The sequence below is a fragment of the Pseudoalteromonas sp. A757 genome (assembly GCF_004103285.1).
Taxonomy (GTDB): domain Bacteria; phylum Pseudomonadota; class Gammaproteobacteria; order Enterobacterales; family Alteromonadaceae; genus Pseudoalteromonas; species Pseudoalteromonas galatheae.
In genome coordinates this window covers 1-57,671 of record NZ_QNQN01000065.1, presented here as the reverse complement: position 1 = coordinate 57,671, position 57,671 = coordinate 1, and the positions used below count along the sequence as shown (strand labels likewise).

Below are 57,671 nucleotides of genomic sequence, written 5' to 3'. Positions count from 1 at the left end.
GGCTGTTGATTTTTAAAGCGATTGGTGAGTTGCCATCTAATTGCAATTTATTTTCATTAAAATTTCAATATGCTCGACATGAATCGTACACAGTTACCAGTCGTTTGCAGTATTAGCGTACGTCACTGTGAAATAAGGACTCACAAAAGGTAAACGGGGGTTATATGCTCACTAAACGGTTTTTCAAAACAAAAGACGAAGCGGAAATTACATTTTCATTTTCACACCCAGAAGCTAAAACGGTGGAACTTGTTGGTGATTTTAATGATTGGCAACCCGAGCCAATGAAATTCATCAAAAAAGACAGTGCGTTTAAGCTTAAACACCGTTTACCAACCGACAAAGATTACCACTTCAGATATTTGATTGATGGCGAAGTATGGGACAATGATCATCAAGCGGATGATTATGTGCCAAATGGCTTTGGAGAAGACAACAGCGTTGTGTCCACAGCGAGAGCGTAACATTATAAATGGACAACATTGCTCAGCTTCTATATCTCTATGGTATTGGTTATGAGTACCATAAATACACGGGTGATCATGTGGTATTTGATCACCAAACTCGCCTACAGGCCTTGCAGGAATGTGGTGTTGATGTCAGTAATCCAAACGAAATAGACAGGCTCAACTTTGAGTTGGATATTGCCAAATGGCTCACGCCAGTTGAAGCCATTACTTTGGTTTGCAAAGAGACACCAACTATCACGATACGGGTGGATGACGGCCTGCACATTAACGAATTAACTGTGTCGATCCCTGCATTGGGTTATTGCTGTGTTTGCGATCCAAACAAGCAAGTCGCGATTGGGGATTACCGCTATCAAGATACACGTTATGTTCAATTTGAAGTGCCAATAAACGCGATCGAAGTCGGTTATCATAGCGCTGAGGTAATGTTAAATGGTGCGCGGTTTGAGACAGAACTTTGGGTGACGCCTAGACAGTGTTATGACCCTATTGAACAACATAAAAAGCTCCTTGGATTGTCTATTCAGCTATATTCGTTAAAGCCTGCTGGCAACAAGCTAAGTGCGGATTTTTATGAGCTAAAGCAATTAGTTGAGGCTAGCGCAGCTGAAGGGGTTGATTACATTTTGTTAAACCCACTGCATTTATTGTTTGTTGATGAGCCAGAGAAAGCAAGTCCGTACAGCCCAAATGACCGCCGCTTATTGCATCCTTTTTACATTTCTATCGAGCTTTTTTGTGAACAATTTGGCTTAGATGTGAGAGTGTTCGCCGACTATTTAGACGGCTCAAAGGCTAGCTTGAACGTGACATATCTTAATATGACTCACTGTATGGAAAGTAAGCTTAACGCGTTACGTTTTGCGTGGCAGTTATTGTGCGACCAAACTGGAGCGTGGCGTGCTGACTTTACTCGATTTTGCCAAGCTAAGCAGCAAGAGCTTAAGGCATTTGAGGACGATGACTTCGCCAAGTTTTTGCAATGGCTTGCGTTTGAGCAATTAACGCTATGCCAATCTTTGGCACTGAATGCTGGTATGGCCGTAGGTTTAATCAATGATTTAGCCGTTGGTTGTGCCGACGGCTCAAGTGAATACAACAGCAATAAAAATTTGTATGCCGAACGTGCTCGCGTGGGCGCGCCTCCAGACCCTTGGGCAGAGCTCGGTCAAAACTGGGGGTTACCAGCGTTAAACCCCGTTAAGTTAAAAGCGCAGCGCTTTGCATTTTTTAAACAGCTGATCCAAGCGAACATCACCGGTGTTGGGGCATTAAGAATTGATCATGTGATGGGCCTAAGAAGGTTATGGTGGTGTTTTTATCAAGAACAGCAGCAAACAGGTTGCTATGTATATTATCCATTTGAGTACCTCTTAGCGATCCTTAAGATTGAGTCCGTCAAGCACCAAGTGATGATCATTGGTGAAGACTTAGGGGTTGTTCCAATCGAAATCAAAGAAGCAATGTCTGAGTCGCATATATACAGCAATATTCTTTTTTATTTCGAAAAGGATTATCACGGTCAGTTTTTAGCACCCACGCACTATAAGCACAATGCGTTACTGATGGTTGCTAACCATGACGTCCCGCCATTTTTTGGCTGGTGGAGCCATGATGACCTTAGGTTGAGACGTGAATATCAGTTATTGAGCGAACCCCAACTAACAAAAGCGGATGAAGAGCGAACATCCGAGCGAGAGAAGCTTTGTCATTGGCTTAGTTGCTATGGTGAGGCGAGTGTCGCCCTTGCGAGCGAAGCCCGTGATGTGTATCAGGCGCTTATCAATGTGCTCGCCAAGTCGCCTGCAAAAATGCTGACAATTCAGTTTGATGACCTCGACGAACAGAAGTTACCAGTGAATATTCCTGGTACTGATCAAGAGTACCCAAACTGGAGAAGGCGGCTTAATCAGACATCAGCGGAAATTATTGCAAGTTCTCGGCCGCTGATCCGAGATGCAATAACCAGCAGGAAAGAATAGATGAATACAAGAGCAAAAATAGAAGACGCCCAAGTAGATGACTACACCAGTCAATTAGCTGCTTTGGAAGCCGGTAAGTGTCGTGACCCATTTGCCTTTTTAGGGCTACACCAGCTAGATGCGAAGCGCTCAGTCGTGCGCTGTTTTATTCCAGGTGCGACAGAAGTTAACGTACTTACCAACAATAGTAGCTATGCGCTTGAACGGTTTCGCAAAAGTGCGCTATTCACATTAGATTTTAAAGCGGATGACATCAGCAAAGATTACCTGCTTGAAGTGCACTACCCAGAACAAACCGTCACTGGGAGGGATGTATATAGTTTTGATAGTTGCTTGGCTGATGATGCCTTGTACTTATTCAATGAAGGAACACAAGCTCAAGCTTATTTGCATTTAGGTGCACATCAAGTAGAAATAGAGGGTGTAATTGGGTTTCGATTTGGTGTTTGGGCGCCAAATGCGTTGTCTGTTTCTGTGATAGGTGAGTTTAATCATTGGCAGGCCGTGCAGCATCCAATGCGATTACATCCAGCCAGCGGTGTATGGGAGCTTTTTATTCCGGCACTGGAGGTTGACTGCTGCTATAAATTTGCAATCACCACATTTGAGGGGGAACGCATAGAAAAGGCCGACCCCTTTGCATTTAAAATGGAACAAGCACCGGGTACGGCGAGTATAACTCAGGCTCGACCTGCGGCTTTCACATTGAGCCAAGCTTACCATGATAAAAAGGCGCTGCGTAATAAAATCAATGCACCCATTAGTATTTATGAAGTACATTTGGGCTCGTGGAAGCGCCGAGAGAAAGAAGGTAATCGCTATCTCACGTATCGAGAATTAGCGGATGACCTTATCCCTTATGTAAAAGCACTGGGATTTACCCATTTGCAACTGATGCCTATCAGTGAATATCCTTTTGATGGCTCCTGGGGTTATCAACCAGTGGGGTTATTCTCGCCAACCAGTCGCTTTGGTGGCGTGGAGGATTTTGCTTACTTTGTTGAGTGCTGTCATCGTGAAGACCTCGGATTACTTATCGACTGGGTACCGGGACATTTCCCATCAGATCCTCATGGTTTACATAAATTTGATGGTACGCATCTATTTGAACACGCTGATAAGCGGCAAGGATTTCACCCAGATTGGAACACCTATATTTTTAACTACGACCGCGCTGAAGTAAAAAGCTTTTTGTTGTCGAATGCGATGTACTGGATAAAAGAATACGCCATCGATGGGTTACGAGTTGATGCCGTGGCATCGATGCTTTACTTGGATTACAGCCGTAAACATGGGGAATGGGTGCCAAATCAATATGGCGGCCGCGAAAATCTAGGTGCAATAGAATGCCTCAAATCAGTCAATACCAAATGTTATGGTGTTGATGAAGGTATTATGATGGTCGCTGAAGAATCCACCGCTTGGCCCGGTGTTACCCGCAGTGTTGAACACGATGGTTTGGGTTTTGGTTATAAGTGGAATATGGGGTGGATGAATGACACGCTAAACTATATGTCCAAAGACCCAATTCATCGCAAGTACCATCACCATGAAATGACCTTTTCGATGGTGTATGCCTATTCTGAAAATTACATCCTGCCATTAAGTCACGATGAAGTGGTACATGGCAAAGGTGCGCTACTGAGCAAAATGCCAGGAGACGATTGGCAGCAATTCGCTAATTTACGTGCCTACTATGGCTTTATGTTTGCCCACCCAGGTAAAAAGTTGCTGTTCATGGGCGCTGAACTTGCCCCCCGAGAGGAATGGGATCATAACCAACAACTCAACTGGAAGTTGCTTGAAAGTGAAGCGCACCAAGGCGTGTATGAGTGTGTCAAAGCGCTCAATACGACCTATAAATCAACGCCGCAACTATTCGAGTGCGATAACAAATCAACAGGGTTTAATTGGATTGATGGGGGGAATGCTGGGCAAAGTATATTTAGTTTTGTACGCTACGGACAAGATGGTGTTACACCGCTGGTGGTGATCGCAAACTTTACGCCACAAACTCATTTCCAATTCCGCTTAGGCGTGCCATCAGCGGGTGTGTATCAAGTTATCTTAAACACGGATGACAAAGCGTTTTGGGGGAGTGGCGTTGGAGTCGTTGCACATAAACAACAACTCATTGAATCGAAAAACATAGCAAGCCATGGCCTTGAGCAAAGTATCGATATAACAGTTCCGCCTTTGGCAACCGTGTATTTGCAGCTGATCTCTGGTGGCGCATGCTAACCAGTTATCGCGGCGATCATCAATTGCTGGGTGCGACGGCCAGTGATAAAGGTGTTAACTTTTGTGTTTATGCACCGAAAGCGAAACGTGTAACCCTCTGTCTGTTCGACAAAAGCGGCCATAGCGAAGTGAATCGGATAGGGATGTTTCGGCATGAAGGCGGAAATTGGTCATTGTTTATTGAAGGAGCAAAAGTCGGAGACTTATATGGCTATCGGGTAGACGGGGAATATAGCGCGGAAAAAGGGCTACTTTTCAATGCTAATAAGTTACTCTTAGATCCATATTGCCGTGACTTTTTCGGCGAATTTACTTGGAGTGAACGGCATTTTTGTCATTTGCCAGTAGGTCATTTAAACCCTTCTGATAACGCCTGTGATATGCCAAAGAGCAAAGTGACGGCGATTGAAAAGTATCAAGGGAAGCGACCCAAGACGCCGTGGAGTAAAACGGTTATATATGAGTGTCATGTTAAAGGAGCAACTGTTCGACACCCTGATATTCCAAGTAAACACCAAGGAAAATATTTAGGGATTGCTGAGCAAACCTTTATCGATCATCTAAAGCATATTGGTGTTACTGCAATTGAGTTGCTACCTGTGCATGCGTTTATCAATGAGCAATTTCTTACGACTAAAGGGCTAAAAAATTATTGGGGGTATAACAGCCTCAACTTCTTTACGCCACACAAAAGTTATCTTGTTAACGACGACATCAACGAATTTAAGGTAATGGTAGAGCGGCTCCACCAAGCCGGTATAGAGGTTATTTTGGATGTGGTGTTTAATCATACTGCGGAAGGTGGTTTGGATGGCCCGACAATTAGCTTTAAAGGGTTTGATAACCTGACTTATTATAGCACCTTGCCGAGTAAACCCAATGTCTACATTAATGACACGGGTTGTGGAAACACAATGAATATCTCGAATCCAGTGGTATTAAGGCTTGTTTTGGACAGCTTACGCTATTGGGTAGAATATATGGGAGTTGACGGTTTTCGTTTTGATTTGGCGACGATCCTTGCCCGTCAAGCCTCGGGATTTTCAAATCAACATGCGTTTTTGCAAGCGATCCATCAAGACCCGGTGCTTAGCAAAGTAAAACTGATTGCCGAGCCTTGGGATATTGGTCCTGGTGGGTATCAACTTGGACAATTTCCTTCTCCTTGGCGTGAGTGGAATGATAAATATCGAGATACTGTTAGGCGCTTCTGGCGTGGCGATGAGGGTGTATTGCCAGAGCTTGCGATGCGTATTCATGGCTCCAGTGATCTGTTTGAACATAACTTACGGGGTCCTTTGAACTCCATAAATTTTCTTACTAGTCATGACGGCTTCTCATTGTTTGATTGGACGGCTTACGAGCATAAACATAATGAAGCAAACGGTGAGGCAAATAGAGACGGCCACAGTGAAAACTTTTCATTTAATTGTGGGGTAGAAGGGTTCAGTGCCGACCCTCAAATCAATGAATTGCGTCTCAGTATGCAGAAAAATGCATTACTCACTTTGTTTTTATCCAAAGGGATCCCGATGATTTGTGCGGGTACTGAAATGGCACATACGCAAAATGGTAACAATAATGCCTACTGCCAAGACAACTGCACTAGCTGGCTGGCATGGAAAAACCATCAGCAACACCACATGTTAACTTTTTTTATCCAAGATTTACTCGCGCTCCGTAAACAATTTGCCGCGTTTTCTCACTCATTTTATGTCCATGACAGTGACAGTCGTTTTGCAGTGAATTGGTTTAATGAACAAGCAAAGCCGTTATCGCCCGAACAATGGCGAGAGCCAAGCCGTAAATGGTTGAGTTACACCATCACCGATCAGCAGTTAGGGCAAAGCTTATTGATAATACTGAACGCCAGTGAGAATGCGCTGCAAATAAAGCTGCCACTTAGTGCATTTTCATCTCATTGGCAGCAAGCAATTACCACCGCGGTTGAGCCGCAAAGACCAGAGTTAGATTCTTATTTACAGGTTCCAGCTAAGTCAGCATGGATATTTACATCAATCAAAGGGGACGAAAAGCATGGCTAATAAAAGTGCGCCAGTATGTGTCGTGAAACATTGGCAAGATGCACCAAAGATAGATGAAAACACCTTGAGTGATGATTTAACTCGTCACTTTTACTACACCTTAGGTCGAGACAAAGTAGGAGAGTCGCGACTTTATTTGTACCATGCATTAGCCTTGACCATTCGTGACCGATTAGTTGCTCGCTGCCGTGCAACGAAAGAGCACATTAAGAGTAAAAAAACGCGCAAAGCAGCTTACCTTTCGTTGGAATTTTTAATGGGTAGAGCACTGTCTAATGCGGTGCTAAATCTCGACTTAGAAGAACAAGTTCAAGCGGCATTGCAAGAATACTGTACTGAGCTTGAAGAGGTCGCGCAGGCTGAGCATGATGCAGGTCTTGGCAATGGTGGTTTAGGTCGCCTAGCAGCTTGCTTTTTGGATAGCTGTGCTTCATTAGCCCTTCCTGTTGTCGGCTACGGTTTGCGTTACGAATTTGGGATGTTTAACCAAACCTGCGAGCAGGGTCATCAAGTAGAACAGCCAGATAACTGGCTCCGAGAAGGTCATCCATGGGAACTTGCTGCACCAGAGCAAGCCCGGAGAGTTAAGTTTTTTGGTCATGTTGAAGTACATACCGACAAAAATGGTAGACAGCATCGTGAGTGGCTTGATACGCAAGATATACTCGCCGTGCCTTACGACGTCCCAGTCCCTGGATATCGTAATGAGGTGGTAAACACATTAAGGCTATGGAAATCAGAGGCAACCGATGAGTTTGACCTCAGCGAATTTAACGCCGGTAGTTATTCAGAAGCGGTGGCGAAAAAGAATCTCGCTGAGCAGATAACGATGGTGCTGTATCCCAATGATGCTAGTGAAAACGGTAAAGAGCTGAGATTAAGGCAGCAGTACTTTTTATCCAGCGCGAGTCTACAAGACGTGATCGCAACTTGGGTTGAGCAATATGTCGATGATTTCAGTGATTTTGCTGATTATCACGTATTCCAACTCAATGATACTCATCCAAGTATCGCCGTAGCTGAGCTAATGCGCATTTTATTAGACGATTACGAGCTGGAGTGGGATGCCGCATGGAAGATAACGACATCAACCATGGCATATACTAATCATACTTTATTGCCCGAAGCATTAGAGCGCTGGTCTGTGAGTCTATTTGAGCGCTTGTTACCTAGATTGCTAGAAATTATCTATGAGATCAATGCCCGCTTTTTGTCGGAAGTAGCATTAAAATGGCCGGGTGATATCGAAAAGCAGCGTGCGCTGTCACTCATAGAGGAGTCCAGTCATCCTCAAATTCGCATGGCGTACCTTGCGATTGTTGGTAGTTATTCTGTCAATGGCGTTGCGGCTTTACATACCGAGTTATTAAAAGCTGGGTTGTTTAACGATTTCTATCAACTTTGCCCTGAGAAGTTTAATAATAAAACGAATGGGGTGACGCCAAGACGCTGGTTATCGCATTGTAATCCAGAACTGGCACAATTGATTAGTGATAAAATTGGCGATGGATGGCAAGCTGATTTTTCTAAAATTAGTGAACTACGTCGTTTTTACGATAATCACGCCTTCCAAAAGCAGTGGCTAACAGTCAAACAAAACAACAAGCAGCGTCTTGCAGAGCTAATTGCTCATGAATGTCAGGTAGAGTTTGACCCAACTATGATGTTTGATGTTCAAGTGAAACGTATTCATGAATACAAGCGTCAACTACTTAATGTATTGCACGTTATCCATCTTTACGACCGGATCTGTCGTGGTGATGTGGCAGAGCTTGTTCCTCGTTGCGTACTGTTTGGAGGTAAGGCGGCACCAGGTTATTACATGGCGAAGAAAATCATTAAATTAATCAATAATGTTGCCAATGTTATCAACAATGACCCAGCAGCGAGGCCCTACCTCCGAGTGGCTTTCATGCCCAATTACAATGTCTCAAAAATGGAAGTGATTTGCCCTGCAACAGATTTATCAGAGCAGATCTCAACAGCTGGAAAAGAAGCGTCTGGCACTGGCAACATGAAGTTTATGATGAATGGCGCTATCACCATAGGTACCTTAGACGGTGCAAATATCGAAATACGAGAATGCGTTGGCGCAGACAACTTTTACTTATTTGGTGTAACCGCGGAACAAGCGCAGCAAGTGCGCCAAAATTATCAGCCCCTTAAGATAATAGAAAGCAACAATGACCTAAAACGCGTTATGGCTTTGCTTGAAAGTGGGCACTTTAACCTATTTGAGCCTAATATCTTTGATGACGTAATTAACTCAATTAAGAGTAGTACTGATCCTTGGTTAGTGGCACAAGATTTTCCCTCCTACGTTGAGAGTCAGGAGCACGCGGCTCAGGCATATAAAGACAAGGAGCATTGGCTGCGCATGAGTATTCTCAATACCGCAGCCAGTGGAAAATTTTCTAGCGATAGAACAATTCAAGATTACAGCGATGATATTTGGCGCTTGAGCCCAATGCAGTAGTCACCGCAAAAAGTTATGGAGAGAAGAAATAATGCCTAATTATGCGAATCGTTATATTAGTACCCTCACTCGAGAAACATATGCTTTAATACTTGCGGGTGGAAGAGGTTCGCGCCTTCACGAGCTCACCAATTGGCGAGCGAAACCCGCTGTTTATTTTGGCGGCAAACATCGAATTATCGATTTTCCACTGTCTAACTGCATTAACTCAGGGATCCGTCGAGTTGGCATTGCCACCCAGTATAAGTCGCATTCGCTGATTCGCCATGTTAATCGTGCATGGGGACACTTTAAAAAGGAGCTGGGAGAATCTGTAGAGATATTACCTGCATCACAGCGGTACGGTGATGAGTGGTACTGCGGCACAGCAGACGCAGTTTTCCAGAATATGGATATTATTCGTCATGAGCTTCCCAAATACGTTATGATCTTATCGGGTGATCATGTCTACAGAATGGACTATGGTGGTTTACTTGCAAAGCACGTAGAAACGGGGGCAGATATGACCGTATGTTGTATCGAAGTGCCCTGTGAAGAAGCGGCAAAAACGTTTGGTGTAATGACCGTTGATGAAAGCAACCGGGTGCGTCGCTTTGATGAAAAGCCAGTAGATCCGACCTCAATTCCTGGAAAGCCAGGTGTATGTTTGGCATCTATGGGCAACTATGTGTTTAACACGGAGTTTTTATTCGAGCAGTTAAAAAAAGATGCGGAACGAGAAGGGTCGGGGCGTGACTTTGGTCATGATATTATCCCATCCATCATAGAAGAGCATAATGTGTATGCGTATCCATTTTGCGACCCATCACACGAAGGGCAGCCGTATTGGCGAGATGTAGGTACATTGGATTCATTCTGGGAAGCAAATATGGAGTTGGTTTCTCCTGAACCCCAACTTGATCTCTATGATCCTCATTGGCCAATTTGGACTTATCAGGAGCAGTTACCACCGGCGAAATTTATATTTGATGACGATGATAGGCGCGGTATGGCCGTAGACTCTACGGTTTCTGGTGGCTGTATTATTTCTGGCTCCAAGGTTAAGCGTTCATTGCTGTTCTCCAATGTACACGTTCATTCGTATTGTGAAATTGAGGGGGCCGTGGTGTTACCCGGTGCCAAAATCGGGCGTAACTGCAAAATTAAAAACGCAATCATTGACCGCAGTTGTCACATACCAGAGGGGATGACAATTGGTTACGATACTGATTTAGACAAAGCGAACGGCTTTAGAGTATCGAATAAGGGGATCGTATTAGTGACCCGAGATATGCTCGCAGAGCTTGCGGAAAAACAAAAGAAATGATCCGTGTAGAGGTACTATGCATGTAATTTTAGTGGCAGCCGAAAACGATCGGTTGCCAAATTGTAAGGTAGGGGGCGTCGCTGATGTGATACGCGATGTGCCTTACGCACTGGCGCAGCTTGGCATAAAAGTATCGGTGGTCACGCCCGATTATGGCCAAGCTGCTTTAACTCGAAACTTAGTCGCTGATATTGCCGTTCCTTTTCGGCAACACCTAGAAACGGCGACTCTTTGGTCCGTTGAAGAAAGTAATAATGTCACCCAGTATGTTATTTCACACTCGTTATTTAGTGAGCATCACGGTGCTATTTATTGTAATGATCCTCACCAGCCTTTTGCCACGGATGCAAATCGATTTGCGTTTTTTAGCGCGGCAGTCGCTGAACTTATCGAGCATGAGTTGATAGCGGACATAGATGTAGTGCACCTTCACGACTGGCATGCTGCCGTCGTTGCTGTATTACGCCAGTTTAGTCCAAGGTTTAAACGGTTAAAGGCGCTAAAAACAGTTTATACGGTGCATAACCTCGCACTTCAGGGGATCCGACCTTTTAACCATGATTTTTCAAGTCTTGAGTCTTGGTTTCCCACGCTCACTTATGATGGACTCAGTATATGCGATCCTAAATATCCCCATTGTTTTAATCCTATGCGAGCTGCTATTAATCTTTCAGACAAAGTACATGTTGTTTCTCCTAATTACGCCAAAGAAGTAATGATCCCAAGTCATCCAGAGCTTGGCTTTTTTGGTGGTGAAGGGTTAGAAAGTGATATGCAGCATGCTTCACATGAAGGACGGTTAGCTGGTATTTTAAACGGTTGTGTGTATGATGAGTCAGCTAGCGACGAGAATCTTACTTTTGCTGACTACTTGGCGCTTGCTGAGCTGCATGTGTTTCAATGGATGGCAAAATCAAGCCAAGTATTATCTCGGTTTTACATAGCCCACCAACGTATACTCGCTTGGCGCGGTGAAGCCTTTAATGGCAAGCTTATTACAAGTGTTGGTCGTCTTACCGATCAAAAAGCACTTATTTTAAGACAGCCAACCCAATCAGGAATTGTGCTTGATGACATCGCAAAAGTAGCCGAGCATCAAGGAGCACGCGTCGTGATTGTTGGGTCTGGCGACCCATTTCTAGAGCAGCTGTTTACCGAGGTCATGGCACGGCATGAGAATGTCTTGTTTTTAAATGGTTATGGTAAAGCTCTTGGGGAGCAATTGTACCCGTTAGGTGATTTGTTTTTAATGCCAAGCTCCTTTGAGCCTTGTGGTATTAGCCAAATGCTTGCGATGCGTGCTGGGCAACCTTGCATTGTGCACAAAGTGGGGGGATTATCTGATACGGTAAAACACAACGAAACCGGCTATTGCTTTGAAGGAGAAACGCTCGCTGAGCAAGGTAGTCAGTTTATTGCGATTTTTGAACTAGCACTCGCTGATCTGGTAGGGGATAGCGAAAAATATCAACAACTCAGGCAGCAAGCTCGTATGCAGCGCTTCGATTGGTCTGACGTTGCACAAAAATACTGCGAACAATTATATAGATAGCGAAAATGTAGATAAAAAAATTTGCGCCGCTGTTTTAAGTATTTATCAATTAGCTCAATTGCTACACAAAAAACTAGGTCAAAGGTATCAAAAGATAGCTTTGGCCTTTCTTTTTTATCATTTTACATTATCTTTTAAGCTATTATTTTGATTCTTAATAGCTTAGGTTGATTTTCTTTATCATCATAAAGGGTTAAAATCTAAAAATTGCTAAACCAAAAGTGTGATCGTTCACTTTGGGTACGAAGGAGTTTTTGTTTGAAGGTTTTTGTGGCCCGCCAAGCCATATTTAATCGTAAAAAACAAGTTGTTGCATACGAATTGTTGTTTCGCGATGGTGTAAAAAATAGCTTTCCAAATATTGCAGATGATGCAGCGACAGCCAGGCTGATAATGAATAATCAACTTAACCTCGGCATGCGATATCTCACTTCGGGAAAGAAAGCGCTAATTAATATTGGTCCAGACTCGTTACGTCAGGAGCTGTGTGAGTTTCTCCCAGCAAATGATGTGATATTGGAGCTATTGGAGACTATTCCACCAACAAAGCAAAATTATGAGCGAATAAGAGGCTTATTTCATAGTAACTTCAGACTTGCCCTCGACGATTTTCAATACTCAAGAGAGTGGGAGCCTTTCTTAAAGCTTGTGCGGCTGATTAAGTTTGACGTGATGGAAAATCCGCTGGACACCATAGTACCAGTGATTGATATGATCAAAGAACGAAAGAACATCAAGCTACTCGCTGAAAAAGTCGAAACCGAAGAAGAGTTCGAGCAAGCTAAAAAGATGGGATTCCAGTTCTTTCAAGGCTACTTCTTTGCAAAACCAAAGATGATTGAGCAAAAAGACATTACTATTAATTATGTGATTGTCATGCTTATTTATGAAGAAGCACTTAAACCAAATATGAGTATTACACGACTAGCCGAATTGTTTGCCCAAGACACAGCGCTTGCGTATAAATTGCTCAGGTTAATCAACTCCGGGGTATTTCCAATTAAGAGTCGGATTGAATCTTTAAAACAAGCCTTGGTATATTTAGGAAACGAGCGTGTTAAAAAGTTTGTAAACTTAATTATGACTGCTCACGTAGCTGAGGGAAAGCCGACAGAATTAACACGCCTTTCTATCGTTCGTTCGCGATTTTGTGAGCTTATCGCACAGCAAATCTCGCCGGGACTTACCAATATGAGTTTTATGACGGGTTTGTTTTCCCTGCTCGATGCTATTCTTGATAGGCCGATGGAGCAGGTTGTAAACAAACTACCTTTTCCTGAGCAGCTCCATGATGCTTTGATAGGCAAACCCAATACGCTATATTATATTTTAAATATCGTCAGAGCCTATGAGTCTGGGAGCTGGTGGACGCTGCAGGATGCGTGCAGTTATCTAAACTACAAAGACGAAAACCTTCCTGATTTTCATGCTGCTGCGATAAACTGGGCTGATATGTATAAAAACCGTGTGTATTGATGAATAGAATTATTGCGATGGATGCGATCCGCGGGTTCGCGCTACTTGGCTTGCTTTCCATGAATATGGTACATATGGCCAATTTTGAGTTGGGCTATGTACCAGCCCAAACAGCCCACTATCTTGATCCGTTCTTCGCAATGGTTAATAGTATTTTCTTTGATGGTCGATTCAGAAGCTTATTTGCAGTGCTATTTGGAGCGGCGTTATGCATTCAGACAGCAAAGTCAGATGGTCATAGCCTTGCAAGGCATCGACTAACATGGCTAATGGTCTTTGGTGTGGTGCACGGTGTGTTGATTTGGCCGGGAGATATTTTATTTAATTATGCGCTTAGCGGTTTCGTTGCACTACGCTTTGTAGATGCGAGCAACAATAAGTTAAATCGCTATGCGATAGGATTTATTTTAGTTCCTTCTATTGCTATTAGTTTATTGCTGTTAATTGATCCAGAGCCACAAATAAATAGAAGTTCAGAAATCTACCTCGAGTTCTTGCAGCAGATACCTGCAAACTACTTGGAACTGCTAACCTTAAATGGACTTTATTTTGTCATTATCAGTTTGCTCATTCCGGTAATTACTTTGTGGTACACCGCAGGGTTAATGCTACTCGGTATGCGCTTATATCGAAGTGGTATGTTTGATTTAGCGCGTACTGAACCCGTTCATAAAATTAATTTGTTTGCCGTTGTAGCTATTATTTTGTCATTTGTCGGCTTTGTTCTTGAGCGTAAACTAGGCGTCGAGTTTTTTGAAGGATTAGATTGGATCCTTGCAGTACCGGTTGCGTTGTTTTACGTCGTTGTAATTAAGGCTGCAATGCGAGGTGCAAAACATCAGCTTTGGAGTCTCCAATGTGTTGGGCGTCTAGCGCTTTCGTTATATCTTCTCCAGTCAATTGTGTTTGTAAGTTATTTTTATTTTATAAACCCAAGCGCTATCAGTACTTGGGATCGTGTGGATTATTTCTCGGCATTTATAATTGCGTCTATAATTCAATTAGCCCTTGCGGTGATATATTGTAAGCTGTTTAAGCAAGGTCCATTTGAAAAGTTATTGAAGGTACTAGTGCTACGAAGAGCCCGTTATGATTAAAAGAGTATTAATTGGGTTAGTGCTATGGATGGTGTGTTTTAGTATTGATGCTAAGCAGTCTTTAAATGTCTTGTTTGTTAACCCTTCTGTGCCTGGGGAGCCATTTTGGCAGCGCGTTCAAGGTATTACAGAAGCGGCAGCGGATCAATTCGATATTAGATTAGATGTGATCTATGGAGAAGGGAATCGAATTATTCAGCTCGCTGAACTTAAAAAATATTTGAGTTATCGTGCCACGCCCGATTACGTCATCCTCATTAATTATCCCGGTGGGGCCGAAGAAAGCCTAAAACTTTTGGAAAAGTATGGGATCAACCATATTACTTTAGAAGAAACGATTTCTGGCCCAGAAAGGCTCGCAATAGGTAACCCAAAAGAACACTATAAGTATTGGCTTGGGGAAGTGCATCACGATAATGACCAGGCTGGTTACGATTTGGCTAAGCAACTATACCAACAGGCTAAAACTAACGGTCATGAGACAATTTATCCTATTGCTATTAATGGTCACTATGGCACAGAGTCAGACATTAGAAGCAACGGTGCAAAGCGATTTTTTGATGAAGTTGGCGTGGTTGTTCAGCAAACTGTATACGCAGGGTGGTCAAAAGAACAAGCATTTGATAAAACAAAAAAGCTATTGGCACGCTATCCAAAAACAAACCTTATTTGGTGTGCGTCAGATTTGATGGCGATGGGGGCTATCACCGCAGCTGCATCAAGCACGTCAAAAATCGTATTTGGAGGGTTTGATTGGTTGTCGGATACTTTTGACCTTATTGAACATAATGAGATGCAAGCATCCGTTGGTGGCCATTTTATGATGGGGGCTTGGGCGTTGATTTCGGTGTACGATCATTATTATGGGCATCCATTTTGGAAGAATCACACCGAGCTTGCTTTCGACCTAAGTTTGATCACTAAGGAAAATCTAGCAGACTATCGCTGGGTAAAGTCAGCGAAAAACTGGCAATCTATTGATTACAAGGCAATGAGTCTCAGAGGAAAACCTAAAGAGCAGTATCATTTTTCTCCTGAGCTATTAAGAAAAAGTTTGCAAAAGTAGAAATGCAGTAGTGTAAAGCGGTTGAAGCGATTACAATACGGGTTTTTACTCAAAGTGGTTGTATCGTGACAGAGCAAAAGCGCCTCAATAAATACATCAGTGAAACTGGATTCTGCAGTCGTCGAGAAGCTGATGACTTAATCGCCTCAGGCCGTGTCAAAGTAAATGGAATTCTGCCAGAAATGGGCACCAAAGTGTCTGATGCCGACACTATCATCATTGATGGTAAGCCTCTGAAGGCAAAGCCAAAGGCCGTATTTATTGCTTATAATAAACCTGTCGGTGTAACTTGTACTACCGAGCGTAAAATCAAAAGTAATATTGTCAGTGCGATTAACTATCCTGAGCGTATTTTCCCAATTGGTCGTTTGGACCGTCCATCCGAAGGGTTAATTTTCTTGACCAACCAAGGCGATATGGTCAATAAGATCCTTCGTGCTGGCAATAACCATGAAAAAGAATATGAGGTTGTGGTCGATAGACCCATTGATGAGCGTTTTGTAAAACGTATGTCCTCAGGTGTTCCAATCCTCGGCACTGTCACAAAGCCTTGTAAAGTCAGTAAAACCGGTGCTAAATCATTTACTATTGTGTTGACCCAAGGCTTAAATCGTCAAATTCGTAGAATGTGTGAATATCTAGGATTTGAAGTAACACATCTTAAACGTATTCGGATCATGAATATTGATCTTACTGGTCTTAGTTCTGGTAAGTGGCGTCATCTTAACGACAACGAAATGCGGGCGATTAATCAAGCCACTGAGTCGTCAAGTAAAACGCAAGAAGCATCAGCTGGTGCTGGTGCGGGAAGGCAGTTTGATAAACCTAGAAAAGAATCGGGTGAAGGTGACAATCCGAAGCAAAACAAACGTTCTTACGGTGATAGAAATAGAAAAGTCGATACCGATAATCGTAATCGAGACGGCTTTGCTGGAAACTCCAAAGCGAGAAATAAGAATAAAACGCCGAGTAACAATACTAGAAGAGAAAATCCTAACGAAGGTAAAAAGCCAGCAAAAAGAGTTAAAGGCACTTTATCTTTAAATAAAAGTGGTAAATGAAATAAAAAATGTTTTGAATGTAAAGCCCCTTGACAGTGTTAAGGGGCTTTTTGTTAGCGGACCTACGTTAGCAATTTAGTCTGCAGGTTGTTTTATACCAAAATAGACACAGTGAAGTACTGGCAAGACGATCAATGTCAGTATGGTCGCAAAACCCAAACCAAACATAATGGTTACTGCCATTGATTGGAAGAACACATCGAATAACAGTGGGATCATGCCTAGTATGGTTGTAATGGCTGCCATAGATACGGGTCTTACACGGCTAACACCTGAGTCAAACACTGCTTGGTAAGGAGATTTACCAGACTCTATCTCAATATTGATTTGGTCCATCAGTACGATACCATTCTTAATCAGCATGCCGGACAGACTTAGTAAACCTAACAGCGCCATAAAGCTAAATGGTGCTTGTAATAGTACCAGGCCTGCCGTTACCCCGATAATTGCGAGTGGCACCGTAGACCAGATAACTAAAGGTTTCTTAACTGAGTTGAAGAGCAACACAGTGATCATAAACATGGCTAAGTAACCGATCGGCAAGGATCCGAAAATAGCTGACTGCGCATCTGTTGAGCTCTCATATTCACCGCCCCATTGCATTTCATAACCTTGAGGAAGTGCTATGGCTTCGACATCAGCTTTCACTCGGGCGAATAATTTAGCCGGAGTTTCGTCTCCGATAACGTCGTGATCCGCCATTACAGTGATAGTGCGTTTACGGTCACGGCGCATTATCAAGCTATCTTCCCAAGTTACACTAAATTTATCAACAATTTGTGAAACTGGGACATAAACATTTAGTACGGGACTAAATATTTGTAAGTCACCAAGATTTTCAACATTGAGCCTTTCATCCTCAGGAGAGCGAGCGATAATCGGTAGTAATTGTGTACCATCTCGATATAAACCTACTTTGTTACCTGATACTGAAGTAAGTAATAGCTGATCTAAATCAGCCTTACTTATCCCTAATCTACGGGCTTTAGACTCATTAAATTGCGGACGGATCAATTTGGTCCTCTGACGCCAGTTATCGCGGATATTAAAAGCGCGATCATCTTGGCTAAAAATATCCTTTGCTTTCTCTGCTAGTTGACGCAGTACAACCGGGTCGGGACCTGAGAAGCGAGCTTCAATTTTCGCATCTGTAGAAGGACCGATTTCCATTCGTTTAATCTTCAGTTTACCATCAAGCTCATGTTTAAGTTCATACTCGCGAAGCTTAGCAATCATTGTTATCACTGCTTCTCGGTCTTTCACACGAACAATGAGTTGACCATAAGCATCGTATTGCTTTTCTGGTGAGTAAGTCAGCATGAACCGAGGCGCACCTTGACCAATAGTTGTGGTTACCTCGCTAACCAATGGATCGTCCAGTAAAAATGATTCGATCTTTTCTACATTCTGCGCTGTGCTTCGAATGTCTGCACCTTGGTAATGCCAATAATCAACATAAAACATCGGTGTATTCGAAGCCGGAAAGAATGACTGTTTAACGGATTTAAAGCCAACTACGGCAGCAACCAAAAGTAAAATCATAGCAATAATGGTAATAGCACGATTTTTAAGACAGAAGGACAGCATCGATTTATAGACTGTAAATATCACTCCTTTGTAAGGGTCGTCCTCTTCTTCGTTGGTATCTGATGACTTTTGTTTAGGTCCTTTAAACATCAAATTGGCAAAAAATGGAGTCAATGTGATAGCCGTGACCCAGCTTAGTAGTAATGAAATTAACAACACCCAAAATAGAGAGCCGGCAAACTCACCACTGGCATCTGAGCTTAATCCAATCGGTGCAAATGCAGTGATCCCAATAATAGTTGCACCAAGAAGCGGCCATTTTGTCTGTTCAACAATGTTAACAGCTGCTTTAATCTTAGATTGACCTCGTTTAATGTTGATTAAAATACCTTCAGTCACAACAATGGCATTATCGACCAACATACCCAATGCAATGATCAAAGCACCCAATGAAATACGTTGTAAATCAATGGCAAATATCTTCATAAAGATAAAGGTACCCAGCACAGTAATAAGCAAAATACCACCGATCAATATGCCACTTTTTACACCCATAAAGATAAGCAGAACGATAATTACTATGGCAACGGCCTCTAAAAGACTGATGATAAAACCGTCAACTGAGGTCTCAACTTCTGTAGGCTGATTGTAAACTGTGTTGACCTTAATGCCATACGGACGTTGATATTCTAGTTGCTGTAGATGATGCTCAATTTCTTTACCTACCTCAACGACGTTGACGCCAGAGGTAAAGGATACGCCAACCAACAGTGCGCGCTGCTGAGCAAAGCGAGTAATATGGCTAGGTACTTCAGCATATTCACGTGTTACCTTGGCGACATCACCCAAATAAATAAGCTCTTTGGCACCAGGTTTTGAGATTAGTAATCCCTCAAGTTCTGAGACATCCGTAAATTCCCCGGTGGGGTGAAGACGAATAGATTCATCGCCAACACGAATTTTTCCCGCGTTAGAAACAGTATTTTGTGCTTGAAGAAGCGAAAAGATGTGGCTGGGTGGAATGCCTAGTTGCGATAATTTCTGTGTGGATATTTCAACTATTACTTGCGCTTGTTGCTCACCCGCTACCGTAACTTTACTGACACCTTCAACAAGCACTAACTCACGCTTTAAGAAGTCAACATAGTCTTTTAACTCGTCATACGAATAACCTTCTCCAGTGATAGCATACAGCTCACCATACACATCCGCAAAATCATCAATAACACTTGGAGACATAACACCTGGGGGTAATTTAGGTGCTAAATCATTGACTTTACGGCGAAGCTCATCCCATATCTGCTGTAAGTCTTTCTTACGGTACTTACTCTTCATTTCAACGGTGATCTGTGACTTTCCCGGGGAAGAAATGGAGGTAACGTAGTCGACATAGGGTAAAGATTGGATTGCATTTTCAATCGGAAAGGTGACTTCCTCTTCCACTTGCTGTGGTGAGGCACCCGGGTACATGGTCACGACCATGGCTTTTTTTAATGTGAACTCAGGATCTTCTAACTGGCCTAAACCCAAATAGGATACCGCTCCTGCAATAAGTAGGAGTAAGGCAAACATCCAGCTGATAACCTTATTTTCAATTGACCATTTGGCTAAACTCATATCACAGACCTCTTTCTTTAGTCCAAGGTCTCACTTTTGCGCCTTCTTGTAGATAATGTACACCGGCAGCTACAATTTCTTCACCGGGTTCAAGGCCCGACAACACCTCGATACCAGAGTGATTAAGTTCGCCAACGGTAACTTGGCGTTTAGTGACGGTTTGTTTGTCACTTTGATATACCCAAACGTAACTATTACTATTAGCACTTTGCTCTTTATCTGAGAAAACAGCTTGATTGGGCACTATGATTGCTGTGTTTTCACTGTTAGTAATTTTACTTGGGTCAACATACACATGGCCCGTCATACCTGCAAATAGATTGAAATCTTCAGGAATTGGAAGGCTAAATACGACTTTGTAGGTTAAGGTTGCAGGATCTGCTTGCGTATCCCATTCTTTGATGGTGAGAGGATAAGATTTACTTGGGTAGCCATCAAAAACAACCGTCGGCTTATAATCTGAATCTTTATCCACGCGAGCCACAATTCGTTCAGGCACTTGAATAATTACATCCATCATATCGCGTGTTTCAAGGCGCAAGATGTTTTGTTTTGCAACCACGTTTTCATAATTTTTCACAAATACCTTAGCGACAGTGCCGCTAAATGGCGCTCTTAGTTCGCTATATTCAAGGTTCGTTTTAGCAATTTTAAAAGCAGACTCGGCAACCTGTTTGTCTGCATTAGCTTTATCAAACTCAGCTTTAGTGGCGATGCCTTTTTCGAACAATGGCTTGATTCTAGATAACTGCGATTTAGCGAGCTCAAATTGGGCTTTACGTTGTTCATATTGTAGATTGAAATCTTCGGGGTCAAGCTTTGCCAAGAGTTGTCCTTTTTGCACATCCTGTCCTGCAAGAACTGGAAACTCGATGAGTTCGCCATTCACACGAAAGGCAAGATAGGAGCCTTGATTTGCCACCACTTCAGCTGGGAAACTGCGGAGTGTGCTGCTATTTGGATCCGAAACCTTGTGAATCTTAACCGGTCGGTTAGGGGCTTCTGTTGGGGCTTGTTCTGCTTGCTCTTGGCAACCTATTAGTAAAGTAGCCAACACAATTCCAGAAAACATTCTTAACATATTGTTCTCCATGACAACGTCAGTTTTAATGCGTGCAGAATAATGGAATTACATATAAAATAAAAATTATAAATCATTCTATACTGCATAAGATTTATTTATGAAGATTTCGGACTTAGCGGCGTTTTGTACCGTTGTTGAGGCATCTAGCCTTACTGAAGCAGCAAACAAGCTTCATAAGACGCAGCCTGCGGTCTCTCAATCAATTAAAAGATTAGAACAATCTTTGGGGTTTGCCCTTTTTGAACGTGAGAAATATCGCAATGTGTTAACGGATCAGGGCCGTCGTTTTTACTTCGAAGCCGAAAAATTACTGAATCATCATAGAGATCTGTCATTACTCGCGACTGAATTTGCGGCGGGCAACGAGCCAAGGTTTAACATCTGTTACGAACCACTCGTATATCAGAATCAAATTGATCAAGTTTTGGGCAATGCTTTTGTCAAATTCCCAGCAACGGAAATGAATATTTCTAGTGGTAAGCGTTTTTTCGCGCTAGAGCAGGTAACTCAAGGTTTAGCCAATTTAGGGATCGGCCCGTGGTTCGACTTATTTCACTCTACTGGGGATTTAGAGTCTATGGCGATTGGCCGCGTAAAGCTAGGTTTAGTGTCGTTGACAGATTACATGCCGTCCGAACTTAGTTTTGCAGAACTTGCTCAGTACCCTTCTCTTGCAATGAAAGAGAGCAAGTTTAATTTTGATAGTGAACGCCTAGCATACCGCAACAGCAATAACGTCATGAAACTAGATGATACGCTGGCCATAAAGCGCTATTTGTTGCAGGGGATGGGCTATGCGTTGATTGGTCTAGACCTATGCCGAGAAGAGATCGAGTCCGGAATTTTACAGCGAGTTAGGGTAGTCGATAGAAATGATGAGTTTGAAGCTGAAATTCACGCGTTTCGGTTACATATTTCTCATCATGGACCCGTTGCGCGATATTTCTGGGACAAACTAAAAGAGTTAAATATTCAATATGAAAAGCAGCGAGCAGCAAGAATTAGCTGAAAAAATTTTTACCGTGATTGGCGGCATTCCATTTGGAAAAGTGGCTTCATATGGACAAGTCGCGAGATTGGCTGGCTTTCCTAAACATGCCAGAAAGGTAGGTCAATTGCTAAAGAATCTACCACACTGCTCAACGTTACCATGGTATAGAGTAGTAAATAGCCAGCGGCGTCTTTCATTTCCTCAAGATAGTATTAAATTTTTGGAGCAAAAGTCACGTTTACAAGCTGAGGGCGTTGTGTTTTCAAAGAATCACGTGATAGCTAAATGCTGTGTTTGGGAGTAATTATAATTTTGGCGTGAATTGATCCAGATAAATAGCGTAGTCGTAATTATCGTTAGTTTTTGAGTATTTGAACGGGAATTATGAAACTAGCTTTATTTCCATTGCCAATATTCTTGCTCCCAGGCGGGTTCACTCGGCTGCGGATTTTCGAGCAGCGCTACTTATATATGATAAAAGAGGCTGCTAAAACAGAGCAAGGATTTGTGTTATGCCCATACGTAGACGACATGCCATATAATGTGCCCAGTGAGGGAGTGCACGTAAAAATTGTTGATTTCTCACAGGAAGACGATGGTCAGTTGCTCATTGACGTTGAGGCAGTATCACGTGTCTCGATAAATGGTGTAGAAGTTGACTCGCAATCTCTACGTTACGGAAAGTGCGAGATCATTGACGGCCCGCCATGGCAATGTAGTGAAGCGGCGTATAATTTAATTGACGACTCGCTTGTCGATAAGCTTCACAGTGTTTTTATAGCAAATCCTGTTCTTGATGATTTATATCGTGAGAAACACTTTACACAACCGCTATGGGTTGTTTATCGGTGGCTAGAAATCTTACCTATCTCTATGTCTCAAAAACTGAAAATAAAACAAGCACAAACATTTGAACAGGTGGCAGATTTCTTACATACTGTTTTAGATGAAAAATAGTGATCTGTTCCAACTTGACCTACGTATCAAGGCTTATAATTATAAATTGGAAGGTGAGCTATGTTAGGCCAACAGCAATCTACAGATTGCAACGTTCAGTCAGGAACTCGCAAAGCAGTGCAAGAAACTCCATCTCAAGCGTTATCAGACGCCTTGGTTAAGGTTGCAGAAAAACGAGATCGCAAAGCCTTTGCATTCTTGTTCGAGTACTTTGCGCCAAAAATTAGGCGCTTTGGCGTAAAACAATTTGGTAACGACGCCCAAGCGATGGAACTCGTGCAAGACACGATGACGTCAGTATGGCGTAAAGCCCACCTATATCATCATGATAAAGGTGCAGCCACAACGTGGATCTATACTGTAATGCGTAACGCGTCATTCGATGCTTTGCGTAAGATGAAAAGTAATAAAGAAGAACACATCAGTGAAGATATATGGCCGATAATTCAACACTCTCAGGCTGACGATGACGGTTTTCAAGATCACTTGCAAACGGCGCAAATCCAGAAATATATTAATAAGTTGCCGCCAGCACAACGAGACATAGTAAAAGGCGTGTATTTTCAAGAAATGTCTCAAGAGCAATTGGCTGAGCATCTTAATATACCTGTAGGGACAGTGAAATCACGTTTACGTCTCGCTTTACAAAAACTTCGCGCAGAAATGGGAGATCAAGCATGATTAAGCATCACCCGAACGACTCATTATTAAGCCAATTTGTTGAAGGCAATTTGCCCGCAAGCATCAGTGTTGCAATTGCAGCTCATGTCGAAATGTGTCCTTGTTGCCGGAAAAAAACTCAACAACTTGAAGCGCAAGAAGCGAGTATTCAGCTTGGAGGAAAAAGCGACTCTACATTAAGCTGCGATTTTGAAGCAATTATGCAAGCTATAACTGTGGATAATGAAATCGACGAAGTTAAAGAATATATTCAGCCAACATTTCACTATCAAGGTAGAGATGTTCAGTTACCTCGTGCTATTGCGAATATCGACCGCACCAAATTTTCAGGTGTAGGCAAAATTGCCCGCTCTCGGTTATTGTTAGAAGACGGGGACCTACGTTCGAGCCTTCTCCAAATTGGCGCTGAAGGTGACATCCCTGAGCATACCCATACAGGCTTTGAGATTACCTTGCTACTTGACGGCGATTTTGCGGATGAAGCGGGGGAATATGTACCGGGCGACTTTATTTGGCAAGATGGTAAACACAACCATTCTCCGCGGACGAAAGATGGGTGCTTGTGCTTTACTGTAGTGAGTAGTGCACTACACTTTAACAAAGGCTTAAGCAAATTGTTAAACCCAATTGGTAAGTTAATTTATTAAAGGAATAGTTGCGAAATGAAGTTTTCATCACCAATAAAAATTGGTATTAGCGCTTGTTTGGCCGGAGACAAAGTTCGCTTTGACTCTGGTCATAAGCGTTCAAACTTTTGTATGGATGAGTTCGCTGAACATGTCGAATACACGCGCTTTTGCCCAGAAGTCGCGATAGGCATGCCAATTCCACGACCAACCATCAGGCAGATCCGTGTCGGGGACATTATTAAAGTTAGCCGTCCCGATGGTAAAGAAGACGTAGCACCAAAGCTCAAAGAATTTGGTGAAAAGGTTGCGACGTCTCAAACACAAAGCCTTTCCGGGTTTATATTTTGCGCTAAAAGCCCAAGCTGCGGAATGGAGCGTGTCAAGGTATATAACGAGGCTGGAACAGGAAATACATCCGAAGGGATTGGTATTTTTGCTGAGCAGATCATGAAACACAATCCGCTTTTACCCTGTGAGGAAAATGGCAGGCTTAACGACATGCACCTCAGAGAAAACTTCGTGATGCGGGTTTTCGTCTATAAAAGTTGGCAGGAATTGACCCAATCTGAAAGTATTGGCTTACATGAATTAACGAATTTTCATGCTAAACATAAGTATCTGCTGATGAGCCATAACTACCAAGCTTACAAAGACTTAGGCCGTTTACTTGGCGATGGCAAGCAATTTGATAGAGAGGTACTGAAACACAAGTATATAAGCGGTTTAATGTCTGCTCTGAGCAAGCCCGCCAATCGTAAAAACCAAGCAAACACGCTAACGCATCTGCAGGGGTACTTCAAGAACGAGCTTTCAAGCATCGAAAAGCAGGAAATGTGTGGTGCAATAGAGCAGTATCGCAAAGGTATCGTACCTTTGTATGTGCCGTTGACCTTGCTCAAACATCACCTTACTGTGCACCCCAAAGAATATCTGCAAAGCCAAGTGTACTTTGACCCATACCCCAATGAACTGCGCTTAAGATTCGGAATTTAATAATGAAAACAGCTTTTTGGTTTCGCCGTGATCTCAGGGTTTACGGCAACGAGGCTTTGATTGAAGCCGTGAATGAGGGCGCACGTGATGCGCTTTTTTTTTATTGCAAATCTCAGTGGCAATCACACAGGGTTGCAAGTATTCAGCTCGACCTACTTGAGCGCAGGCTGCTTGAACTTGGCAATCAGCTTAGCGAATTTGGCATTACTTTACATATAATTGAAGCCACTACTTTTGCTGAGCTACCGGAGCAGCTACAAACGGTTTGTGACGATAACGGCATTGATTGCTTGTATGCAAATAAAGAGTACGAAGTAAATGAAGTGGCGCGCGACGAAGCGTGTGCAACTGTGATTACGTTGAAGTTATTCGACGGTGATCTCGTTGCCAAACCTGGCTCTGTGCTTACAGGGTCTGGTGAGATGTTCAAGGTGTTTACTCCATTTAAAAAAGCATGGTTAAAACTTTTCGTGGGGCAGCAATTTCACTTCCCTAGCTGGCCATTGGACAAACAACACGATGCAAATTTCAAAAAGCCGGCTTTCTTCCAAATAACCAATGAGTCAGAAAAATGGCCAGCCGATGATAATGCTATTGTGACGATAGTAAATCGCTTTATTAAGAACAAGCTAGCAGACTACCAAGATGACCGTGATTTTCCAGCAATCAAAGGAACCTCGGGACTTAGCCCCTATTTGGCATTAGGCATTATATCGCCCAAGCAGCTCATCGCGCAGATCCAACTTCACTACCCTGAAGTGCTTGAAAACCCAAGTAAGCCAGAGTTTTGTTGGGTAAACGAACTCATCTGGCGTGAGTTTTATCGTCATCTCATTGTCGCTTATCCGCGTTTATGCAAGGGCTTCAATTTCAATGATAAATACAACGCGATTAGATGGCGGGACGATAATCAGGCATTTGAGCTTTGGTGCAATGGTCAGACCGGCTACCCAATCGTCGATGCAGCAATGCGTCAGCTCAATAAAACCGGCTGGATGCACAATCGACTACGCATGATTGTTGCTAGTTTTTTAACTAAACATCTGCTCATCGATTGGCGTGAAGGCGAAGCCTATTTTATGTCTAAATTAATAGATGGTGACCTTGCCAGTAATAATGGTGGCTGGCAGTGGGCTGCGAGCACAGGTTGTGACGCACAGCCTTATTTTCGTATTTTTAATCCCATCACGCAGAGCGAAAAGTTTGATCCCGATGGTTCCTTTATCCGTACATATGTGCCTGAATTGAAAAATGTTCCAGCGAAGCATATACACTTTCCTCATGACTATCTAGCTGCATTTGGCGGAAACGACGATTATGCAGAACCGCTGGTTGAACATAAAGAGGCAAGGGCGAGAGCACTTGACGCATTTAAGGTTTAAATAGGTATGGATCACAGAACGCAGCGATTCGCGGCAATTTATAATGAAATAGACAGGCACAGCCTTGGTAAATTGGCTTCAATCTACACCGAGGACATCAGCTTTGTAGACCCTTTTCATAAAATTCAAGGGCTTGACGCGCTAACAAGCTATTTTCAGGGGTTATATGAGAACGTCTCCGATATAGAGTTTCTTGTTACCAACAGTTATGAAGTTGATGACATTAGCTTCATTTACTGGACTATGACATACCAACACCGCAAGCTAAATGGTGGCAAGGATATCAAAGTCGATGGTCATAGTCGTCTGAATTTTATCGGTGACAAAGTGTCGCAGCATCGGGATTATTTCGACAGTGCGCAAATGCTATATCGCCAAATTCCCCTGCTTGGGGGGGTTATTCGGCTTTTAGACAAAAGGATCACGGCATGAGTAATATTTTAATTACCGGCGCAACATCAGGTATAGGCAAAGGCCTTGCTGAATACTATGCGAAGCAGTCTCATCATGTAACTGTCTGTGGTCGCAATACGGAAGTTTTAAATGAATTAGAAAATACCGTAGGGACGAAGGGCAGGGCATTTGATCTAACAAATCGCGATGAGTTGGAGCACAACCTTGAAGACATTGACGGCTTGGATCTAGTGATCCTCAACGCAGGTGGTTGCGAGTATATTGATAATCCTAATCAATTCGACGGCCATTTGTTCGAACGAGTAATGAATATCAACGTCATCTCAATTGGACACTGCCTAGACGTATTACTCCCAAAAATGAAAGTTGGCGGGCAACTTTGTATCGTAAGTTCCAGTAGTGCCTTTTTACCTTTACCTCGTGCTGAAGCGTATGGCGCGTCAAAAGCGGCTGTGAGTTATTTAGCCCGCACTCTGACCGCGACATTAAAAAAAATAGACGTAACCTTAGTTCATCCGGGCTTTGTAGAAACGCCACTAACCGACAAAAACGATTTTCCGATGCCATTTATTGTAAGCGTCGATGACGCCGTTGACTACATCAGTAAAGGAATAGAGAAACGCAAAAAAGAAATACATTTTCCGAAAAGATTTACCCTATTTTTAAAATTTTTCAGGTTACTACCATTTTCGCTGTGGTTACCTCTCGCAAAAAGGATAGCTCGTGGCTAAGATTGCAATAATTGGAAGCGGTATTTCAGGTATGACTGCAGCATACCTTTTAAGTCGTCAACATGACGTAAAAGTGTTTGAAAAAAATGATTATATTGGCGGTCATACGGCAACTATTGATGTTGAACACCAAGGCGAAAAACTCGCGATTGATACTGGCTTTATCGTATTTAACGACAGAACCTATCCAAAATTTGAAAAACTACTGGCTGAGATCGGTATTAGTCGTCAAGAAACTGAAATGAGCTTTAGCGTTCACAACAGTCAATCCAAATTTGAGTACAATGGCCACTCACTCCGCACATTATTTGCGCAAAAGCGTAACCTATTGAGACCAACTTTCTGGCGATTGCTAAAGGATATTGTACGTTTTAATGGTCTCTGTAAGTCACTGTATGAAAAAGACGATTATGAAGGTGTTGAAACGCTCGGCAAACTTCTAGAGAAGCACCACTTTAATGAATTTTTTAAATTGCATTACATCTTGCCTATGGGTGCCGCGATTTGGTCAACTAGTATCAAAGAAATGCTCGACTTTGAAGCTAAGTTCTTTGTCCAGTTTTTCTTCAACCATGGGCTCTTGGACATCACCAATCGCCCTCAATGGTATGTTATCCCAGGTGGTTCCAGGGAATACATTCAACCATTGGTGGCAGAATTTAAAGACAATATTGTGCTTAATGCTGACATCGAAACAGTGGTTCGTGATGAGGCTGGTGTGACCATCATCTTCAAAGATGGTAGTAATGAGTACTTCGATAAAGTCGTCTTTGCGTGTCATAGCGATCAGGCTTTAGCATTACTAAATACCCCATCGAGTGATGAACAAGCGATACTTGGTGCCATCCCTTATACTGCAAACTCTGTAGTGCTACACACTGACACTCGGTTATTGCCAAAACGTCCGCTGGCGTGGGCCAGTTGGAACTATTTATTAAACGAAGCGACGGACAGAGCCGCTGTTGTCACCTATCAAATGAACATACTGCAAGGGTTTGACGCTAAACATCAATACTGCGTCACGTTAAATCATGATGAAGGGATAGCTGAAGACAAAGTGATCCGCCGTTTTGTTTATCATCATCCGGTTTTCAATACCACCAGCATTGCGGCTCAAAAACGTAAAGCTGATATTGATGGTAAACACCATAGTTATTTTTGTGGTGCATACTGGTTCAACGGTTTTCATGAAGATGGTGTGAGAAGTGCAGTAGATGTGGCTGAGCAATTGGGTATCTCATTTTGAATAGTGCAATACTGGTGGGCAAAGTCAGGCATCGGCGGTTTGCCCATGCCAATCACGTATTTTCCTATCCCATGTATATGATGTGGCTAGATTTAAGTGAAATTGACGCACTCAATAGCGTTTCACCAAAGTTTGGTACATCTGGTTTAAAACTGCTTAAGTTTAACCAAGCTGACTATATTATCACAGAAGGGGAAAGCTTAGTTGAGCGCGCACGTGCCAAGTCAAATGCACTAGGAAAGCCCGTTTCTTCACAAATAAAAGTATATTTAATGGCGCAAATACGCTGTTTAGGCTTTTATTTCAGTCCAGTTAATTTCTACTTTTTTGAAGACGAAAAGGGCTCTGGTTTTAGTCATATGCTTGCCGAGGTAAGTAACACGCCTTGGAATGAGCGTCATTTTTATTTAGTTGAATTAAATAAAGATGTGAACTTTAAAAAAGAATTTCACGTATCACCTTTTATGAATTTGGATATGCACTACCATTGGAAAGTGAAGCCACCTGGTAGCAAGACACTAATTCATATTGAAAATAGAAAAGGTGACGAGTTGCTATTTGATGCCACGATGACGCTCAAAAAGCAGGAACTCAATGAAGCAAATATTAATCAATTGCTCAAGCGGTTTCCTGCAATGACATGGAGCATAGCTAAAGGTATTTATTGGCAAGCGTTGAAGTTGTTCTTAAAAAAAGTGCCTTTTGTTGGGCATCCCGGAAGAGTATAAGATGGAAAATACCACGATAATATCCTCATCAATTTCGCTTTCTACGTTTGATAGATTGTATAAAAAACTCGTCTTTGGCGCGTTGAATACTTTAGAAACCGGAAAAGTGGTACTTGTCGAAGGCGACCAAAAATACTGTTTTGGTGACCCAGAAACAAGCCTAAGCGTTGATATTCATGTTCATTCAGCGCAAATGTATAAGCTATTTGCACTTGGCGGCAGTGTTGGAGCGGGGGAATCTTACATTCTTGGTCACTGGAGTTGTTCAGATTTAACCAAACTGATTGAGATCTTCGTCCTAAACCAAGCTCAGCTGGATGCCTTTGAAAATAAGTTTGCATTTTTCTCCGGCATTGTGAATAAGATAAAGCATCTTAAAAACAAAAACTCAAAACAAGGATCAAAGCGTAACATTGTCGCCCACTACGACCTTGGTAACGACCTATATGAATCGTTTTTAAGTGAAGAAATGCTTTATTCTAGTGCAGTGTATCCCTCAAAGGAGGCATCGCTTGAAGAAGCGCAGCAACATAAGTTAGCAGCAATCTGTGAGCGGTTGGATCTTCAGTCAACTGACAAAGTTGTTGAAATTGGCACAGGGTGGGGGGCATTTGCGGTTTATGCTGCGAAAAACTACGGCTGCCATATAACCACGACAACTATTTCAGAAGAGCAGCATGCGTACGTAAAAGCATTGGTTGAAAAAGAAGGGTTGCAGCAGTACATCACGCTACTAAAAAAAGATTATCGCGAATTGGACGGCCAGTATGACAAGCTGGTATCAATTGAAATGATTGAAGCAGTTGGACACGCGTATTTATCGGGCTTTTTTGCTAAATGTAACGGCTTATTAAAGCCTACAGGCGCAATGCTTATTCAAGCTATTACTATAGCTTGTCAACGTTATCAGCACTACCTTAAGCAATCGGATTTCATTCAGCAGTACATTTTCCCCGGCGGTTGTCTTCCTTCCGTGAGTGAAATGAGTAAACAAATCGTAAATTCCACAGATATGGTTGTCCACGAACTCCATGATATCGGTCTGCACTACGCCAGAACGCTATACGATTGGCGTGTTCGGTTTGAAAAAGCATGGCCTTCACTTGATGGTAAACGTTTCGATGAGCGATTTTATCGCCTTTGGCAATTTTATTTATGCTACTGCGAAGGGGCGTTTAAACAAAGAGCAACCAGTGCAGTACATTTAGTCGCCAGAAAACCAAGATATCAGTCACATGTCTGTACTCAAACATTGGATTACTAACGCACTACTCTTCCAAAGTATTTGGTTTGCTGCATTATTTTTTCGAGCAGACGCGCTTTGGTTGATGTTGGTTGGCTGTCTCGTCATGCTCGCAGGGCACCAAAATAAACGGCTCAACTTGGTGCTTGCGCTCGTAGGCTCTGCCATAGGAGTGGGCATTGAACTGATTGCGGTCAAAACCCAGCTTATCAATTATCAAGGTAGTGAATTAGTTCCGCTTTGGCTTTGGGTTTTGTGGATTGCATTGGTACTGACAATAAATAATGCACTTTCCAAACTATTAGCTCTCAAGGCGCCGATATTATTCGTGATATTTTTGGTTTGCGCGCCACCAAGCTATCTTGGAGCAGCTAACTTTGGCGTCATTTCTATATCAATGCCTTGGTACGTTTTTTGGCCAGTTTTTGGCGCGCTGTGGAGTGTGGGATTCTACTTGATAGTGAGTTTTAATCGCATTTTATGGGGTACAAAGCTTGCGCAGTTGCCAGCAAATTGATAGCGTTTGATTACAAACCCACAGGATTCGAGGCGAAACGCAATAAAATAATAAATATTTCGGCGAATTTCGCAATTTGGGGGTTGCACATAAACGCAAAATGCATAAACATAGGTTTTGCTTAGGCAAATTATAAAGTTATAGGAATCTAATAATGAATAAAGCTCAACTAGTTGAAAAGATGGCGGCAGACGCAGAGATTTCAAAAGCAGCGGCAACTCGTGCTTTAGAAGCGTTTACTGGCGCAGTAACTAACACACTAAAAGATGGCGGTTCTGTTGCTTTAGTTGGTTTTGGCACATTCACAGTAAAAGAGCGCGCTGCGCGTACTGGTCGTAACCCACAAACTGGCGCTGAAATCCAAATCCCAGCTGCGAACATTCCTTCGTTCAAAGCAGGTAAAGGCCTAAAAGACCAAGTAAATCCTTAATCCACTCGCTGGACGAGAAAAACCTCCCAAGTCGGAGGTTTTTTTATGCCTATCATATTCATTATAATTGATACCCCTATCTTGAATTTGCTACCATCGCCCCAATCTACAGTTTTTATCTAATAAGTTGTTTAGTCAGTTTTCATGAAGCGTTCTAACCTTTTCGCCGTTATGTCATTACTCATGTTATCATGGGTAGCTGCTGCGTGCGCGACAGGGACGCCTGATGATAACTTATCCCATACTTCTGATACTCATATAACGAGCTTCGAAAACATCGCTCATAAGGGCCTCGCTGACTTCAATCAGTTACCAAGTAAACCTCGTCCTGCGACCCCAATTAAGCTCAGTGGTGAAACTACGCATCACGAAAAGGGCTTATTGCCGGAACGCGAGCGTACTAGCCACCCTAGTTATTTTCTACATCCTAAACAACAAGCCGAGTATGCGCTTGTATTTGAACTCGCAGCAGAAAAATATGTACCGGCCTCTGTCTATGACACCAATAGACCTAAGCCCATGCCTTGGTATATGTGTGATACTCGGCCAAATAATGGCTTTATCGATAACTGTAAACCGGCAAACCTAACCTTCAAAGGCAGCCTAAGCTTCGCCTCTTAATCATTATCTACTACCAATAAAGCACCCAAATAGTAGTTTTTGATACCCACTCTAACGTCTGTATAACCACTATTCGTTAGCAAAAAGGTATCGCTCAGATAGATAATGAGAAAAATATGAAAGATATAAATTCACCAGCGAGGATATCAACCTCTCGTGGTACCGCAGCGCGTGCAAAACGCTTTTTCACAGCGCTTATTGTGTTCCTGTTGATCCTTTGTGCACTACCAAACTTGTATCCCAATAAGAATTTGATTCAAATTCAAGCAAGTAGTAACGAGGTTGTGGCGCTGTCGCTGCCTGAGCTTAAATCTCAGCTAGAAGGAGAGGGATTCAAAGTCAAGCAAATCGAGTCTCATCAAGGTGGCTATTTAGTTGAACTTGAAAACCGCACGCTAACCGCTGAGGCGCGTGCGTATATGGCAGAGTCTCACTCTAAGCTAAGTGTTAAGGTAATTAGTGCTTCAACGATGCCACAGTGGTTAGAAAGTACTGGACTCAAACCTATCAAGCTCGGACTCGACTTGGACGGCGGCGTCTTGTTCGTACTCAAGGTTGACACAGAACAAGCGGCCGAAAATAAATTGCAGTCACTCGCAGATGAGGCCAATAGCTTACGGATCAAAAATCGTTACCGGAACCTATCTATTCCTCAAGTTATCAGTGGTGAGCAGGTTGAGGTCATCGCAAAAGCGCAAGGACAAAACGAACTAGTTGCGCTTACGGCGACACTGCGCGATCTTTATCCACAGTTTACCAGTACAACTCATAAACAGGGCACTTTAACGAAAGTTAACTTCCGCTTTGCAGAAACGAAAAAAGTAGAGTTCGATAAGCAGTTAATGACCCAAGCGCTGTCTACTTTACGTTCACGTATTGAGGAGCTCGGGATCACAGAAGCGGTTACTCAACGTCAAGGCACTAATTATATACGAATTGAATTGCCTGGCGTGCAAGACCCGGAACAAGCCAAGCGTATTATCGGAGCAACAGCAAAGCTTTCATTTCATGCATTACAGGAAGTGGGAGGTCAAAAATTAAAGGATAAATCTGGCGCTTTGGTTTCTATCGACCCAGTTGCTATTTTTGGCGGTGATGAAATTGAGTCTGCAACAGCAGGAAGAGACGAATATGGAAAGCCTTTAGTGCAGCTATTCTTATCCTCTCAAGGTGGTGAAAAGATAAATCGATTTTCTAGAAACAATGTTGGTAAACCAATGGCCACTGTATTCAGTGAATATTACGCGGATACGAAAGGAGAGATTAAGCGCAACACAGAAGTGATTTCAGTCGCCACTATTCAACAAGTATTAAATACTCGATTTAGTATTACCAATATGCAGTCAATGGAACACGCGCAGGAGTTAGCATTATTGTTGCGGGCGGGTTCTCTTGACGCACCAATCACCATAGTTAAAGAGCAAACCATTGGTCCTTCATTAGGTGAAAAAAATATTGAAAGTGGCTTTAAAGCATTGGCATTAGGGTTAAGCCTAACTTTACTGTTTATGGCAGTGTGGTATCGCAAGCTAGGCGCAGTAGCCATTACCTCATTATTGGTAAACCTAGTCTGCCTGATTGGATTAATGTCGCTGCTTCCTGGTGTTGTGCTTACCTTACCTGGCATTGCGGGCCTAGTTTTGACTATTGGTATGGCCGTAGACACCAATGTGATTATTTTCGAGCGAGTTCGCGAATTAAGGCGTAAAGGCATTGGGATGGTTACTGCATTAAAGCAAGGTTATCAACAAGCCATGTCGAGTATTATCGATGCTAACTTAACCACGATGATAACCGCTCTGATCCTGCTTGGTATCGGTTATGGACCAGTAAAAGGGTTCGCGATCACTTTGGCGCTGGGCATAGTAACCAGTATTTTCGCCGGTGTGGTTGTCTCCGGTATGTTATCAGAATCTCTTTATTCAAAATCACGTAAAGGCGTAAAGTAAAATGACAAGTAAAACGCAAAAGGCAAGATTCGTCGGGCTAATTTCAGGGTTGTTACTTGTCCTTGCAAGTCTCATAGCCATCACCCAAAAAGGCATTATATTAGGCCAAGACTTTACCGGCGGTTACGTTACGGTTATCGACTTACCCAAGCAAAAGAGCCAAACAGAAATGCAAAACAAGCTAGCTGAGCTTGGTGTTCAAAATGCGCGAATCTCTCTACAAAACGATGGTAGCTGGCGAGTTTTCCAAACCCCTCAGTCCACCGATGAAACACACGTCAAACAGTGGATAGAAGGACTTGAAACACAATGGCAAGCAAGCGTATTAGATGCCAGTTATCTTGGTGCGCAGGTGGGTAATGAGTTAATCGAACAAGGTGGCCTTGCAGGCATATTCGCATTACTTAGTGTATTGATTTACTTGGCGTTTAGATTTGAGTGGCGCTTGGCCGTCTCCGCAAGTATCGCGCTTTTCCATGATGTGATTGTAACGCTTGGCTTGTTTGCAATAACGCAAGTAGAGTTTGACTTAACTGTGCTTGCAGCGCTGCTAGCGATTATTGGTTATTCACTCAACGATTCGATTGTCATTGGTGATAGGGTTAGGGAGTTGCTGTTTGAAGAGCAGTGGAAGACCAGTCCCGTAGGCAAGACCATAGACCAAGCGATAAAGGACTCAATGAGCCGCACGTTGATCACCTCTTTGACAACGCTTACTACTGTGTTAGCGATATGGTCGCTAGGCGGTGCTGGGCTTAATAGCTTTGCCATGGCGTTATGTTGCGGCATTCTCATTGGAACTCTGTCTTCTTTGGCTGTCAGTGCAACTTTGCCACAGTTTCTAGGGTTGTCGTTTAATAACTACCTGAAAGAAGAATCTGAGGCAGCAAAACGGCAGCTCGCTGAGCCATAAGTTTTAGATACAATTTAGGTTAAAAAAGTAGCAATTGCTCTTTTTTAACCTTATCGTACTGATGTATAATTCGCACTTCGAAAGGAGCCGGATAAGGATTAATGTCAAAATATAGTTATCAAACTCGGTGCGGGAAAGTAACCCTCTGGACCGAGCAAAATATCCTCTTTGCCTGTTTCGAAGGAAACATTAATGAGTCTATGATCCATTATTTTTCTAGGGCGCTAGAGCAATGTCGAGCTGAGATCCACGCCTCGACATGGGGTTACGTGAGTTATTCAGAAAAGGCCATAGCTGCGACACCAGAAGCCTATAAGTTACTGGTAAACACAGCAAAGCGCTGTTTGCAGTTGGGCTGTGTTAGTGCTGCGTATGTGTTGAAGTCGGCAATTGCGAAAAGCCAGATTGAAAAAATGCGCAAAGAAATAGGTATGCCAGAGCCATTAGATCAAGTTTTATTTGCTGATGTAGGCGCTGCCATTGAGTTTGTAAAAAGTACTTTAGCTACACCTGAAAAGTTGTCGGTATAAGACATCCTAATTTTATATATAAGTGACGTTACCTACTGGGACGAGCATTTATAATCAGTTTGATTGCGCCTTCACTGTCAAGGCTTCATTAGGCCGCATCTCGCAACGCGCGATGATGCGGTTGTTTTTATCTTGTTCTTGTCTAAGCAACATACCTTCGTTATTTTTTGTCCACCACACAAACCCATCACCTTGATATTTTGCCCCGCTGGCTGAACGAGCAACCTTCAATTTAACCACTTGTTCGTTAAAATGGACAATTGCCTCATTTCTATCGTTGTAGTCAACCTTTATCACCGAATTATTATCGCATTGGTAGCGACTAAGTGTTTCACTCAGCTCAATTTTACGATTTGATATGTCCTCGCCACATGCACTGAGAGCAGTGGTAATTAAAATAGCAAAGGCAATTTGAGATTTCATAAACAGACTCCGACGAGAAAAAGACGGTATCTGATAATCTAGCGCAGACGGATGAAGTTAAGGTGAATAGTGTGGTTACAAGGCAATAAAAAGCGGCATAAAAAAGGCCCCGAGGGCCTTTAAACATGATTACAAGTTAATTAATCCTTTACAGGAATAGTATTAGGGGGACTCTGTGCTTCGCGTATTTTTGGCGTGTATATTCGTTTAGTCATCACCATAAAGAAAATTGGTGTAAACAATAGACCAAACAAGGTAACCCCTATCATTCCTGAGAATACCGCAATACCCATGGTTTCGCGCATTTCAGCACCCGCACCAGTTGCAAGTACCAGAGGTACAACCCCTGCGGTAAAGGCAATTGACGTCATCAAAATAGGACGTAAACGTAGTTTACATGCCTCAATAATTGACTCCAAATTAGTCTTGCCTTGCTCGTACTCTTCTTTTGCAAATTCCACCATTAGGATTGCATTTTTACACGCCAAAGCAACCAAAACGATAAGTGCAATCTGGGTAAAGATATTATTGTCACCCCCTGTTAGCCACACCCCAACTAATGCTGACAGTATGGTCATTGGTACAATGAGGATGATTGCAAATGGTAGCTTTAGGCTTTCGTATTGCGATGCCAAAACCATAAACACCAAGAGTACAACCAGTGGGAAGATATACACCATCACGTTACCCGCGAGGATCTGCTGATAGGTGACTTCAGTCCACTCAAATGCCATGCCTTCGCTAAGCGTTTCGTTTAGCACGGCTTCAATTGCCATTTGCGCTTGATCCGAAGAATAGCCGGGCGCAGGGCTGCCATTTAACTCGGCAGTCGGATACCCGTTATAGTGCATAACACGATCAGGTCCCGTTGTCGGCGTGACTTTGAGTACTGCGCCAAGTGGCACCATTTGACCATAGTTATTTCTTACTTTGTAAGACAGAATTTGTGCTGGATCTGAGCGAAAGTTAGCGTCAGCTTGAGCGGTGACCTGATAAGTGCGGCCAAATAAGTTAAAGTCATTAACGTACATTGAGCCTAAATAGATCTGTAATGCATTAAACACCTCCTCAAGCGGTACGCCTTGTACCATAGCTTGCTCACGGTCGATATCAATGTCCATTTGTGGTACTTGGATCCTAAAGCTTGAGTACAGTCCCATTAGCTCCGGTTGTTGCTGCGCTTTTGCTATCACTGCTTGTAAATCCGAGAATAGCTTCTCAAAGCCAAGGTTTGCTCTATCTTCAATTTGCAGTTTAAAACCACCAGTCGTGCCTAAGCCTTGAATTGGTGGCGGAGGGAAGACCGCGACAAACGCTTCATCTATGATGGCAAACTTTTGATTAAGCTGCGCTGCGATTGACGACGCATACAACTCAGGCGATGTGCGATTTTCAAATTTGTCTAGGGCAACAAATACAATCCCGCTATTTGGGCTGTTTGTAAAACCATTTACTGAAAGCCCAGGGAAAGACACAGAATGTAAAACGCCTGGAGTCTGTAATGCAATTTGTTCCATCTCACGTACAACGGCTTCTGTTCTATCCAAACTCGCAGCGTCTGGCAGTTGGGCAATCGCAACAAGATACTGTTTGTCCTGCTGCGGAATAAAGCCGCCAGGGATGGTGCTAAACAACTTAGTAGTAGCAAAAATTAACCCTAAATAAACCACCAACACAATGGTGCTCAGTCTAATAAGTTTTTTTACTAGTCCAACATAGCCGTGAGCTGCCTTATCAAAAAAGCGATTAAACGGTTTGAATAGCCACTGACCAAACAATTTATCTAACACTACTGTGAGTTTGTCAGGTTTAGCACCGTGCGGTTTTAACAGTAGTGCAGCTAGCGCTGGTGATAATGTTAATGAGTTAAATGCCGAGATCAGCGTCGAAATCGTGATCGTGAGGGCAAACTGTTTGTAAAACTGGCCTGACAACCCGGTAATAAATGCAGTTGGAATAAACACTGCACAAAGCACCAATGCAATCGCTATAATAGGGCCTGTCACCTCCGACATCGCTTGTTTAGTTGCCTCAAAGGGCGCAAGGCCGTTTTCAATATTACGCTCAACGTTTTCAACCACGACGATGGCATCATCGACTACGATACCGATTGCCAGTACCAAACCAAACAACGACAACGTATTGATAGAAACACCAAGCCACTGCATTGCAGCAAAAGTACCAACTAACGATACAGGCACGGCCACCAGCGGAATAATCGAAGCGCGCCATGTTTGCAAGAATAAGATAACAACTAATACCACAAGTACGATGGCTTCTAATAATGTCGAAATTACCGCATCGATTGAGCCGCGAACAAAGATTGTCGGATCGTAAACGATATCGTATTCAACCCCTTCAGGAAAACGTGTCGATAACTCTTTCATGGTTTCACGCACCTGATCCGACAGCTCTATCGCGTTAGAACCAGGACGCTGGAAAATCGGCATTGCCACCGCTTCGTTACCATCTAGCAAAGCTCTTAACGCGTAGTTATCTTGTCCAAGCTCAACTCGGCCAATGTCTTTGAGTCTAGTGATCGCACCATCGCCTGATACGCTAACAATAATATTGTCAAATTCACTGGTATCTGCCAAACGGCCTTTAACGTTTAACAGAATTTGGAATTGATTTTCATTGGTTGTGGGTTGAGCACCCAAAGAGCCAGCTGCTACTTGGCGGTTTTGTTGTTGGATTGCTCGGACCACATCGCTTGCGGTTAAGTTTCTTTCAGCCAATTGCTCGGGGTTTAGCCATATCCGCAACGCGTATTTACCGCCGCCGAATAGTTTTACATCACCAACTCCCGGCAAACGCGCTATCTGATCTTTGACATAAATATCGGCATAGTTAGAGAGGTAGCTGGTATCATGCGAGCCACTTGGCGATACCAAGTGCACCACCATAGTGAGATCTGGTGACGCCTTTTCAGCCACAACCCCTAAGCGTTGTACTTCTTGCGGTAATCTTGGAATAGCGCTATTTACTCGGTTTTGTACTTGCACTTGGGCTCGGTCTAAGTCAGTACCAAGTGCAAAAGTCACGGTAAGTGTTAAACGACCATCACTGGTTGCTTGAGAAAACATATACAGCATGTTTTCAACACCATTGATCTCTTGTTCAAGCGGCGTTGCAACGGTTTCAGCAATGACTTTTGGGTTGGCACCGGGGTAGGTTGCAGATACCACAACGGTCGGCGGGACCACCTCTGGATACTCACTCACGGGAAGCTGAAAAAGGGAAATGGCCCCAGCGATTAATATCACGAGTGACATCATCGCCGCAAAAATAGGGCGCTTAATGAAAAAATGGGAAAATTTCATTATTAGTTTAATCCTTGTGAAGAATCGCTTGGCGTCATCGCAACCACTTCTGTGGCAATGTTATCTGGCAAAGTAAGCGTCACGGAATTTGGGCTTATTGGCATGCCTGGGCCTACACGCGCTGGACCATTCACCGCGATACGCTCTCCTGCGGCTAAACCCGACTCAACAGCGCGAAATTTGCCATAGCGATTACCGAGTGTGATTAGACGATATTCAAGTGTATTAGACTCATTTACGACTAGAACAAAACGATTTTTAAGATCTGTACCAACAGCGCGGTCTGGAATTAATACTCGATCGTTTTGCTCACCGGATGAAAGACTCACTCGTGCAAACGAGCCGGGTCGTAGCTGTCCACTGTGATTATCAAAAGAAGCGCGTACTTTTAGGGTTCCGGAATGGTCATCAATGGCGTTGTCAATAAAGTCTAGCTTACCCATAACTGGCTGTGACTCACGGCCCAGTAGCTGTAATTTCACAGGAAGCGACTCACCTTCAGTCACTGATGCAAACTGACTATTCCAAGTGCGTTCATCGATATCAAAATACGCATACATCTTATCGGTTGCAACTATCGTAGTAAGTAACGTGTCGTTTGCTCTAATGGTGTTACCTTGAGTGACCTCGGCAAAGGAAATTTTGCCGCTGATTGGTGCTGTGATCTTACTAAACTCTAAGTTTAGTTGGGCTGCTTTAAATGAAGCCCTAAGCGCATCTAGTTCGGCTTCACGCTGCGCGGTAAGCGAAACACGAGCATCGACCTCTTCGGTCGAAATCGCTTTTTGCTTGCTTAATCGAAGCGCTCGCGCAGACTCACTTTTTGCTTGCGAAAGCGCCGCTTCGGCACGTTTCACCTGTGCGGCAAGGCTGGCAACCTCAGCTAGGAAAGTTCTGTCGTCCAGCTCAAATAGAACATCGCCTTGGCGCACCGTATCTCCTTCTTTGAAGTTTACCGAGCTGATCACTCCCGTGACTCGAGCGCGAAGTGCGACTTCGTTTGGAGAAGAAAGACGTGTTGTATAGGTATGCCAATCAGCAATGCTAATTTGTGGTGTTGCAGCTACATCAATTGGTTGAATAGGCGGAGTTTGAATGCTTGCCTGCTCAGCTTCGCCACATGCACTTAGCAGTAGCAAAGCAGAAATAATCGTTGCGAGTTGCGTTGGTTTTAACATAGTTCCTCCTTTGTGTATGGAGGTAACTATACGTTTCATTTGTTGCATTAAATATAAGTAAAATGGAATATGATTGGTGCTTAATTGGAATCAATTGACTTGAATAAAAAATCAAATGATTTTTTTATGTGATTTGCGTGAGATCTAAGATAAATCCTCTCGATTGATTTAAAATAACAAAAAGTCTAATGGAATTGAATTATGTCTAACGTCAACCATTTACAATCCCTTTTGAGTGTGTTGCTGAATAAAAGTGACGATGCAGTTGCTATTGTCAGCAACAAATCGGTACTTGAATTTTGTAATAAAGCAATGGCAAAGCTAATCGGACAACCTTCGTCTCATTTAACTGGGCGCACACTGAGTAATATCTTCGACCCACAAACAGACGATACGTTTGATGACAGGCTCGATGGGGATGAACTCACCGAGTGGTTTTTAGGCTTAAGCAATGGCTGTGAATTAGACTATCCAGAAATTGAAATTGATACCTTAAACGGTGAGTTTTTTAAATTACGATGTTTTCCGTTGCAAGATGATGCCTTTGCTATCTACGGAGACAATATCACTACAACAAAAGCGATGTGTAGCGAACTCGAACATTTACGTAAAGAACTTGATTTTATTACCAAAACTGATCCATTAACCGGCGTCGCCAGTCGTAGGCAGCTAAGCGATAAAATTGATAGTCAAATTAGGTTATATGAACGTTACAGAACACCGTTTAGTGTGATACTGACAGATCTTGATAACTTCCGTGCAATTAACGAGCGATTCGGTCATGAAGCGGGAGATATGGTATTAGTTCATGTGAGCTCATTACTCTCTGAAATGTTAAGAGACACGGATTTAATAGCCCGATTAGGTGGAGAGGAATTCGCGTTGGTGCTGCCCAATACTGGGTTAGAGGGCGCGACCCTTGTTGCCGAGCGAGCACGCAACCTGATTGAGCAGACATCATTTCAGATTGCCGTAGCAGAGGAGGTCGATATTACCAGCTCTTTTGGGGTCGCTGAATTTGGCGCGGGCGAGACTGGTGTTGAAAGCATTGTGCGTCGCGCAGATACAATGTTACAAGAAGCCAAAGTCAATGGCAGGAATCAAGTTATTCCAAATCCGCACTAATTAAGGCCAATCGTTAAAATGTAATAATGCTTAACTAAGCTAGTTCCTTCGAGCAGTAGATAAGTGCGCCTAATATGGCGCATTTTGAAGTTAAGGAACAATGATAATGGCAAGTTTTACCCGTCGAGATTTTATTAAAAGTGCATTAATGGGCGTTGGCGCGGCAACAATTAGCGTCTCGTTAGTAGGTTGCGGCAGTAGTGATAGTAAAGCCGTTGCAAGCAACGATTTTGCTGTCGTATTTAATCATGGTGTCGCAAGTGGCGATCCTTTAGCTGATAGCGTTATATTGTGGACGCGTGTCACTCCTGAAGGTACACCCAATAGTGTGGATGTCACTCTACAAGTATCAGAATCAGAAGACTTTGGTGTCTTACTACAAAGCCACCAGCTGGCCGCATTAGCAAAAAACGATTACACCGTTAAAGTAGATCTTAATGGCCTGACTGCAAATAGCCGCTACTTTTATCGCTTTGTCACTAAGGAAACGCATTCTCCCATAGGTAAATGCAAGACCTTACCCGTTAACGATGTCACTCAGGTAAAACTTGCCGTGATGTCTTGTGCAAATTATCCGGCAGGTTACTTTCATGTCTACGCAGAGGCTGCAAAACGCAGTGATTTAGACGCGGTATTACATTTAGGTGACTACATATACGAATATGGGATGGGTGGGTATGCCACTGAAAATGCCGACGCCATGGGCCGAGGGCTGGATGCAGATAATGCGAACGAGATTATTTCATTAAATGATTATCGTCGTCGCTATGCTAAATATCGTACCGATTTTGGCCTGCAAGCTCTCCACGCCAGTACGCCATTTATTGCGGTATGGGACGACCATGAGGTATGTAATGACTCATACATGGATGGTGCTGAGAACCATAACGAGGGAGAAGGGGAGTACACAGCCCGGAGGCTTGCCGCACTGCAAGCCTACTATGAATGGATGCCAGTACGTCCGATGGTTAAGGATCAACTCGAGAGCCTCTATCGTAAATTTGAATTTGGCGATTTGTTGTCACTTTATATGCTAGATACTCGTCACGAGAGCCGAGCTAAAGCACTTGACTATCAAGATTATATTGACCCTACAACAGGACAAGTGGATTTTGCCGGATTTCAGGCGGATCTCACCGCGCCTTCCCAACAGCTGTTGGGTATAAATCAATTGACTTGGCTAACCGATAACATGAAGGCATCGGCAGCGAAGTGGCAAGTCTTAGGGCAACAAGTATTGATGACCAAAATGGTGATCCCAGCCGAGCTGCTTATGTCTCTTGCAAATCCTTCTGCACAAATGTCGACGCAATTAACAGAGCTTGCTCAAATTAAGAGCAGACTGCTTGCTGGTGATTCAACGTTGTCAGAACAAGAAAAGGCGCGAGTCACGTCTACTGCTCCTTATAACTTGGATGCATGGGATGGCTATCCGATTGAACGTGAAGTGATTTTACAAACTGCAAAAGCGGCCAATAAAAACTTAGTTGTCGTTGCTGGAGATACGCACAACGCGTGGTCTGGTAAGCTCTGCGATGCAAGCGGAACCGTCTGTGGCCAAGAATACGCGACAGCTTCTGTCAGCTCTCCGGGGCTTGAGCATTACTTGCAATTAGGCGATGAGCAGGCGCTACAATTTGCTGAGGTATTGCAATTACTAGTCGATGACCTTGAGTATGCGAATATTCATCAGCGTGGTTATTTAACGCTTAATTTCACAAAAGAGAAGGTGGAAAGTGAGTGGCATTTTGTCAATACAGTTAAGCAAGAGCAGTTTGAAAGCCACAATAAACAGCGCGAGCTTTTACTTTAGGTACTACAAACAATTCGCGAGACACTAATTTACTGCTTAGTAAAAGGTGCGTAAAGGGGCTTTACAGCCCCTTACATTTAACTATTTTATCTTGCGAGAGCAGCGCTGTTACCTTGAACGGTTTCTTTTTATCCCCTTTAACTTTAACTTTTGCAATATCTAAATATTGAAAGTCTCCAGGAGCATTTAGACGCCATAGATTCTTTGCCTGTTCAGAAAAGCAAAACTCTCCCGTATCTCCATGTATCAACAACAACGGATAACTCAGTCGGGCTGCATATTCTGCAAGTGTCTCTCGATATAATTGATAACCATCACATTTAGCTTTTGAGTTTTTATGACATCGTCCTGAGTGCTTCTCTTTTTGATACAGGTCGGCTTGTAGAAATATCACCGCGGCTTTATGGCTTGGTGTTAGCAAGCTATTTAACCACTTCATATTCTCGACATCACGACGATAGGACTCAGCGTGCACCGCTGTTTTATCAGATAATAATATTTGTCTGCGACCGCTGTTGGTGCCTGGTACATGTAAGGTTAAAAACTGTACATCATCCACTAGCCAAGATTGATTTTCCGGTATTGTTTGCTGGCGACTGAACTTTGGCAGGCTAGGCATTTGTACTGCAAAGTGTTGACGAACGAAGTCTAATCTTTCTAGTTCATCAAACCTAGGGTTTAGGGTCTCACGGTCGCAGTCCGTCCAATCATTGTCTCCGGGAGTGAATATAAAAGGTTGACTACTCACACTTGAGATCAGGGCATAATTATCTTTAAGCAGCTGATCAGTACAGGGCTCAGCACCAGATTTCATATCACCTACATGCACCATAAAATCATGCTGTGTATCGTTTACCTTTTCATGCAGTGCACCATTAGGCATCAGCATGGCCCTGTCCATCTCCGTGTAGGGCATATCACCAAAGACTAAAAAGGACGCTGCCGATGCTTGAAATACACTGAGCATAGGCATCACTGCCATGGCGAATAATTTAACGAGCTGCACAATAATTCTCCTTTATGTTAGCAGCCTATAATACATCAACTCTGTGACAGAAGAAGTCACGCTCTCAATAAAAAACGCCGCTGCTTGCGGCGCTTTGTTATTTTAGATGCTTTTCGAAAAAAGCTAAAAACTCAGTGAGTGTCTTCACTCTGTGTGCTTGATAACTCAGATAATGGTTGCCATCCTCAAGCTCTATATATTTGAACTTTTTGTCATGATCTTCAAGTTCATCTGCCATGTCACGACTGTGATTCACAGGCACGACTTTATCGTCATCACCATGAATAAGTAACACAGGGCGGTTAATTTGTTTCGCATAGTTAACAGGGGATTGTACTTTAAGTTTATCAGTATCTTGTCCAAATTGATCACGGACAAGCGCTTTATTTGTGAAAAAGCGCGCGCGACTGACTATTGATTCTAAGTCTGTAACGCCAGCAAAGCTTGCTGCACATTGAAACGTCTCAGGATGTTTTACCACAGCCATTAGTGCCGCATAGCCACCGTAACTTGCGCCACCTATACAGATTTTATTTTTGAGTGCATACTTTTCTGCAACCAACCAATTTGCTGCATCTTGTAAATCATCTTGCATCTTTCCTCCCCAACCTTGATTTGCTTCATTAAAGAAGTCAAAGCCATAGCCAAAAGAGCCTCTAAAGTTAGGTTGAAAAACCACAAAGCCACGGCTCGCCAATAGCTCGGACCAGTAATCAAATCCAGCGTAGTCACGAGAGTATGGCCCACCGTGTGGAAGGATTATTGTCGGCGCAGCCGAATCGAATGCTTTAGGTAGGGTTAAATAACCCTCAATTTCAAGGCCGTCACGCGCCTTAAATGATACCCTTTGTTTGCCTAAATAATTGTCACCTGTAATATCTGGATATAAACGTCCTAACCCCGCTAAAGAGCTGGTTTCTCTGTCACCAATCAGGTATGTGCCAGAGTCTTGGTCAGAATCGCCGTACGCAATGTATTTTTTATTATCCGCACTCATACTTATTACAACAGTGTCATAACTTGGCAATGCGGCTTTAAGTGAACGTTGCAGGAGTTTGCGGTCTTCGTCCCAATAAACTCTCGAGTTATCGAGGTTGGAATGGCTGAAGCCTATGGCTCTGCCGTCATGTGAATAAATGATGCGGCCATCAAAGTCATAATCTGGATCGGAGAAAACGAGCTGAGGTATAAGCGGGCGCTTAGTAATATCTGCTTTAAAGAGCGCATCTTTACCATTATGAAGTGCGGTTAGGTAAATAATATTTGGATCTTTATCAAATCCAAGAATATGGATAGCTTCTGGGCCACGAGCCTGAAAGGTGTAGAAATCAATTAGGTCCTTCGTCTCGTTATCATAGAGCATGTAATAAGCTTTGATCCCCTCAAACCCGTAACCTATTCTTACATTACCTTGTTGATCGGCTATCCAACTGGAAATTTTACTTCTGCCCCGAACAACCAGTTGACGTCGATCTCTTTTGATATCCAAAAGATAAACACTTGGCTTATTTACGATATCAAAATCTGCTTGTACCAGGACCTTGTTGGGTTGATCTGGTAGTAAACTGATCACGCTATCCTGAAACTGTGCTAAAACTTGGTCACGATAAGGCTGATTGATTTGCTCTAACTTCGCTGATTCATCAGCTAAGTTATATTTAAATAAACGCGATGAGGTATACTTAACACCTCTTTGTACCTCAGTGTAATCAGCGCCGAAAATTAACAATTCGTCTGTTGCCCAGTCATACCAACTTAACGTAATGGTTTTGTTGTCCGTTTTTAGGATATATCTTTTTTTCTGCGTCTTAAGGTCATAAGTCGTTAGAACCAGATCGCCTTCGTAATTTTGTAAATAGGCGACAGCCTTACCACTGGGTGAAAGTGAAACTTTACTCATATTAGGTAGTTGTGCATAACTCTCTACGGGTAACTGGGCTTTAACAGAGATGGTGCAGAGTAGTGCTATGGCAAATAGAATTATATTTTTCATTTTCTGATAGAAGTAGATTATTTTATGTGTCTTTAATTTGGCGACATTATTCCCTATTTACAGGCTAAACGCCAATCTATATGTATAGGTAGATATAATCGTTAGTGATAATTTAGGAAAGGCGAGCACGACAGTTAGATAAATTTTTCTCACCTTAAACAGCAAATGTTGGCACTGCGTAAGCACTAATCAAGGTTTACGCAGATTGAAAGCCAACTTTTAGTCTACTTTGTGTTAATTGAATTTGAGTCGTGGGTTTGGTAATCCGTATAGCCTTGTTCACTACCACCAAATAATGTCTCAGGCTGATGCTTATTCAAGCGCAAATTATGTGCTAGCCTGTGGGGGAGATCAGGGTTAGCGACAAATGGACGGCCAAACCCAATCATATCAGCCCAACCTTCATCAAGAGCTTGTTGGGCGCGCGCTTTCGTATATTTTCCAGCATAGATTAACACGCCATTAAATGCCTCCCTAATTGCATGCTTAAAGCGCCGAGGCATATCTGGCGCATCTTCCCAATCCGCTTCCGCGATGTGTACGTAGCACACGTTGAGCGCATTTAGTTGTTGAATTGCTGCGAGGTATGTCTGCTCAGGGTTTTCATCAACTGTACCATTTAAGGTAGTAAGCGGCGCAAGCCTAACGCCCACTTTGTCACTGCCTATCTCGTCACTCACAGCCGTCACGACCTCACGCAAAAAGCGAATGCGGTTATCAATTGAGCCACCATAGCCATCTGTTCTTTGATTTGAGCAAGAGTCTAAAAATTGATTGATCAAATAACCGTTCGCTGCATGTAGTTCAATTCCGTCGAACCCTGCCTGCATCGCGTTGCGTGCTGCGTGTCGATATTCGTTAATTACATTATTGATGTCTGCTAGGGTCATTGCTCTTGGTGTTTGTGCTTGAATAAAATTAGGTGAATCATTTTCATCGATGAAGACCTTTACACCCCGAGCTTGAATTGTTGAAGCTGAAATTGGCTGAAGCCCACCTGTATTGCTTTGGTGCGATACTCGTCCAACATGCCAAAGCTGCGCAAACATAACGCCGCCTGCATCATGCACTTGTTTTGTGACTTGTTTCCAGCCAGCAACTTGGGCGTCTGAATAGATCCCCGGTGTCCAAGCATACCCCTTACCGAGTTGCGATATTTGTGTCCCTTCACTAATAATTAAACCAGCCGTTGCACGCTGTGCGTAATAGGTTGCCATCAAATTGTTAGGGATATCCCCAGGTTGACTCGCCCGTGAGCGGGTCATAGGTGGCATCACTATACGATTGTTAAGTGTTTTACCTGCTAAATTAATTGACTCAAACAAATCAGCCATTTGGCCTCCTCAACGTTTATTTTCACTATGAGAAGCTTAACGATTTAAAATATTTTCATTAACCGCAATAAATACAAAATATATTTGTAAAAAATGAAAAACTATAGCGTGAGCCTAGGCGCAATGTAGTCTAGAAATGCTGAAATCCGAGAAGATACACCACTATTTTGATAATACACGGCTTGCACCGCTTCTCTGCGGTTTGGCGAAATAATTTGCTCGGTAAATACCTCAACGAGTCTTCCTGCTTTTATATCTTGTCTCACCATAAAGTTAGATAGCAGTGCAATACCATGGCCTGCAATACACAATTGCCTCACGGTCTCACCACTGGATGCGCTAATGGAAAACTTGAGTTGCTGCGGATTTTGTAAAGGCCAGACGTTGAGATGCGAGGCATCGGTAAAACCTATCAAGTTGTGATTTGAAAGAGTAATCAACGGTTCACTGCCTAAAAACTTACTTATATAGTCAGGACTCGCAACAAGGTGAAGTTTACTTCGGCCTAACAATCGAGCATGAAGGTTAGAATCAGCTAAGTCACCAATTCGTATCGCGATATCGGTTTTATGCTCTAACAAATCGATGATGCTGTCATGGCTAGTTATTTCCAAAGTAATATCGGGAAAGGCTTCATTAAAACCTTTTAATATAGGCGTAAGCTGGTGAAAAACGAAAGGGCTTGCAGCATCAACTCTCAATTTACCTGCCGGCGAAAATCGTAACAGCTTTAACGCTTCTTCGCCTTGCTCAATGGTATTGAGTGCCTGTCGCGCATAGCGTAAAAATAGTTCGCCTTCTTCGGTTAGCTCTATCCGCCGAGTAGTTCGATTGAATAGCGTTACACGCAGGGACTTTTCTAGCCGAGTTACCGCTCTTGAGACCTTTGCAACTTGTTCGTCCATCAGATTTGCTGCAGCGGAAAAACTACCAGTATCGACAACACAGATAAAAGCTTCTAGATCTTCGGTTTTAGAGCTAACGGGCATATGCGTTCCTTTTCATTTTCTACAAAAGTATTTTGTCATTTTTACTGTTTTTTGCAAATAAAAAAGCTTTCACACTACATCAACTTATTGCTTATCACCTCAGAAGGGTTTATTTATGCCACTTGCATTACTGGCGCTGACATTAAGCGCATTTGCCATTGGTACCACCGAATTTGTCATTGTTGGTTTAGTACCTACCATCGCTTCAGACTTATCAGTTTCACTGCCTAGTGCAGGGTTGCTGGTGAGTTTATATGCCATCGGCGTTGCCGTTGGTGCGCCCGTCTTAACCGCACTGACAGGGCGATGGAATAGAAAGTCTGTATTACTTAGTTTGATGGCACTCTTTGTCTTTGGCAATTTGCTTGCGTGGCAAGCGCCCAGTTATGAAAGCCTCATTATGGCGAGGATCATGACGGGACTCGCTCATGGTGTGTTCTTCTCTATTGGTTCTACGATTGCGACAAGTTTGGTCTCAAAAGACAAGGAGGCAAGTGCCATAGCCATTATGTTCACGGGCCTGACCGTGGCGCTCGTAACGGGTGTCCCCTTGGGTACTTGGATTGGCCAACAGTTTGGCTGGCGAGCCACGTTTCTAGTAGTTTCTGCTTTAGGTGTTGTCGCTCTCTTGGGAAGTGCACTATTGATTCCAAAGAACCTAAAGCAAAGCGCATCAGCCAGTCTGTCTGAACAGGCAAAGGTATTATTGCAACCCAGATTACTGCTCGTCTATCTTATGACCATACTTGGTTACGGTGGAACCTTTACGGCATTCACTTATCTTGCGCCAATTTTACAACAGGAAGCTGGTTTTAATGCCGCTACAGTCAGTATTATTATGCTGGTTTATGGTGTATCCGTTGCCATTGGCAATATCTATGGCGGCAAATTAGCAGACAAAAAGGGGCCAATAAGCGCTCTGACCATCATCTTCGCGTTACTCTCGGTCATTTTAGCTGTGTTGACATTTACCATGCAGTCGAAAGTAGGTGTGGTGATCACGGTATTAATGTGGGGAGCATTTGCTTTTGGAAATGTGCCTGGTCTTCAGGTCTATGTTGTACAGTTAGCCGAAAAATATAGTCCAAAAGCGATGGATGTCGCATCAGGATTGAATATCGCTGCCTTCAACGTTGGAATTGCATTCGGCTCTGTGTTAGGTGGCCAAATTGTTGAAAATATGTCGCTGCAGGACACTGCTTGGGTAGGGGCGCTTATCAGCGCTGCAGCCTTATTAGCAACCCGTTTTAGTGGCTATCTGGATAACAGATCTTTATTGAAGGCTCAAGTTGTAGAGTAGGTGACGGCTCATCCGGAGGAATTTTACTAAAAGATCGCCACGTGAAGTGGCTCCTACGAAAGGCGGTCTGGTTTAGTAAATATTTGAACTCCACCAAAGTAGGAGCAGGTTAATCCTGCGAGCTTTTGTTAAAGATCGTCACGTGAAACGGCTCCTACGAAAGGCGGTCTGGTTTAGTAAATATTTGAACTCCACCAAAGTAGGAGCAGGTTAACCCTGCGAGCTTTTGTTAAAGATCGCCACGTGAAGCGGCTCCTACGAAAGGCGATCTGGTTTAACAAATAGTCAAGCCTCACCAAAGTAGGAGCAGCATAATCCTGCGAGCTTTTGTTAAAGATCGCCACGTGAAGTGGCTCCTACGAAAAGGCGATCTGGTTTAGTAAATATTTGAACTCCACCAAAGTAGGAGCAGGTTAATCCTGCGAGCTTTTGTTAAAGATCGCCACGTGAAGTGGCTCCTACGAAAGGCGGTCTGGTTTAGTAAATATTTGAACTCCACCAAAGTAGTAGCAGGTTAATCCTGCGAGCTTTTGTTAAAGATCGCCACGTAAAGTGGCTCCTACGAAAAAAGCAATCTGGTTTAGCAAATAGTCAAGCCTCACCAAAGTAGGAGCAGGTTAATCCTGCGAGCTTTTGTTAAAAGATCGCCACGTGAAGTGGCTCCTACTTGGCTTTAAAGTAAAAGCGCTGCACTATTGTTTGGGGATCGCATTTCCTTTAAACAACACTTTAATATTCGTCACTTTACTTAAGTCATAAAGCTGTGGATTTTTCAGCTTAATTGACCAAGTAGTAAACGGAGTTGGTTTAAAGTAATTAATCGCATAATCGTTTGCGATTGCACCACTGGTGATTGGATCTATGCGTGTCGTTTCACTATCTAACAACTCGTAACTCACCAATCGGTATAACGATTCGGCACTAAATTGATAGGGTTGCCCTTTAAACCTATCTTGATATGAACCGCTTGACCTTACCTCGATATCGTAGCGCTGGTTCTCATTCAATCCCGAACCTTCTAGTACAACATTGACCTCGTCTAATCTAACTCGATCAAATTGGGAAAAATCAATGTCTTCTAACGACAGCGTGAAACTCATCTCACCATCTTGCGCAAAATCCAGCAATTGTTGCGGCGCATCTAACTCTTCTATGGTGAGCATAAAATCTTGAGGTCGAGGGTTAAAGCGTAATAATGACGCGGCCTCTTGCTCACGTAGCAAGGCTAAGTCAAGGCGGTATTCTTGATAACTTTGATTAAGGCTTGGTGTCACTATGGTGTCATCAAGTGACCAGTAGCTAAATGCCGCCTGATAGTTTGTTAATGCAACAAATATCGGACGTTTTAGATTATTCAGAGTCCGAAATAGCTGCTCCTCCATTTCCTGAATTTCATCTAGACTGTTTTGATTGTTTTGTAAAAATGCATCTATACGGTTGATCTGCTTGAGTTTTGCATCAGCGGTGATCCGCAAATCTATCTGTCTAGACTGCTCCTGGGCAATATCAATTTCCACAGCCACAATTGCCTTACCATGATTAATTAACTTTTCGATAGCAACAAGATAGTCGCTTGAACCGTCAATATCTTCATCTATAGCTTTTTTCATTTGTGCTTTAGCGGTTATTAAAAATTCATCCCAAATTCGATTTGCCTCTTCTTTGGTTGGAATGAGTGAGTTAAGGCGATTGAACTCTTGTGCAAGCTCACTACTAGAAAACGGATCGGCAGTTTTTTGCGATAATACGTTTAACTGGCCGCTAACCTTTTGTACTTTATCCATTAATGATGCTATATCATCAATTTTGGTTTTTAAGTCATTGATCTCTTGGATTGTGGCGGGTAAGCTCGCTACTAAGTCTTTCAGGCCACTGGTGTCTCCCCCAGCAGCTCCTGCAAATGCAGTGCCTGCACTAATTACGGTTTCAAGTACTTTAAGTCCGATTTCTGTAATTTTATCTAGTTTGTAGTCTAAAATTCCTTGTTGAAACTCGACCCCTGAATAGAAGACGTTATTTTCTTGTCCGCTGAATGCTGCTTTTTGTTCATCAAGTGTCTTTACCAAACTCGTCAGTTGCTCTACTGAGCGAGAGATAATTCGTTGCTCAGCAGATGCAACATCGAACAGGTTATCCTGCATTAAAGTGAGATCTTGGCGCTTGTTTTCTAAACTTCGGCCTTGTTGCTGAAAATTACTATAGCTATCCTGATATGCTTCCATCGCATCAATGTATGCTTTGATGGTTAGCTCATAAAAGTCGCGGGACAAGCTAGGAACATAGTTTTTGTTAAGAGTTGCGTACGACAAAAACTGCTTAAAGTTAGCAAGCTGCAAGTAAAAGTTCTTAGCTTGAACTGATGACTCTCTAACATCATGAGCTGCATTTAGTATAGACTCAGGCCAGCTCAACATCTCAATGCTCAACGCTGGGTTTTGATCATAAATGGCCGCCGCCATATCGAACGACTTTTCAAATGCATCTAAAAAGTACTCTTTGTGCACCGAAGTTAGTGACGTCAGCGCGGGGGAAATAGGCGTCGCAAACTTATTCCCTTGTATAACTTGATATAGCGTACCAAAGGAGTCTGGTGCGATGCTAAAACGTTCAATTTCACCGCCGCTGGGTGAATGAGCTGTCACTATATTGATATTAGCCTCAACTTTATCGGCCATGAATACCAGTGTTGATGCTTGGGCATTTTGAGTATCTAAATTAATACTCACCGTACCATTACCCATTATTTTGCGTGCGACGATAAAAACCCTTTTATTTGGCGCATCGAAAATCATGTTTCGGTCGATTTCCACGGTATCTGCAGCAATGACGATGGTATTATGATCTCTAGCACTGGTAAGTACGTCATTCAGATTGACATGTAATGCCGAGACCAAGTAATTTTGTGTGTCTATCTGTTGTTGATTTGTTGTTGTAATGCTTGGTAAGTTTTGACTTAACTCAAGATTATATAGCTCGTTCCAAGTCGCTGCTTGGCTCGAAAATGCGCAGCCAATCAACAGGCTGAGTAAAGTTGGTTTCATGGTAATTCCTTGTTGCAACATACAAGACGCACCTATTGAGCGCTCTGTGAATGTAGGGCGCTCAATAGAAGTTTAGTTATGATGCTTATAATTTAAGTCTAGTGATACTTACTGCTGTGATGTTGGCAGGTAAGCGTTCTGTAGAAACGCTCTTGCTTTGTCTGCGATGTCTTTCCATGAATTGCTGGCATTGCTGGCAAGAGGTGAAGAAACTATCCCTGCAACAATCACGTTGGCATTACGTAACGCATTGTCACTGTTTAATTGTGTCAATACATCTCGAAGAGATTGCATATCTCCATACAAAGACTGCCAGTGCACTTGAACTTTACGAACATTGCCAAGCGCTGTTTCAATTTTTTCGTTCATGCCTTCCACTTGCCCTTTGGCAATTTGATACGAGGCTGCAAGACTCATCGCGTGGGCGAGTTCCTTATTCGCCGTCTCAATTTGAGACTCTACTTTATTAATCTCGCTCTTTACTTCTTCTAACTGTGCGCCTTGGATACTACCGCCAATGATTAGCCCAAGCACACCGCCGAGACTACTTAAGCCAATACCTGTTTTTAAATCGCTCTTTTCATCATTTAGATCGTTGAGTCGTCGTTGTAAGGTACTAATTCGATCTCGGATGTTAGCTGGCTGGTCTTTATTTAAGATATCTTCAAAAGTGCCTTCCAGTGTATTTAATTGTCCAGAGTGTGTAGTTAAATCCCCCTGAAAGGTGACGAGTTGATCTACCACTGTTTGGGTTTTTGTTAGATTACCATCAACAAAATTCATGAAGGTGTTTAGAAATGAAATTGCGACTTGTCGACTTTGCTCGGCAGCTTGCAGATCTCCGCTTAGCGACGCGTTATGTAACTTTGTTAATTCATCAATAAACGGCTGAATTAGCAATACATGGGTATCGGAATAATTTGCTAATTTCGTCGCGAGATCAATGATGCTTGGATAAAGCTTATGATTCCAGTTCTGACCCGACGCATTGATTGACTCAAAGGTTGTCATCAGTGCTATGTAGTCGTTATTTAGAGGCGTATCCGCTGGATATCGCGTCGCACTTCTAAAGGCTGCTTCGTTATTCGGTAAACTGACAGCTGACTCGGCAAAAACTTGAATCGTATGCCACTGTTCCTGAGTAAGTAGAAAGTTATCCGAGCCGACATCTATAAACAATGGTGAGCCTTCAATATCGCCTTGAAGCGTATCGTACATAATTGGTGAAATTTCAGGGACGGCGGTATTTGCCGTAGCAAGCTGACTAAGTCCAAATAATTGTAGTGACGTTACGATAGCAATTGCGCTTTTCTTTAACTTAATTGGTTTCATCTTTCATATTCCTTAATCAATATGTGTTCTAGCTTTTAAGTTGTACGAAACTCTTTTTAGTTTCAAAAGTACAACTTCAGATAAAAGTGCATGTAGTTAAAATGTTAACTAAATGTACTTTTAATATTATTGATATAGGGACAATGTGAATGGAAGAACTTATACACTTTCTAACAAATTTAGAGATTTAGTTGCATTTCCAATAACATTAAATATTAGTGTATACAATCTGCAAAAGTGTATTTTTAGTAAATGAAAGTTAACAAAGAGACACTTTAAACTAGCCGTCTACAGCTATAGATGTAGAGGTTTTTGTCAAAGGGAAATCGCAAACAGTTAACTTGAACAGTGCTTTTTGCTCGAAATTTAATCGTAATTAGATTGTTTCATAAAATCAAACTCAATGTTTCTTGTGATTTGATTTAGACCTTCCTATTTGTTGAAAAAATAAGCTTAATCCATTTTATGATAATTGGATTAGATAAAAATACTTTCAAAATTATCTAGTTACACGTTTTTTTGGGAGTGTATGAATAACACTCAAATTTAATCAAGATGAAAGCTAAAAAACCTAAGTTAACTCTAACTAACGACATTGGCGTGAGTCTTAGTCCGCTAAGTTGCATAAGGTGTGGCTCTGGAGTTTTAGTGCATTCGTGATTATTTAAAATATATGTTTAATTAATGTTTTAATTATGTAATTTTATTTGTGTGTAGCGGTCTTTATCTTTTGAAGCGACATAAAAGAGAAGTCAAAATGAACAAGCTAAGAAGAATGATGATATTTAAAGGGGTGGTAGAGTCAGGTTCACTGACGAAAGCTGCAGATAAGTTATCTTTGTCTAAATCAGTGATAAGCCAGCACTTAAAGAAATTGGAAGAAGAGATAGGAGCGCCACTACTGTACAGAAACACGCGAAGTCAATCATTGACTAATGTTGGTAAAGATTTCTATACATACTGTCTTGAGATCAGCCATCTATCCGAGTTAGCGTGGGAAAAGGCAAGAGCTAAGCAGTCTGAAATTTCTGGGCAATTAACAGTGACAGCATCTTATGCATTGATGCAAACCATCGTTGCGCCAGCATTATGTAAGCTGATTAAGGCGCACTCTAAAATACGCCTAAATTTAATTAATGAAGATCGACCACTCAATCTAGTTGAGCGGGGGATCGATCTTGCAGTCAGAGTGGGAAAAAGCGCAGACGTAGAGCAGTCACAGCAACATATCGGCTCATTTAGAGACGTTCTATATAAAGCTAAGGACAGTGAATTTGATGTGGGCACAGCCCCTTACATCGCAAACTCTTGGGAAGGAAAAGTCGCAAATTATCAATTTATGCATACAACCCAAAACATAGTGAAGCCGCTTTCATTTAGAGCGCATCACAAAACTAACTCAGTGAGTGACACCATTAGGCTTATTGAAAGCGGTCTCGGTATTGGGTTAGTGCCAGAAATCATCGCATTTGATAATCACAAGCTGGAACGGGTAGACCCTGACTTCGAGCTTGAAAAAGTAGAGATATTTTGCATCCATAAAGGGAGTATCGATGTACCTGCAACAATACAAATTGCGCAACGTGCTATTAAAAGTTATATGGATGCGCACCAGTTTGTATTAAAAAGTGCCGCGATGTACTCGTGTACGTGATGAAAACTTGGTAGCCATTTTAGTTACTCTGAATATGGGCTGAGTATTAGATCGCCTCAGTAAATTATTTCAACCTGGCTGTTTTTTGAACAGGTAACATATAACGTAGAAAGCCACTACTACCCGAGTAGACTCAGAATGGGTAGGTTTAAGCGCTTTGGTAAAGGAAATTTTATTAATCAATATAATTAGCCAAAAGAACAGCTAAGTTTACTGAAAATACTGTCGCCACAATAAGTATTTGTCAAAGCGGTTACACTATAGACTCTTAACTGCATCAAAACCCCTCTTTGGGTGTTGTGTTTATCACTAAATTCTGACGGCAACGACATAGCGTATTCCGTTCCTAAACTTCAGTTTAAGTCATGAGATAATGAGCTTCATTAAAGTTTCGAATAAATTTCAAAACACAATGCTTTTTAACTAATCCAAAAGTATTGGGTTTTAAGTTGCTTTAGTGATGTAAAACATCATAAAATCTGGTTTTTCGGTTATGCATTGACCGTAGAGGAGAAAAGTACGACAATGGTAGTATATTAAGAGGTGTTGCTGTAAACAATAAATTTACATTAACCCTATTTTATTGGAGTGGCTATGAAACTTAACTTTGCAACCTTAGTGTTAATGTCAGTCGTTGGTACAGCAAGTGCTGCCGATAATCTTGTTGTTAACGGCTCTTTTGAAACATCAGGAAATATTTCTGGTGATTGGGCGTTATTTGACAACCTCCAAGGTTGGAGTAGAGACGGTGCCAGATTTGAAATTCAAAAACAAAGCCTCGGTATTATCGTGCCACAAGAGGGCAATCAATACCTAGAGCTTGACTCAACAGCAAATTATACTATCTACCAGAATATTCCGACAACAGCTGGTAAAAAATATACTGTGAGCTTTTATTACTCGCCTCGAATCGTAAACAATAATTCAACCAATCGAGCTCGTGCTTGGTTTGGTGATAACACGTTAGTGACGATGAATGCAACGACCCGAGGCTGGACAAAATACGAGTACACAGTTGAAGCGACGAGCAGTTCAACACAACTTCGGTTTCAAGGCCTAGGTACTTCTGATTCATTGGGTGCGTTATTAGACAACGTAGTAGTGACAGAGGAAGAAGAAGTTACACCACCAGAGCCACCGGTGACTTGTAAAGTTGGCGTGTATGGTATCAATAACTTTGGTGAAGACAGCAACAGCTATGTTTA

Annotated in this window: 45 protein-coding genes; 34 read left to right on the top strand and 11 right to left on the bottom strand. The window is 42.7% G+C overall.

Features of this window, described 5'->3' with window-relative positions; translation table 11 throughout:
* Window positions 1-164 precede the first annotated feature (164 nt).
* The 11 genes from DRB05_RS08705 (at window position 165) to rluF (ending at window position 16,772) form a co-directional block, all read left to right on the top strand.
* On the top strand, window positions 165-464 hold the full coding sequence (locus DRB05_RS08705) for an isoamylase early set domain-containing protein (RefSeq protein ID WP_128726593.1): 300 nt from the start codon (window positions 165-167) through the stop codon (window positions 462-464).
* An 8-nt stretch (window positions 465-472) separates the two neighbouring features.
* Window positions 473-2,452 (top strand): 4-alpha-glucanotransferase, encoded by a 1,980-nt coding sequence (gene malQ, locus DRB05_RS08700; protein ID WP_128726592.1) that lies wholly within the window; start codon window positions 473-475, stop codon window positions 2,450-2,452.
* On the top strand, window positions 2,453-4,693 hold the full coding sequence (gene glgB, locus DRB05_RS08695; RefSeq protein WP_128726591.1) for a 1,4-alpha-glucan branching protein GlgB: 2,241 nt from the start codon (window positions 2,453-2,455) through the stop codon (window positions 4,691-4,693).
* Window positions 4,687-6,738: a glycogen debranching protein GlgX gene (glgX, locus tag DRB05_RS08690; protein ID WP_128726590.1), complete on the top strand. Its 2,052-nt coding sequence runs from the start codon at window positions 4,687-4,689 to the stop codon at window positions 6,736-6,738. The genes glgB and glgX overlap by 7 nt, the downstream gene beginning before the upstream one ends.
* Window positions 6,731-9,214, top strand: coding sequence for a glycogen/starch/alpha-glucan phosphorylase (locus DRB05_RS08685; RefSeq protein WP_128726589.1), 2,484 nt, complete (start codon window positions 6,731-6,733; stop codon window positions 9,212-9,214). Before glgX ends, DRB05_RS08685 begins: the two co-directional genes overlap by 8 nt.
* A 31-nt stretch (window positions 9,215-9,245) precedes the next feature.
* The gene (gene glgC / locus DRB05_RS08680) at window positions 9,246-10,520 is read left to right on the top strand and encodes a glucose-1-phosphate adenylyltransferase (protein ID WP_128726588.1); all 1,275 of its coding nucleotides are present in this window, start codon (window positions 9,246-9,248) and stop codon (window positions 10,518-10,520) included.
* Between the two features lie 16 nt (window positions 10,521-10,536).
* Window positions 10,537-12,072, top strand: a complete 1,536-nt coding sequence (locus DRB05_RS08675) for a glycogen/starch synthase (RefSeq protein ID WP_128726587.1) — start codon at window positions 10,537-10,539, stop codon at window positions 12,070-12,072.
* Window positions 12,073-12,330: 258 nt separating this feature from the next.
* The gene (locus DRB05_RS08670; protein WP_128726586.1) at window positions 12,331-13,548 is read left to right on the top strand and encodes an HDOD domain-containing protein; all 1,218 of its coding nucleotides are present in this window, start codon (window positions 12,331-12,333) and stop codon (window positions 13,546-13,548) included.
* Window positions 13,548-14,645: a DUF418 domain-containing protein gene (locus DRB05_RS08665; RefSeq protein WP_235956690.1), complete on the top strand. Its 1,098-nt coding sequence runs from the start codon at window positions 13,548-13,550 to the stop codon at window positions 14,643-14,645. Before DRB05_RS08670 ends, DRB05_RS08665 begins: the two co-directional genes overlap by 1 nt.
* On the top strand, window positions 14,638-15,711 hold the full coding sequence (locus DRB05_RS08660) for an ABC transporter substrate-binding protein (protein ID WP_128726585.1): 1,074 nt from the start codon (window positions 14,638-14,640) through the stop codon (window positions 15,709-15,711). The genes DRB05_RS08665 and DRB05_RS08660 overlap by 8 nt, the downstream gene beginning before the upstream one ends.
* A gap of 65 nt (window positions 15,712-15,776) precedes the next feature.
* A complete protein-coding gene (gene rluF / locus DRB05_RS08655) occupies window positions 15,777-16,772 on the top strand; it encodes a 23S rRNA pseudouridine(2604) synthase RluF (RefSeq protein WP_128726584.1) in 996 nt (331 codons plus the stop codon).
* Window positions 16,773-16,847: 75 nt separating this feature from the next.
* Here the strand turns inward: rluF and DRB05_RS08650 are convergent, their stop codons facing one another.
* Both DRB05_RS08650 and DRB05_RS08645 read right to left on the bottom strand, forming a co-directional pair.
* Window positions 16,848-19,916 (bottom strand): efflux RND transporter permease subunit, encoded by a 3,069-nt coding sequence (locus DRB05_RS08650; RefSeq protein WP_128726583.1) that lies wholly within the window; start codon window positions 19,914-19,916, stop codon window positions 16,848-16,850.
* 1 nt (window position 19,917) lies between these two features.
* On the bottom strand, window positions 19,918-20,997 hold the full coding sequence (locus DRB05_RS08645) for an efflux RND transporter periplasmic adaptor subunit (protein ID WP_128726582.1): 1,080 nt from the start codon (window positions 20,995-20,997) through the stop codon (window positions 19,918-19,920).
* A 100-nt stretch (window positions 20,998-21,097) separates the two neighbouring features.
* Between DRB05_RS08645 and DRB05_RS08640 the strand changes: the two genes are divergently transcribed.
* The 18 genes from DRB05_RS08640 (at window position 21,098) to DRB05_RS08555 (ending at window position 35,955) form a co-directional block, all read left to right on the top strand.
* A complete protein-coding gene (locus DRB05_RS08640; RefSeq protein WP_128726581.1) occupies window positions 21,098-22,009 on the top strand; it encodes a LysR family transcriptional regulator in 912 nt (303 codons plus the stop codon).
* Entirely contained in the window at window positions 21,978-22,295 is a 318-nt protein-coding gene (locus DRB05_RS08635) for an MGMT family protein (protein ID WP_128726580.1), read from the top strand. Before DRB05_RS08640 ends, DRB05_RS08635 begins: the two co-directional genes overlap by 32 nt.
* A gap of 80 nt (window positions 22,296-22,375) precedes the next feature.
* Window positions 22,376-22,948 (top strand): LON peptidase substrate-binding domain-containing protein, encoded by a 573-nt coding sequence (locus DRB05_RS08630; protein ID WP_128726579.1) that lies wholly within the window; start codon window positions 22,376-22,378, stop codon window positions 22,946-22,948.
* 60 nt (window positions 22,949-23,008) lie between these two features.
* Window positions 23,009-23,629, top strand: coding sequence for a sigma-70 family RNA polymerase sigma factor (locus tag DRB05_RS08625; RefSeq protein ID WP_128726578.1), 621 nt, complete (start codon window positions 23,009-23,011; stop codon window positions 23,627-23,629).
* The gene (locus tag DRB05_RS08620; protein ID WP_128726577.1) at window positions 23,626-24,276 is read left to right on the top strand and encodes a ChrR family anti-sigma-E factor; all 651 of its coding nucleotides are present in this window, start codon (window positions 23,626-23,628) and stop codon (window positions 24,274-24,276) included. Before DRB05_RS08625 ends, DRB05_RS08620 begins: the two co-directional genes overlap by 4 nt.
* 15 nt (window positions 24,277-24,291) lie before the next feature.
* Window positions 24,292-25,251 carry a DUF523 and DUF1722 domain-containing protein gene (locus DRB05_RS08615; protein ID WP_128726576.1) on the top strand — a complete coding sequence of 320 codons (960 nt, stop codon included), beginning with the start codon at window positions 24,292-24,294 and terminating at the stop codon, window positions 25,249-25,251.
* Window positions 25,252-25,253: 2 nt separating this feature from the next.
* Window positions 25,254-26,633: a deoxyribodipyrimidine photo-lyase gene (gene phrB / locus DRB05_RS08610; protein WP_128726575.1), complete on the top strand. Its 1,380-nt coding sequence runs from the start codon at window positions 25,254-25,256 to the stop codon at window positions 26,631-26,633.
* Between the two features lie 6 nt (window positions 26,634-26,639).
* Window positions 26,640-27,065, top strand: coding sequence for a nuclear transport factor 2 family protein (locus tag DRB05_RS08605; protein ID WP_128726574.1), 426 nt, complete (start codon window positions 26,640-26,642; stop codon window positions 27,063-27,065).
* Window positions 27,062-27,778, top strand: coding sequence for an SDR family NAD(P)-dependent oxidoreductase (locus DRB05_RS08600; protein WP_128726573.1), 717 nt, complete (start codon window positions 27,062-27,064; stop codon window positions 27,776-27,778). The genes DRB05_RS08605 and DRB05_RS08600 overlap by 4 nt, the downstream gene beginning before the upstream one ends.
* A complete protein-coding gene (locus tag DRB05_RS08595) occupies window positions 27,771-29,024 on the top strand; it encodes an FAD-dependent oxidoreductase (protein WP_128726572.1) in 1,254 nt (417 codons plus the stop codon). The genes DRB05_RS08600 and DRB05_RS08595 overlap by 8 nt, the downstream gene beginning before the upstream one ends.
* On the top strand, window positions 29,021-29,752 hold the full coding sequence (locus DRB05_RS08590) for a DUF1365 domain-containing protein (protein ID WP_128726571.1): 732 nt from the start codon (window positions 29,021-29,023) through the stop codon (window positions 29,750-29,752). The genes DRB05_RS08595 and DRB05_RS08590 overlap by 4 nt, the downstream gene beginning before the upstream one ends.
* 1 nt (window position 29,753) lies before the next feature.
* On the top strand, window positions 29,754-31,016 hold the full coding sequence (locus DRB05_RS08585; protein ID WP_128726570.1) for a cyclopropane-fatty-acyl-phospholipid synthase family protein: 1,263 nt from the start codon (window positions 29,754-29,756) through the stop codon (window positions 31,014-31,016).
* Window positions 30,988-31,512, top strand: coding sequence for a DUF2878 domain-containing protein (locus tag DRB05_RS08580; RefSeq protein ID WP_128726569.1), 525 nt, complete (start codon window positions 30,988-30,990; stop codon window positions 31,510-31,512). Before DRB05_RS08585 ends, DRB05_RS08580 begins: the two co-directional genes overlap by 29 nt.
* 154 nt (window positions 31,513-31,666) lie before the next feature.
* Window positions 31,667-31,942 (top strand): HU family DNA-binding protein, encoded by a 276-nt coding sequence (locus tag DRB05_RS08575; protein ID WP_088532597.1) that lies wholly within the window; start codon window positions 31,667-31,669, stop codon window positions 31,940-31,942.
* A gap of 144 nt (window positions 31,943-32,086) precedes the next feature.
* The gene (locus DRB05_RS08570; RefSeq protein ID WP_128726568.1) at window positions 32,087-32,563 is read left to right on the top strand and encodes a hypothetical protein; all 477 of its coding nucleotides are present in this window, start codon (window positions 32,087-32,089) and stop codon (window positions 32,561-32,563) included.
* Between the two features lie 116 nt (window positions 32,564-32,679).
* A complete protein-coding gene (secD, locus tag DRB05_RS08565; protein WP_128726567.1) occupies window positions 32,680-34,512 on the top strand; it encodes a protein translocase subunit SecD in 1,833 nt (610 codons plus the stop codon).
* Between the two features lies 1 nt (window position 34,513).
* On the top strand, window positions 34,514-35,425 hold the full coding sequence (secF, locus tag DRB05_RS08560) for a protein translocase subunit SecF (RefSeq protein ID WP_128726566.1): 912 nt from the start codon (window positions 34,514-34,516) through the stop codon (window positions 35,423-35,425).
* Window positions 35,426-35,526: 101 nt separating this feature from the next.
* Window positions 35,527-35,955 carry a hypothetical protein gene (locus DRB05_RS08555; RefSeq protein WP_128726565.1) on the top strand — a complete coding sequence of 143 codons (429 nt, stop codon included), beginning with the start codon at window positions 35,527-35,529 and terminating at the stop codon, window positions 35,953-35,955.
* A 54-nt stretch (window positions 35,956-36,009) separates the two neighbouring features.
* Here DRB05_RS08555 and DRB05_RS08550 read toward each other — a convergent pair whose 3' ends face one another.
* From DRB05_RS08550 to DRB05_RS08540, 3 genes are all read right to left on the bottom strand, one after another.
* Window positions 36,010-36,378 (bottom strand): MliC family protein, encoded by a 369-nt coding sequence (locus DRB05_RS08550; protein ID WP_128726564.1) that lies wholly within the window; start codon window positions 36,376-36,378, stop codon window positions 36,010-36,012.
* 140 nt (window positions 36,379-36,518) lie between these two features.
* The gene (locus DRB05_RS08545) at window positions 36,519-39,701 is read right to left on the bottom strand and encodes a multidrug efflux RND transporter permease subunit (RefSeq protein ID WP_128726563.1); all 3,183 of its coding nucleotides are present in this window, start codon (window positions 39,699-39,701) and stop codon (window positions 36,519-36,521) included.
* A 2-nt stretch (window positions 39,702-39,703) separates the two neighbouring features.
* Entirely contained in the window at window positions 39,704-40,879 is a 1,176-nt protein-coding gene (locus DRB05_RS08540) for an efflux RND transporter periplasmic adaptor subunit (protein WP_128726562.1), read from the bottom strand.
* 201 nt (window positions 40,880-41,080) lie between these two features.
* Between DRB05_RS08540 and DRB05_RS08535 the strand changes: the two genes are divergently transcribed.
* Both DRB05_RS08535 and DRB05_RS08530 read left to right on the top strand, forming a co-directional pair.
* Window positions 41,081-42,004, top strand: coding sequence for a sensor domain-containing diguanylate cyclase (locus tag DRB05_RS08535; RefSeq protein ID WP_128726561.1), 924 nt, complete (start codon window positions 41,081-41,083; stop codon window positions 42,002-42,004).
* A 106-nt stretch (window positions 42,005-42,110) separates the two neighbouring features.
* Window positions 42,111-43,817 (top strand): alkaline phosphatase D family protein, encoded by a 1,707-nt coding sequence (locus tag DRB05_RS08530; protein WP_128726560.1) that lies wholly within the window; start codon window positions 42,111-42,113, stop codon window positions 43,815-43,817.
* A 61-nt stretch (window positions 43,818-43,878) separates the two neighbouring features.
* On the opposite strand, the gene DRB05_RS08525 is transcribed toward DRB05_RS08530, so the two are convergent.
* The 4 genes from DRB05_RS08525 to DRB05_RS08510 all read right to left on the bottom strand — a co-directional run bounded on the left by DRB05_RS08525 (window position 43,879) and on the right by DRB05_RS08510 (window position 49,139).
* Window positions 43,879-44,823, bottom strand: a complete 945-nt coding sequence (locus DRB05_RS08525; RefSeq protein ID WP_128726559.1) for a hypothetical protein — start codon at window positions 44,821-44,823, stop codon at window positions 43,879-43,881.
* 97 nt (window positions 44,824-44,920) lie between these two features.
* The gene (locus DRB05_RS08520; RefSeq protein WP_128726558.1) at window positions 44,921-46,816 is read right to left on the bottom strand and encodes a S9 family peptidase; all 1,896 of its coding nucleotides are present in this window, start codon (window positions 46,814-46,816) and stop codon (window positions 44,921-44,923) included.
* A 224-nt stretch (window positions 46,817-47,040) separates the two neighbouring features.
* Complete coding sequence (locus DRB05_RS08515) at window positions 47,041-48,150, bottom strand: alkene reductase (protein ID WP_128726557.1); 1,110 nt, start codon at window positions 48,148-48,150, stop codon at window positions 47,041-47,043.
* 101 nt (window positions 48,151-48,251) lie between these two features.
* A complete protein-coding gene (locus tag DRB05_RS08510; protein WP_128726556.1) occupies window positions 48,252-49,139 on the bottom strand; it encodes a LysR substrate-binding domain-containing protein in 888 nt (295 codons plus the stop codon).
* Between the two features lie 115 nt (window positions 49,140-49,254).
* Here DRB05_RS08510 and DRB05_RS08505 point away from each other — a divergent pair, with 115 nt between their 5' ends.
* Complete coding sequence (locus DRB05_RS08505) at window positions 49,255-50,439, top strand: MFS transporter (RefSeq protein WP_128726555.1); 1,185 nt, start codon at window positions 49,255-49,257, stop codon at window positions 50,437-50,439.
* Window positions 50,440-51,131: 692 nt separating this feature from the next.
* Here the strand turns inward: DRB05_RS08505 and DRB05_RS08500 are convergent.
* Both DRB05_RS08500 and DRB05_RS08495 read right to left on the bottom strand, forming a co-directional pair.
* Complete coding sequence (locus DRB05_RS08500) at window positions 51,132-53,480, bottom strand: hypothetical protein (protein ID WP_128726554.1); 2,349 nt, start codon at window positions 53,478-53,480, stop codon at window positions 51,132-51,134.
* Window positions 53,481-53,588: 108 nt separating this feature from the next.
* The gene (locus DRB05_RS08495) at window positions 53,589-54,812 is read right to left on the bottom strand and encodes an alpha-xenorhabdolysin family binary toxin subunit A (RefSeq protein ID WP_128726553.1); all 1,224 of its coding nucleotides are present in this window, start codon (window positions 54,810-54,812) and stop codon (window positions 53,589-53,591) included.
* A gap of 757 nt (window positions 54,813-55,569) precedes the next feature.
* Here DRB05_RS08495 and DRB05_RS08490 point away from each other — a divergent pair.
* Entirely contained in the window at window positions 55,570-56,466 is an 897-nt protein-coding gene (locus tag DRB05_RS08490; RefSeq protein WP_128726552.1) for a LysR family transcriptional regulator, read from the top strand.
* A gap of 594 nt (window positions 56,467-57,060) precedes the next feature.
* The coding region (locus tag DRB05_RS08485; RefSeq protein ID WP_128726551.1) for a DUF642 domain-containing protein at window positions 57,061-57,671 on the top strand (611 nt) is incomplete at its 3' end.

Excerpts from the sequence above, each read along its gene's own strand:
- DRB05_RS08705 (WP_128726593.1), top strand. The coding sequence starts at position 165 with ATGCTCACTAAACGGTTTTTCAAAACAAAAGACGAAGCGGAAATTACA.
- malQ (WP_128726592.1), top strand. The coding sequence starts at position 473 with ATGGACAACATTGCTCAGCTTCTATATCTCTATGGTATTGGTTATGAG.
- glgB (WP_128726591.1), top strand. The coding sequence starts at position 2,453 with ATGAATACAAGAGCAAAAATAGAAGACGCCCAAGTAGATGACTACACC.
- glgX (WP_128726590.1), top strand. The coding sequence starts at position 4,687 with ATGCTAACCAGTTATCGCGGCGATCATCAATTGCTGGGTGCGACGGCC.
- DRB05_RS08685 (WP_128726589.1), top strand. The coding sequence starts at position 6,731 with ATGGCTAATAAAAGTGCGCCAGTATGTGTCGTGAAACATTGGCAAGAT.
- glgC (WP_128726588.1), top strand. The coding sequence starts at position 9,246 with ATGCCTAATTATGCGAATCGTTATATTAGTACCCTCACTCGAGAAACA.
- DRB05_RS08675 (WP_128726587.1), top strand. The coding sequence starts at position 10,537 with ATGCATGTAATTTTAGTGGCAGCCGAAAACGATCGGTTGCCAAATTGT.
- DRB05_RS08665 (WP_235956690.1), top strand. The coding sequence starts at position 13,548 with ATGAATAGAATTATTGCGATGGATGCGATCCGCGGGTTCGCGCTACTT.
- DRB05_RS08660 (WP_128726585.1), top strand. The coding sequence starts at position 14,638 with ATGATTAAAAGAGTATTAATTGGGTTAGTGCTATGGATGGTGTGTTTT.
- DRB05_RS08650 (WP_128726583.1), bottom strand. The coding sequence starts at position 19,916 with ATGAGTTTAGCCAAATGGTCAATTGAAAATAAGGTTATCAGCTGGATG.
- DRB05_RS08645 (WP_128726582.1), bottom strand. The coding sequence starts at position 20,997 with ATGTTAAGAATGTTTTCTGGAATTGTGTTGGCTACTTTACTAATAGGT.
- DRB05_RS08640 (WP_128726581.1), top strand. The coding sequence starts at position 21,098 with ATGAAGATTTCGGACTTAGCGGCGTTTTGTACCGTTGTTGAGGCATCT.
- DRB05_RS08635 (WP_128726580.1), top strand. The coding sequence starts at position 21,978 with ATGAAAAGCAGCGAGCAGCAAGAATTAGCTGAAAAAATTTTTACCGTG.
- DRB05_RS08630 (WP_128726579.1), top strand. The coding sequence starts at position 22,376 with ATGAAACTAGCTTTATTTCCATTGCCAATATTCTTGCTCCCAGGCGGG.
- DRB05_RS08625 (WP_128726578.1), top strand. The coding sequence starts at position 23,009 with ATGTTAGGCCAACAGCAATCTACAGATTGCAACGTTCAGTCAGGAACT.
- DRB05_RS08620 (WP_128726577.1), top strand. The coding sequence starts at position 23,626 with ATGATTAAGCATCACCCGAACGACTCATTATTAAGCCAATTTGTTGAA.
- DRB05_RS08615 (WP_128726576.1), top strand. The coding sequence starts at position 24,292 with ATGAAGTTTTCATCACCAATAAAAATTGGTATTAGCGCTTGTTTGGCC.
- phrB (WP_128726575.1), top strand. The coding sequence starts at position 25,254 with ATGAAAACAGCTTTTTGGTTTCGCCGTGATCTCAGGGTTTACGGCAAC.
- DRB05_RS08605 (WP_128726574.1), top strand. The coding sequence starts at position 26,640 with ATGGATCACAGAACGCAGCGATTCGCGGCAATTTATAATGAAATAGAC.
- DRB05_RS08600 (WP_128726573.1), top strand. The coding sequence starts at position 27,062 with ATGAGTAATATTTTAATTACCGGCGCAACATCAGGTATAGGCAAAGGC.
- DRB05_RS08585 (WP_128726570.1), top strand. The coding sequence starts at position 29,754 with ATGGAAAATACCACGATAATATCCTCATCAATTTCGCTTTCTACGTTT.
- DRB05_RS08580 (WP_128726569.1), top strand. The coding sequence starts at position 30,988 with ATGTCTGTACTCAAACATTGGATTACTAACGCACTACTCTTCCAAAGT.
- DRB05_RS08575 (WP_088532597.1), top strand. The coding sequence starts at position 31,667 with ATGAATAAAGCTCAACTAGTTGAAAAGATGGCGGCAGACGCAGAGATT.
- DRB05_RS08570 (WP_128726568.1), top strand. The coding sequence starts at position 32,087 with ATGAAGCGTTCTAACCTTTTCGCCGTTATGTCATTACTCATGTTATCA.
- secD (WP_128726567.1), top strand. The coding sequence starts at position 32,680 with ATGAAAGATATAAATTCACCAGCGAGGATATCAACCTCTCGTGGTACC.
- secF (WP_128726566.1), top strand. The coding sequence starts at position 34,514 with ATGACAAGTAAAACGCAAAAGGCAAGATTCGTCGGGCTAATTTCAGGG.
- DRB05_RS08555 (WP_128726565.1), top strand. The coding sequence starts at position 35,527 with ATGTCAAAATATAGTTATCAAACTCGGTGCGGGAAAGTAACCCTCTGG.
- DRB05_RS08550 (WP_128726564.1), bottom strand. The coding sequence starts at position 36,378 with ATGAAATCTCAAATTGCCTTTGCTATTTTAATTACCACTGCTCTCAGT.
- DRB05_RS08545 (WP_128726563.1), bottom strand. The coding sequence starts at position 39,701 with ATGAAATTTTCCCATTTTTTCATTAAGCGCCCTATTTTTGCGGCGATG.
- DRB05_RS08540 (WP_128726562.1), bottom strand. The coding sequence starts at position 40,879 with ATGTTAAAACCAACGCAACTCGCAACGATTATTTCTGCTTTGCTACTG.
- DRB05_RS08535 (WP_128726561.1), top strand. The coding sequence starts at position 41,081 with ATGTCTAACGTCAACCATTTACAATCCCTTTTGAGTGTGTTGCTGAAT.
- DRB05_RS08530 (WP_128726560.1), top strand. The coding sequence starts at position 42,111 with ATGGCAAGTTTTACCCGTCGAGATTTTATTAAAAGTGCATTAATGGGC.
- DRB05_RS08520 (WP_128726558.1), bottom strand. The coding sequence starts at position 46,816 with ATGAAAAATATAATTCTATTTGCCATAGCACTACTCTGCACCATCTCT.
- DRB05_RS08515 (WP_128726557.1), bottom strand. The coding sequence starts at position 48,150 with ATGGCTGATTTGTTTGAGTCAATTAATTTAGCAGGTAAAACACTTAAC.
- DRB05_RS08510 (WP_128726556.1), bottom strand. The coding sequence starts at position 49,139 with ATGCCCGTTAGCTCTAAAACCGAAGATCTAGAAGCTTTTATCTGTGTT.
- DRB05_RS08505 (WP_128726555.1), top strand. The coding sequence starts at position 49,255 with ATGCCACTTGCATTACTGGCGCTGACATTAAGCGCATTTGCCATTGGT.
- DRB05_RS08500 (WP_128726554.1), bottom strand. The coding sequence starts at position 53,480 with ATGAAACCAACTTTACTCAGCCTGTTGATTGGCTGCGCATTTTCGAGC.
- DRB05_RS08495 (WP_128726553.1), bottom strand. The coding sequence starts at position 54,812 with ATGAAACCAATTAAGTTAAAGAAAAGCGCAATTGCTATCGTAACGTCA.
- DRB05_RS08490 (WP_128726552.1), top strand. The coding sequence starts at position 55,570 with ATGAACAAGCTAAGAAGAATGATGATATTTAAAGGGGTGGTAGAGTCA.